Source organism: Rhizobium sp. GR12 (assembly GCF_036596185.1).
GTDB classification, from domain to species: domain Bacteria; phylum Pseudomonadota; class Alphaproteobacteria; order Rhizobiales; family Rhizobiaceae; genus Agrobacterium; species Agrobacterium nepotum.
In genome coordinates this window covers 507,527-565,197 of sequence record NZ_JASXTH010000001.1, presented here as the reverse complement: position 1 = coordinate 565,197, position 57,671 = coordinate 507,527, and the positions used below count along the sequence as shown (strand labels likewise).

Here is a 57,671-nt window from a genome sequence, read left to right as displayed (position 1 = left end):
GGTGACGAGGTGGGTGAAATCGGCAAGGTCGTTGAGCACCACGACAGGGTTTGCGCCCGCCTCATATTGCCCGTTGAATTCCGAAAGTGCTGAGGCGACATCGCCTTTGATGATGTGCTGGAAGAGATCGACGATGCGCGCCCGGTCGGCAAGACCAAGCATGCCGCGCACGGCTTCCGCTTCTACACGGCCGCCGCCATGGGCGATCGCCTGATCGAGTAGGGAAAGACCGTCACGGGCGGAACCCTCGGCTGCGCGGGCGATCATCGAGAGAGCCTGCGGCTCCGCTTCGAAACCTTCCTTGCCGGCAATGGCGGTGAACAGACCGACGAGGTCGGCGGCGCTGATGCGGCGCAGGTCGAAGCGCTGGCAGCGCGACAGCACGGTGATCGGCACCTTGCGGATTTCAGTGGTCGCGAAGATGAATTTCACATGCTCCGGCGGCTCTTCCAGCGTCTTCAAGAGGCCGTTGAAGGCCTGCGTCGAAAGCATGTGCACTTCGTCGATGATATAGACTTTGTAGCGCGCCGAGACCGGGCGGTAACGCACCTGCTCGATGATCTCGCGAATATCGTCGATGCCGGTATGGGAAGCGGCGTCCATCTCGATCACGTCGACATGCCGGCCTTCCATGATCGCCTGGCAATGTTCGCCGGGGATGCGCAGGTCGATGGTGGGCTTGTCGATGGTGTCGGTCTTGTAATTCAGTGCACGGGCGAGAATGCGCGCCGTGGTCGTCTTGCCCACGCCGCGAACGCCGGTCAGCATATAGGCCTGCGCGATGCGGCCGGTCTCGAACGCATTGGTCAGCGTGCGGACCATCGGCTCCTGGCCGACCATCAGATCGGAAAAGTCCTTCGGGCGATATTTGCGTGCCAGTACCCGGTAGCCGGTCCCGCTCTGGGATTCGCTTGATGTGGTGGGTACGGTGTCGCTCATCGCCTCGCCAGTTTGTTTTGCCAGTTTGTTTCGGGGCTGAACTGGCCCGGCGAAAGCTGAGCGGCATTTGAAAAGGGTGGGAGGCTGGCACGGCGACCCGTGCCTGGCTCGTTAGGGCTGCTTCCTTCCGGACCTGACCCGGTTGGCGAGTGGCTCGTCCACCACCAACCTCCCGGGGCCACATATCGGCAATATCGACAGCAAATGCAAGCCAAGCCTTCAAAAAACTGCTATCACGATGAAAACAAACATGGAGGACGCCTTGGAGACATTCCGGCTGGACGACAGGCTGGCGCGCGACAGTGTGCTTGTGACGCGTTTGGGACTATGTGAACTGCGTTTGCAGAATGACAGCCGCTGGCCCTGGCTGGTGCTGGTGCCACAGAGAGGCGGCGCCAGCGAATTGTTCGATCTCACTCCGCTCGATCAGGCCGTTCTGACGTTCGAGACTAATCTCGTCGCCTCCGCGCTGAAAGACGTCACCCGGGCCACGAAGATCAATGTGGGCGCGCTGGGCAACATCGTCCGGCAGCTTCACGTTCATATTATCGCCCGCAATGAAGGTGACACCTGCTGGCCCGGCCCCGTCTGGGGTCACGGAACGCCGGTGCCCTACGGTGCGGGCGAAAAGGAAACCTTGATGAAAAAAATCTCCGGCGCGCTCTGATGATCTCCATGACTATTTTTGAAACCACCGCCCCCCATCCCGAAGCAAGCCTGCTGACAGCCTTTTCCAAAAACGCCCTCGACCGTTTCGCCGAAAAACGAACGGAAGATTGCGTTGCCGATGCGCTGAAGGTGGATGGCACCCATATTTTCGCCTTCTCCGGCAATCGGCTTGTTCTGAAGCACGACGAGCAGGTCATCGATCCCCTGTTTTCCGCCTATGAGCTGGCCGAATTGCAGCCGGATTTCGACAATGCCGTTCTGCTTGGATACCGCGAAACCGGCGAGCCCCGAATTGCGGTGCCGGTGGCTGTCACGGAAGACCAGCTGGCGAACTCCTACAAGCTGGCCGACGCCCGCACCCTTTATCGCGACCATCTTCTCGACGAAGAATTGCTGAGCGAGGTTGCCCAGGCCGTCAGCCTCACGCATTGGAATGCCGACAATCGTTTCTGCGGACGGTGCGGCGGCACAATGGAACCGCGCATCGGCGGCTACAAGCGTATCTGCGCCGCCTGCAATCATACCATTTTTCCCCGAACCGATCCCGTCGTCATCATGATGACGATCGATGTCGAGCGCGATCTTTGCCTGCTTGGCCGTGGTGCCCATTTTGCACCGGCCATGTATTCCTGCCTCGCTGGTTTCGTGGAACCGGGTGAAACCATCGAGCAGGCCGTTCGCCGCGAGACACATGAGGAATCCGGCGTCGAAATCGGGCGCGTGCGGTATCACGCATCCCAGCCCTGGCCGATGCCGCATACGCTGATGATCGGCTGTTATGCCGAGGCGCTGTCGTTCGATATTTCCCGCGACGAGATCGAGCTTGAGGATTGCCGCTGGTTCACACGGGCGGAAGTCGCAAAGATGCTGGAGACGGCAACGGGCGAAGGTTTTTCCGCGCCTCCGGGCGGCGCCATCGCGCACCGGCTGATGCGTGACTGGGTGGAATGGAGCAAATGACGCCCCTGCGGCATTTCCGGTAAAGGCGGCGGGTTTAACCCCGCCGCTTCAGGCTCAGCTCTGGTTGAGCTTGCCGCGCATGGCATGGCCCTTGTAAACGCCGAGAATATGGACCTTTTCGGAAAAGAAGCGCAACTCGTCCAGCGCATGCCGAACCGGTTCGTCATCCGGATGGCCTTCGATATCGGCATAGAACTGCGTCGCCACAAATTTTCCGCCAAGCTGATAGCTCTCGAGCTTCGTCATGTTGATACCGTTCGTCGCGAAACCGCCCATGGCCTTGTAAAGCGCGGCCGGGATATTACGGACGTTGAAAACGAAGGTCGTGACGACGACTTCCTCGGGAGATTCGTCGCGGGACGGGCGCTCGGCCCAGTTCTCGTCACGGGACAGGATCACGAAACGCGTGACGTTGTTTTCCGAATCCTCGACATTTTCAGCCAGAATATCGAGACCGTAGAGACCGGCGGCCAGACGCGGCGCAAGCGCCGCCATGCTGCGGTCGCCCTTTTCGGAAACCAGCCTGGCGGCACCGGCCGTATCGCCGGCCACGACAGGCTTCCAGCCATTCGAGCGGATGATTTTCCGGCACTGGCCAAGCGCGTGGATATGGCTGTGGACGGTGCGGATCTCGTCTTTTTTCACGCCCGGCATCACCATCAGCTGGAAGCGGATCGGCATGAAATATTCACCGATGATGTGAAGGCGCGATTCCGGCAGGAGAAGATGGATATCGGCAACACGGCCGGCCAGCGTGTTCTCGATGGGGATCATGCCGAGATCGGCTTCGCCGTTTTCGACGGCATTGAAGGCGTCCTCGAATGTCGGGCACGGCAAAGGTTCCATATCCGGGAACATGTCGCGGCAGGCCATGTCGGAATTCGCGCCGAATTCGCCCTGAAAGGCGATGCGTTTTGTGCTCAAGGTCATGGAATTGTCCATTAAAGAGTTCTGCTTGCGAGAATGTTGCGGGCCTTTTCCAAGTCGTGCGGCGTATCGACGCCGAGCGGCACGGAGTGGACTATTTCGGCGTCGATGCGCATGCCCGCTTCCAGCGCGCGCAGCTGTTCCAGCCGTTCGCGCTTCTCCAGCGGCGAGGGCTGAAGGCTGACGAACCTTTCGAGGGCGGCGCGGCGGTAGGTGTAGAGCCCGATGTGATGATAAAGCGGCCCGTCGCCATAGGGCGCGGTCGCGCGCGTAAAATAAAGCGCGCGCAACCGTGTTTCGGAAAGCGGGCTGCCAACTATTTTCACCACGTTCGGATTGGTTTTTTCTTCCTCGTCGGTGATCTCGACCGTCAGCGTGGCAATGTCGACGGCGGCATTTTCCAGCGGGCGCAACGAGGCACGAATAGTTTCCGCCTCGATGGTTGGAAGGTCGCCCTGAACATTGATGACATATTCGGCGTTGCCATAAGGATCGGCCTTCTGCAACGCTTCGAAAATGCGATCCGAACCGGACTGATGGTCGTCCCGCGTCATCATCACGTCGAAACCGGCATTTTTCACAGCCGCAAAAACCTGTTCGTCATCGACCGCAACGACAATTCGCTCCGCACCGGCCTCACGTGCTCTCAATGCCACTTGCACGATCATCGGCTTGCCGCCAATATCCGCAAGAGGCTTGCCGGGAAGCCGCGTTGATGCCATCCGAGCCGGTATAAGGACGACAGCTTTCTCGAAATCCCGATTCTTCATCCGACACCCTTCAAATCCCATCCGAAAAGTGTCAAAACGTCACGGAGTGGGGAACATTATTCAAGTTGCGCAGGCTGTGCAAAAGCCATAGCTTTCGAACAATTTCAAGATGCCCGATTATATGGAGCGGATGCGAGGGAGCGCATATAGATGAATTCTTATGTAAATATGGGCGTTGGGGCGTTTCTGGGTACGGTTTTCGTCCTGATGTCGGTGTCAATTGCGTCTGAGGGCATTTTTCATGCTCCCGCCCCGGAGAAGGAAGGTTACGCCATCGTCGCGGAAGCGAGCGGCGGCGAGGCTGCGGGCGAACCTGCCGCAGCGGCAACACCGATCGCGCAATTGCTCGCCGGTGCGGATGCCGCCAAGGGTGAAGCGGTCTTCAAGAAATGTACGAGCTGTCATACCGGAGAGAGTGGTGGTGCAAACAAGGTCGGCCCCAATCTCTTCGATATCGTCAACCGGCCGATCGCCAGCCATGAGGGTTTCAGCTATTCCGCAGCGATGAAGGATTTCTCCAAAGGCAGTTCCGTGCATTGGGATTACGAGCATCTCAGCCACTTCCTCGAAGGCCCGAAGAAATACATCGCCGGTACGGCAATGGGCTTTGCGGGTGTGAAGAAGGAAACGGAACGAGCCGACCTCATCGCCTATCTGCGTACGCTGTCGGCAAACCCGGCGCCGCTGCCGGATCCGGCTGCGGCTCCCGCGCCGACAAACTGACGGACCATTTGATTTCATAGGAAAAGCCCGGCATCGCTGCCGGGCTTTTTGATTCTGCGGTGCGTTCGCTTTTTACGAGATCAGAAACCCTTGCCGCCACGCAATTCGGAAATGACCGTTCCGATCATGATTTTGATATCCAGCCAGACCGAAAAATTGTCGACGTAATAAAGATCGGACACGATCCGTGCACGCGCCTTGTCGCTGCGGTCTGTCGGGCCGCGCAATCCCCGCATCTGGGCAAGACCGGTAATGCCCGGCCGCATCCGGTGCCGCAGGTGGTAATGGGGAACAAGTTCCTCATAAAGACGGCCGGCGGCCAACATGCCGATGGCATGGCAGCGTGGTCCGACCAGCGACATGTCGCCTTTCAATACGTTGATAAGCTGCGGCAACTCGTCGATATTCGTGCGGCGAAGAATGGCGCCGATCCGCGTTATCCTCGGATCGTTCTTCACTGTTTGCGCCACCCCGGTGGCATCGCCCAGTTCGGTCCTCATCGAACGAAACTTATAGACGCGGATCTTCTGCCCGTTCATGCCCCAACGGACCTGCGAAAACAGGACCTGCCCCTTGCTGTCGAGCTTGATCAGCGCTGCGACGGTCAGCAATACGGGGGCGAGTGCGACAAGGGCGATGGACGCCCCTGCAATATCGATCGTTCTTTTGAGCGCGAACTGGCTGCGCAGGAACGCCGATGTGTTGTTTTCCAAAACGGAAGGTTGCGTTTCCGGCGCGTCGAAAGTGACGGCCGTGGGATAAGGGGCGCCGTAAAAAACGGCATGCGATGAGCCTTTAGTACCCAGCATAATATGGAGCCCTGAAAAGTTATTTTGATACAAGAAAATTAATTAATATGATCAGTTAATAATTCATTCACTATAAAAAGTCATCCGAAATGTAACCGACTTTGCGCAAATAGCAATCTACGGTTAACGTCGGCGCACGCATATGTTGTAAACGCAAGCGCCGCCCCCGCTTGTGGCTGCGATGGCCGTCGATCCGATGTCATCAAGCCTTTGGAAAACGGAGGATGTGCGGGAAAGGCGACAAGATCGCTGTCGTCTCACCGCCTGCCAGATACCCGGCCGCCCGGCCACCTGAAGACGACTAATTTCCCATCAGAATATCAAGCAGGGTCGTCTGCTTTGGCCCTGTAGTGGCAGGCGCCCGGCCGCCGATATCGGCTGGAGGCACGGGTCCGTTGCCTGCTGAATAGCCGGGTTCGATGTCGCGGGAGGGAATGTTTCCCGGGGGCATGGGCACACCCGGCTGACCGGCATTCGGCGAAACGGGTGCTTCGGGATAGGCGCGGGTATTTGGCGCTCCGCCACCGCCAAGTGCATTGGAGATGATCTCGCCGATAGAGGAGGAGGGAGCGCTCTCAGGCGCCGGCTGCTGCATTTCCCCGAGCGGCGGCACGCTGCCCGCGCCGAGACCGAAGAGCGGTGAGGGCGAGAGCCCGGAATGGGCGGCGGTCATGAAATCTTTCCAGGCCTTCGCCGGCAGTCCGCCGCCCGTGACCTTTTTCATCGACGTGCCGTCGTCGTTGCCGAACCAGACGCCCGTGGTCAGGTTGCTTGTGTAGCCGACGAAAAGCGCATCGCGGAAGGACTGCGTCGTGCCGGATTTTCCGGCCGCCTGCCAGCCTTGCAGGCGCGCGGCTTTGCCCGTTCCCTCGGTGATGACGCGGGACAACATGCCGTTCATGGTCGCGGCGATTTCTTCGCTCAGCACACGCGGCGGGTTGTCGTATCTGTTTTCGTAAAGAACCTTGCCGTCGGCATCGGAGATGCGTTTGACGATATGCGGCGTCGCCTTGTAGCCGCCATTCATGAAGGGAGCATAGGAGGCGGTCAGCTCCATCAGCGACACTTCCGAGGTACCGAGCGCGATGGAAGCATTGTTTTGCAGCTCGGATTCAATGCCCATGCGATGCGCCACCTGCGTCACCCGCTCCGGGCCAACTTCCATCACCAGCTGCGCCGCGATCGTGTTGAGCGAATTGGCGAGCGCAGTGGCAAGCGTCACTTCGCCACGATATTTTTTCTCGTAATTTTCCGGTGTCCAGTTTCCAATCCGGACAGGCCCGTCATTGCGAATGGTGTAAGGGGTAAGCCCCGATTCGAGTGCAGCCACATACACGAACGGCTTGAACGCCGAGCCGGGTTGCCGTTTCGCCTTGACGGCGCGGTTGAACTGGCTTTCGGCATAATCCGCCCCGCCGACGACGGCCCGGATCGCGCCCGTGCCGTCGATGGAAACGAGGGCCGCCTGCGAGGCGCCCTGTTTTTTGCCATCGCCCTGCAGAACATGGGTCAGAGCTTTTTCGGCATCGCGTTCAAGATTGGGGTCGATGGTCGTGTCGACGACAATGTCCTGCTTGACGTCGCCAATCAGGCCGCGGACCTCCTCCAGCACCATATCGGCTGCGTAATGTTCGGCGCCCGACCAGAAACGTTTCGCCTTGGTCGGCGGCTGCGACATCGCGGTCTTGATCTCGTCATCGGTGATGAAGCCGACATCGCGCATGGATTTCAGCACGACCTGCGCCCGCTCCTCCGCCGCCTGCGGATCGCGCGCCGGTGAAAGGCGCGAAGGGGCCTTGAGAAGCCCGGCGAGCATCGCAGCTTCTCCGAGATTTACGTCGCGTGCGGATTTGTTGAAGTAGCGCCGGGAAGCGGCTTCGACGCCATAGGCGTTGGACCCGAAATAGACGCGGTTGAGATACATCGCAAGGATCTGATCCTTGGTGAATTCATGCTCCAGCCAAAAGGATAAAAGCACTTCCTGAACCTTGCGTTCCAGCGTTCGGTCCGGCGAGAGAAACAGGTTTTTCGCCAGCTGCTGCGTCAGCGTCGAGCCGCCCTGCACGGTGCGCCCCGTCAGCACATTGGTGACGATAGCGCGCCCGAGACCAAGGGGATCGACCCCGAAATGCGAATAAAACCGCCGGTCCTCGATCGCCATCACCGCCTGCGGAAGGTAAGGCGACATGTCTTCGAGTGCGAGAGCCTCGCCGCCCGTGGTGCCACGGTTGGCAAGCACGCTGCCGTTCACCGAAACGATCTTCACATTTGGCGGGCGTTCGGGAATGGTCCAGCTGCTGGCACTCGGCATGCGCGCGCCATAATAAACGACAAGACCGGCAACGCCGATACCGCCCCAGATACCAAGCACGACGCACCAGTAAACGAGGGAACGGACGATGCCCGTCGGGCCACGGCCGGAGCTGCGGCTGCGCTTTTCCTTCTTTTGTGGTTTGGCGCGGCCGGATGTGGGCTTCGGTTTCCTGGCGGGCTGCTTTGCGGTCCCGCTGATGCGCTCGCTGGCATCGAGGCGCAGGTCATCACCGGACTCGTGGAAATCCCCGAAGGAAGGTTCTACCCGATCGCGTGATTTACCCTTGCCTGCCATCCAGCCGAAGTCGCTCCTTATATTCGCGAAACCATGCTTAACCCAGTACGGGCTTCAGGCTTCTATGCCTGCGTGATCCTTAATCCAGGATGAAGAGTTTAAATGCGGCAATTTAAGGCGGGGTTAAGCCTCGCCGGATCAAATCGGCGTCATTGGCAGACGTCGACCCATTCCGCTTCCGTCAGTCGCGCCATCATGTCGGGCGAAATCCGCACGGCCGCATTGGTCGCGCCCGCTGCCGGAACCACTTCACTATGGTTTTTCAGGGATATGTCGCAAAACACCGGAAGCGGTGAAGGCAGCCCGAAAGGGCACACGCCGCCGACGGGATGGCTGGTTACCGCGACAACCTCTTCCGGCCCGAGCATGCGCGGTTTGGCCCCGAAACGATCGCGGAACTTGCGGTTGTCGAGCCGCTTCGTGCCGGCGACAACGACGAGAAGAATGCTGTCGCCTGCCTTCAGGCAAATCGTTTTGGCGATCTGGTCGGGGTCGACGCCGTGCGCTTCGGCAGCCAGCGCGACCGTCGCCGAACTCGCTTCCGTTTCGATCACGGCAACTTCGGGCAAGTTTTCGGTGAAAAAAGCTCTGACGGATTCGATGGACATGCGTATTTATTAGGCGGTAAGCGAAGATCCTTCAAGGTGTCGTGAAATAGCTATGCATTTTACGCAATGCTGCGCTGCGATGAAACGTCTGTTTTTTAAGCGGGGAACCTGTATGTTCAAAACATCGAAGCGACGCACTCCTCCTCCCAGCGTCGCCCGATTGGACTGACAATACTCCTCCTCCCAATTGTCAGTCAGTTTCAAGAACCCGGCGCACCTCCTCCCGCGCCGGGTTTTTGCTGTTTAAGCCCTTGTTTCTTGCAGTTTTTGTCTCCCGGCCGCTCACAAAGATTGCCCGTCTTTTTCAAAGAAACTTGACTTTTAGCCCCTGCCAACCTAGGTGTTCGCGCATCGATATTTGTTTGACGACCAGAGCTTCGGCACCTTTTTTTAAGATGCGCACGACGATCTTTCCTTCAAATTCGACCCCAAGACCGCACTGCGCGCAGTGCAAATATAATTTGCCAACGGAAGGAAATCGTTATGGCGACTGGTACAGTAAAGTGGTTCAACGCAACCAAGGGCTACGGCTTCATTCAGCCTGACGACGGTTCGCAGGACGTATTCGTTCACATCTCTGCTGTTGAGCGCGCTGGTATGACCTCCCTCAACGACGGTCAGAAGCTCTCCTACGAACTGACGCAGGACCGCCGCTCGGGCAAGATGTCCGCAGGCGACCTCGTCGCTTCCTGATAAGTGGTCTGGCCCCAACGGGTCACTCGCATGAATATGAAAGGCCGGATTTTTCCGGCCTTTTTCTTTTGGAAGACGCTCCGGAACCGGCCGATCTTGAAAAAACAGGCGCGCATACCAATATAGGGTTCAGCAGTGCTCCACACGGACTGTCAGGCTGGTGCTTTTAAAAGCGCCGCTGTTGTCGTGTTAACCAAAGATTAACCGAAACAGATGATCCTGATCGTGAAAGCAGCGTCGATATATTGGCGCGCTCTGGAGCATCAGACCGTTTGAACGCTTTGACCACGGATGTACTGGCACTGACGAAAAACGGATGGAAAGGTCGGGCTTGCCCCGGCCTTTTTGTTTTTTGATCCCCAAAACCGAAAAGAAGAGGAGGCCTCGGGTGACCGACGCCTCCTCTCTTTTTTTGACTATTTCACGGCCAGGGCATCAAGGATGCGGATCCAGGAGCGGATGCCCTTGTGGAAGGATTGCAGGTCGTATTTTTCATTCGGCGAATGAATGCGGTCGTCGGTAAGCCCGAAGCCGACAAGCAGCGAATCCATGCCCAGCATCTTCTGGAAATCGCCGACGATGGGGATCGAGCCTCCCATACCGATCACGACGGCAGGTTTGGGCCACTCGTCCGAAAGCGCATTTTTGGCCTTGGTCAGCACCGGTGAATCATAGGAAAGCTGGATGGCCGGGGATGCGCCATGCTCGTGAAATTCCACCGAGCAATCTGCCGGGACCTTCGAGTTGACATAGGCCCGGAAGCTCTCGCGAACCGCTTTGGGGTCCTGCTCGCCGACAAGGCGGAAGGAAACCTTGGCGGAGGCCTTGGCGGCGATCACGGTCTTGAAGCCGTCGCCGGTATAGCCGCCGATGATGCCGTTGATTTCCGCCGTCGGCCGCGCCCAGGTCTGCTCCAGCACGGAGCGGCCCTTTTCGCCCGAAGGAACCGAAAGGCCGACTTCGCCAAGAAAGGCTTCGGCGGTGCGGCCCAGCGTTTCCCAGGAGGCCTTGATGTTGGCGGGGGTTTCCTCCACGCCGTCGTAGAAGCCGGCAAGTGTTACGCGGCCGGTCTCGTCATGCAGGCCGGCGAGAATATCGGTCAGGATGTGAATGGGATTTGCGGCGGCGCCGCCGAAAAGGCCGGAATGCAGATCGCGGTCGGCTGCGGTGATGATGATCTCCTCGCCGACTAGGCCGCGAAGGGCGGCGGCGATTGCGGGCGTATCGCGGTCCCACATGCTCGTGTCGCACACCAGCGCATAGTCGGCCTTCAGCTCATCGGCATTGGCTTCGAGGAAAGGTTTGAGCGAGGGTGAACCGGATTCCTCTTCGCCTTCGAAGAGAATTGTGACGCGCACCGGCAGGCCGCCATTGACGGCCTTGTAGGCCCGGCAGGCTTCCACGAAGGTCATCAGTTGGCCTTTGTCATCAGCCGTTCCGCGCCCGGTGATCACCTGCCGGCCGGCGCCGATATCCTTGATGGTCGGCTCGAACGGATCGTTTTCCCAAAGATTGAGCGGATCGACCGGCTGCACGTCGTAATGGCCGTAGAACAGCACATGCGGTGCGTCCTCTGTCGCCGCATCGTGATGCGCCACGACCATCGGATGACCGGCCGTATCACGTACGGAAGCCGTAAAGCCCAGTGAGGAAAGCGTTCTGACCAGCCATTCCGCCGCCTTGCGGCACTCCGCCTTGTAGGCGGGATCCGTGGAAATGGACGGGATGCGCACAAGTTCGAACAGTCGCTCGAGGCTGGAAGTAAGGTTGTCGTCGGCCGTGGAAAGAATAGGGGAAACGTCTGTCATCGCTGATCCTGTCATGTCTGTCGTGACCCGGCGGCATCGTGCATCGCATGGGAACAAGGAGCTGCGTGTCGTTCAACGGCAACAGCGCAGCCGCCGGAAAGATAGAGCAGTTCAGGAAAAGTGCGAAGCGGTTTTCCGCCCGAAACCGTATCGAAACAAAAACCTGGAGGCCTCCGGCGATGAAAGGCTCGGGAGCAAAGAAAGGGCGATTTCGGGTCGTAAATGCTATTTTGCTTTTTTTGCGCGCTCGATCGCCCGGCGCATATATTCCAGCAGAAGCTGCTTTTCGAATCGTCGGAAATCCGCCAGCAACGCGTCTTCGGTGGCCTCGGAGGCGGCGATGGCATTCGCCTCCAGATCCCTGCCGCGCGGGGTCAGTTCGATGATCTGTGCGCGACGATCGCTTGGATGGGATTTGCGGACGATCAGCCCGTCGCGCTCCATGCGGGAGAGCGTATTGGCAAGTGTTGCCTGTTCGACGTCGATCCTGTCGAGCAATTGCCGCTGCGTCAGTCCCTCCTCATGCCACAGTTCGATGAGGATAGGGAATTGCCCGGGGGAGAAACCCAGTGCGGCGGCTCTCTTCTGGAGCGCCATGGTGAATTCCCGCGCCATTTTCGCAGCGAGATAGATCACCGATTCGTCCCTGGAAAAACCCATTCGTGCATCCCGTAAAAGCATCGTGGCCGGCGCGTCCGCGCAATTTCAATAGTGGGATATATATCGCATGATATGGTTAGGCCAGCCGGAAACCCGGCACAAAATAAAACCGCCATGGCCGGGAGGGGTCGGCCATGGCGGTCATATAGGAGGACAAAGGCCCGGAGAGGGGGGAAAGGCCTTTGTCCGGTCTGATGCGGCGGGGGACGAGCCTACATTCAGACTACGGCGTGATCAGGCGCCGTCCTCTAAGAAATGTGTCTGCAAATGCGGCTTTTCAAGGGAAAATCTATTACAAATCGGTAACGTTCGGGTGAATTTTCGGGGCCTGTCAAGACGCTTTGCCTCATGCGGTTTGCGGTGCGTTGTTTGAACTTTCTGTGGACGTCAAAACGGCCCCGCGCTATCCATATCGCCATGAAAAAAGGCGATCATCTCTTCCTCGTTGACGGTTCCGGTTTCATTTTCCGGGCGTTCCATGCCATTCCGCCGCTGAACCGCAAGTCGGACGGGCTGCCGGTCAACGCCGTTTCCGGCTTCTGCAACATGTTGTGGAAGCTCTTGAAGGATGCGCGCAATACCGATGTCGGCGTTACGCCGACGCATTTTGCCGTGATTTTCGACTATTCGTCGAAAACCTTCCGCAACGAGTTATACGATCTCTACAAGGCCAACCGCAACGCGCCGCCGGAAGATCTGGTTCCGCAATTCGGACTGATCCGCGAGGCGACGCGCGCCTTCAACCTGCCCTGCATCGAGACGGAAGGCTTCGAGGCGGATGACATCATCGCCACTTACGCCCGTCAGGCGGAGGCGATCGGCGCCGATGTCACCATCATCTCTTCCGACAAGGATCTGATGCAGCTCGTCACGGCCAATGTGCATATGTACGACGCCATGAAGGATAAGCAGATCGGCGTTCCTGATGTCGTCGAAAAATGGGGCGTGGCCCCGGAAAAGATGATCGACCTTCAGGCGATGACCGGCGATTCCACCGACAATGTTCCGGGCATTCCCGGCATCGGACCGAAGACCGCCGCGCAATTGCTGGAGGAGTATGGCGATCTCGATACGTTGCTGGCGCGGGCGGGAGAAATCAAGCAGCAGAAGCGCCGCGAAAACATCATCGCCAATGCGGAGCTTGCCCGCCTTTCCAGACAGCTCGTGGCGCTCAGAACCGATGTGCCGCTGGAGCAGTCTCTGGAAGAGCTGGTACTCGAACCGCAGAACGGCCCGATGCTCATTGCCTTCCTGAAGGCGATGGAGTTCACGACGCTGACGCGCCGCGTCGCCGAAGCCACGGATAGCGATGCCTCGGCCATCGAGCCCGCCAATGTGCCGGTGCAATGGGGCGTCGATGCCCATGGTCCCGATCTCGATGCATCGCCTGCGTCCGCCGCAGCTGATGAAACGACCGTCGTATCGGCTTTACCTGTTTCGCCGTCAAGGAAGGTGACAGGGGAGGGCAATGCGCCCACCGGTCTGGCCATGGCGCGGCAAACGGTTTTCGCCGCCGCCAAGATCGACACGGCCACTTATACGACGATCAGGGATATTGCGGAACTGGACCGCTGGGTTGCGGCCGCCCGGGAAACGGGCGTCGTCGCCTTCGACACGGAAACGACCTCGCTCGACCCCATGCAGGCTGAACTCGTCGGTTTTTCGCTGGCGATTGCCGATAACGGCAAGGACGCTTCCGGCACCGATATCCGGGCTGCCTATGTGCCCTTGACGCATAAGACCGGCTCCGGCGGCGATCTTTTCAGCGATGGTATCAAGCTTGCCGAAGGTCAGGTGCCGTTTGCGCAGGCACTGGAACGTTTGAAGAGCCTCCTCGAGGACACGGCGGTTCTGAAAATCGCACAGAACCTCAAATATGATTATCTGCTGATGAAGCGCCATGGTGTCGTCATGCAGAGTTTCGACGACACCATGCTGATTTCCTATGTCCTTGACGCCGGCAAGACCACGCATGGCATGGATACGCTGTCCGAACGCTGGCTGGGGCATAAGTGCATCGCCTACAAGGACGTGGCGGGATCGGGCAAGTCGAGTGTCACCTTCGATTTCGTCGATATCGACAAGGCGACAGCCTATGCGGCGGAGGACGCGGATGTCACTCTGCGGCTGTGGATGGTGCTGAAGCCCCGGCTTGCCGCCGAGCGGCTGACCAGCGTCTATGAACGGCTGGAGCGCCCTCTGGTGCCGGTTCTGGCGCATATGGAGGAGCGTGGTATTACCGTGGACCGGCAGATCCTGTCGCGTCTCTCCGGCGAGCTGGCCCAGAAGGCGGCTGCCTTCGAAGAGGAGGTCTACCAACTGGCGGGCGAGCGTTTCAATATCGGCTCGCCAAAGCAGCTCGGTGACATTCTGTTCGGACGGATGGGTCTGCCGGGTGGCTCGAAAACCAAGACCGGCCAATGGTCGACATCGGCGCAGGTTCTTGAAGATCTGGCGGCGGAAGGTGCCGAACTGCCGCGCAAGATCGTCGACTGGCGGCAGCTGACCAAGCTGAAATCGACCTATACGGATGCGCTGCCGGGATATGTCCACCCCGAGACGAAGCGGGTGCATACGTCCTACGCGCTTGCTTCCACCACGACGGGTCGCCTGTCGTCTTCGGAGCCTAATCTTCAGAACATTCCGGTGCGCACGGCCGAAGGCCGCAAGATTCGCACGGCCTTCATCTCAACGCCCGGCCATAAGCTGCTTTCCGCCGACTATAGCCAGATCGAGCTGCGCGTGCTTGCCCATGTCGCCGATATTCCCCAGCTTCGCAACGCGTTCGAAAACAATATCGACATTCATGCGATGACCGCATCGGAAATGTTCGGTGTGCCGGTGGAAGGCATGCCTTCGGAAGTGCGCCGCCGCGCCAAGGCCATCAACTTCGGCATCATCTATGGTATTTCCGCTTTCGGTCTTGCCAATCAGCTCAGCATCGCCCGCTCCGAAGCGGGCGAATATATCAAGAAATATTTCGAGCGTTTTCCCGGTATCCGCGATTACATGGAAGCGACCAAGGCTTTCGCCCGCGAGAACGGTTATGTCGAAACGATTTTCGGCCGCCGCGCGCATTACCCGGAAATCCGCTCCTCCAACCCCTCTGTGAAAGCCTTTAACGAGCGTGCGGCCATCAATGCGCCGATCCAGGGGTCTGCGGCCGATATCATCCGCCGCGCGATGGTCCGCATCGAGCCGGTGCTGGCGGCGGAGAAGCTTTCCGCCCGCATGCTGTTGCAGGTGCATGACGAACTCATCTTCGAAGTCGAGGAAGAGGAAATCGAAAAGACCCTGCCCATTGTCGTCTCGGTGATGGAAAACGCGGCCATGCCAGCGATTTCCATGAGGGTGCCGCTTAAGGTGGATGCACGAGCGGCCGACAATTGGGACGAGGCGCATTGACCGGTCATTGACCGGCGGATGTCATTGCTTTGTCGTGTGCGGGAACTAGGGGAAACGTCTCACAAGGAGTTTCCCATGCACGCCCCGCTCGTTTCAAAAGATCTTGAATTTATTTCCACAGCCAATCAGGATCAGCCGCCACGCCATCTCGGCAGCCGTTACAACTCGGATGGTGAATTTTTGTCCGATCCGGGCAATACGGTTGTTTGCCATCTCGCTGAAGGGTCGCGGACGAAAAGCGCGATCGTCGCGACGCGTCAGCGCTTTCTGGATATGCCCGAAGCGCCGCAACTCGCCTTCACGCCCGTTTCGAGCCTGCACATGACGGTATTCCAGGGCATCAACGGGTTGCGGCGTGCACTGCCCTATTGGCCGAAGGAAATGCCGCTCGATACGCCGGTCGACGCGATGACGGAATATTACCTTGATCGCCTTTCGGCCTTTCCGACTCTGCCGTCTTTCAACATGCAGGTGACCGGCCTGCGTCCGGTCGGACTTATCATGAAGGGGGTCACCGCTGAGGATGATCGGATCGTGGCGCTTTGGCGGGATACTTTCGCCGATTTCTTCGGCTACCGACATCCTGCCCATGACACTTACGAGTTTCACATCACCCTGTCCTACATCATCAGCTGGTTCGAACCGGAGTGCCTGCCGCGATGGCAGGCGATGCTGGACGAAGAACTGGAAAAACTGCGTGCGGCAGCACCGATAATCGAGATGCAGGCGCCAGCTTTCTGTGAATTCCGTGACATGAACCACTTTAGGGAACTCGTCGTTTTTGATAGTAAGTAAGGCATGATTTGCAAATGCCTGCCGCCTGCTCGTCGCCCCTGTTCCGTTGAATCGGAAAAAATGCGCGTCAGGGCTGGTCAAAGCCAGTTTTGGCATGTATAAGCGCGCCAAATTTCCAATATCGAGACACCCGACATTCGGCCTTTGGTTCTGGCCGGTTACGTTGTTTCGCCGCTAAAGTGGAGTAACAAAAATGGCTGTACCAAAAAGAAAAACAAGCCCGTCCAAGCGTGGCATGCGCCGCTCGGCTGACGGTCTCAAGTCTGCGACCTACGTTGAAGACAAGAACTCCGGCGAACTGCGCCGTCCGCACCATATCGATCTGAAGACCGGTATGTATCGCGGCCGTCAGGTTCTGACGCCGAAGGAAAGCGCATAAGCTTTCTTGAAATAATCTTTACGGAAAACCGGCCCTCGTGGCCGGTTTTTTGTTTTAAGGACCGTTCTGCCGCTTTGCCCGGTCTCTTGGAAAATTCGGTCACTCCTCCTACACTCTGTTCGGGAGAGCAGGTCTGGTGCCTGCAACGGGAGGGGAGCTTCGGTGAAATATCGCTGGATTTTGGTGTTGCTTCTCAGCCTCGGCCTCGGTTACGGCGCCGTGACGAGGGGTAGCGGCATTATCGCGGAAAGCTACTTCGGGGAAGTGTCCGATCAGGGCCGCACCACCCTCAGGCTGGCTGTCTCGGCTCTCGGCGGGCTTCTGAGCCGTTACGAACCGCTGCCCGCCCTGATCGCCGATCATGACGACATCGAGGAGCTTGTCGCGCATCCGCAGGATGAGGCATTGCGCCAGCGTGCCAATGTCTATCTCAAATCCATCAACACCCTGCTGGAATCGTCCGATATCTATATCATCACGCTGGACGGGGAGACGATCGCCGCCAGCAACTACGATGGACCCACGAGCTTCGTTGGCGAGAATTTCAGCTACCGTCCCTATTTTCAGGACGCGGCGAAGGGCTTCCAGTCGCGCTTCTTCGCGCTCGGCACGACCTCCCACAAGCGCGGCTATTATTTCTCTGCACCTATCCTTTTCGAAGACGAGATCAAGGGCGTCATCGTCTTCAAGGTCGATATCGAAGGCATAGAAGCATCGTTCGGCGATGGTGAAAACCGTATCCTCGTATCGGATCCGGAGGGCATCATCTTCATGACCGGAACCCCGCAATGGCTTTATTCCGGCCTGATGCCGCTGACGCCAGAAAGGCTTGCGCGCACAGCGGCGTCCCGCCGTTATGCCAATGCCGATCTGAAGGAACTGCCGCTGAAAAACGGCAACTTCGGCAGCCACCGGCTGATGACGATCACCCAGAATGACGGTGAGAGAGAATATCTCGTCCTGTCGCAGCCGATGCCCGACGCGGGCTGGACCGTCAGCGTGATGATCGATACCGGCTCGCTCAGAACGCAGGTCAAGACGGCGATGATCGCGATCATCCTCTGCCTGTGTCTTGCCGCTGCCCTGATCGCAGCCATGCTGCAAAGACGGCGGCGTCTGCGCGAACGCCTGATCCATCAGGCGGAGGCGCAGGCGGAGCTGGAGCGCCGCGTGGAGGAACGTACGGCCGATCTGGCGCGTGTGAACCGGGAGATCGAACACGAGATCGCCGAGCGCCGCCAGACGGAGAAACAGCTGCGCAAGATGCAGAACGATCTGGTGCAGGCGGGCAAGCTTGCCGCACTCGGTCAGATGTCGGCGGCGCTGTCGCATGAGTTCAACCAGCCGCTCGCCGCTGCCAAAAACTACGCGGAAAACGCCTCGCTTCTGGTGGAGCGGGGGCGTCTGGAGGAGGTGACGGAAAATCTCAGGCGCATCTCGGGCCTCATCGACCGCATGGCGTCGATCAGCAGGCACCTGAGGAATTTCGCGCGCAAGCCCAACGAGAAAATGGCCGCCATCAGTTTGGACGCCGTGCTTCGCGACACGCTGGAAATTGTCGGCGCGCGGCTGAAGGCCGCCGATGCAGTGCTGGATATCGATCTCGGCCCGATGCCGCTTGCGGTGAAGGCCGGGTCGGTACGGCTGCAGCAGGTGCTCGTCAACATCATATCCAATGCCGCCGATGCGGTGGAAGGCCGCGAGGATCGCGGCATAGCGCTGCAGGCGGTGCTGCACGGTCAGACGGTGTCGATTTTCGTTCGTGACCGTGGGCCTGGCGTTCCCGAGGCGATTTCGGAGCGCATCTTCGATCCCTTCTTCACCACCAAGGGCGTGGGTCGCGGCCTCGGTCTCGGCCTTTCAATCTCCTACAATATCATCAAGGATTTCGGCGGCCAGCTGCGGGTCAGAAACCATGAAGAAGGCGGCGCGGAGTTCGAGATCGAATTGCCCGCTGCCGCTTATCGCGTGGAGGCGGCTGCGGAATGACCATGTCGCGGGTTCTGTTGATCGATGATGAGGAGGAACTGCGCTTTTCCACGGCGCAGGCGCTGGAGCTTTCCGGTTTCGCGGTCACCATGCTGGCGAGTGCCGAACATGCGCTCGAACTCATCGGCTACAGCTTCGATGGCGTCGTGGTCAGCGATATCAGAATGCCGGGCATGGATGGCATGACGCTGTTGCAGAAGGTGAGGGAGCTTGACCCGGAAATACCGGTTATCCTGATGACGGGCCATGGAGATGTGCAGCTTGCGGTCAACGCCATGCGCAACGGCGCCTATGACTTCATCGAAAAGCCGTTCACCCCGCAATATCTCGCCGGCATCATCAAAAGGGCCAATGACCGGCGGGCGCTGGTGCTGGAAAACCGCCGTCTGAAGGCGGTTGCCGGCAAGCACGACGATCTCGAAACGCGTCTGCCGGGCAGAACCCAGGTCATGGTCGATCTGCGCTACCGCATTCGCGCCATCGGTGCGACGGATGCCGATACGCTCATTGTCGGCGATACCGGTGCGGGCAAGGAGGTGGTGGCGCGGGCGCTTCACGATATCAGCGCCAGAGCCAACCGACCCTTCGTGGCGATCAATTGCGCCGCCCTTCCGCAAACGCTGATCGAAAGCGAGCTGTTCGGCCACGAGGCTGGCGCCTTTCCCGGCGCGCTGCGCCCGCGCTACGGCAAGTTCGAGCATGCCCGTGGGGGCACCATCCTGCTGGACGAGATCGGCTCCATGCCCTTCGAATTGCAGGGCCGGTTCCTGCGCGTGTTGCAGGAAAGGGTGATTACCCGTCTTGGCTCCAATGAAACCGTCGAACTCGATGTCCGTTTCATCGCCACCAGCAAGGTGGATCTGGAGCAGGAAGTTGCGGCAGGCCGGTTCCGCGCCGACCTTCTCTATCGCCTGAACGTGGCGACGCTTCTGGTACCGTCCCTGTCGCAGCGCAGCGCCGATATACCGCTGCTTTTCCTGCATCTGGTGCGGGAAGCAGCGGCGCGTTACGGACGGGAAGACATGGAGGTTCCGCAGCATCTGCTTTCAGTCATTTCCCTGCGCGAATGGCCGGGCAATGTGCGTGAATTGCGCAATGCGGCGGACCGTTTCGTTCTCGGTCTGGAAAGCGATGTTTCCGAAACGTCGATGCCATTTGAGGATGACGGCAAGGCGGTACTCGCGGCACGGGTTGCCGCTTATGAAAAAAGCCTGATCGCGCGCGCGATCGCCGTTCATGGCGGGAATCTGAAGTCCGTCTACGAAGGTCTCGGCATCTCGCGCAAAACGCTTTACGAAAAAATGCAGAAATACGGGCTGCATCGGCATATGACCGAGGTGTAGTGGGTGGATTTCCACCCATGGATCAGCCTGTATGTGTCGAAATCCACCCATTGCCATCCAGGAGAGCGATAAAAGCGCATCTCGCAACAAGACTGTCGTTGCTGAACAATGATTCCGGATCGCAAATAACCCACCCCGGTCGCCATGGAGGAGCATGTGCGGCTGAAGTGGCGAACATTTTCATCCGGGAGGAATCGATGAAAATACTGAAGACAGTTACCGGCCTTGCTGCCGCCGCTGCCGTTTCCCTTTTTGCGCTTTCCGCATCCGCTCAGAACTATCCCGAGCGCAACATCACCATGGTCATACCCTTTGCCGCCGGTGGCCCGACGGATACGGTCGCGCGTCTTGTCGCCGAAGCCATGTCGAAGGATCTCGGCCGGCAGATCATCGTCGAAAATGTCGGCGGCGCGGGTGGCACGCTGGGTGCCGGGCGCGTGGCGGCGGCCGATGCGGACGGTTACACCGTTCTCCTGCACCATATCGGTATGGCGACGAGCGCCACGCTCTATCGCAAGCTCGCTTATGATACCCTGAATGCGTTCGAATATGTCGGTCTGGTCACGGAAGTGCCGATGACCATCCTGTCGCGCAAGAACCTCGAGACCAAGGACCTCAAGGGCCTGATCGAATACGCCAAGGCGAACAAGGACAAGGTCACCGTTGCCAATGCCGGCATCGGCGCCGCCTCGCATCTGTGCGGCATGTTGTTCATGAGCGCCATCGAGACACCGCTCGTCACCGTTCCCTATAAGGGCACAGGCCCGGCAATGACCGATCTGCTCGGCGGACAGGTCGACATCATGTGCGACCAGACCACCAATACCACCAAACAAATCCAGGGCGGAACGGTGAAAGCTTATGCCGTGACCACGGCCAAGCGGCTCGACGTGCTGCCCGACGTGCCGACTGCGGCAGAGGCGGGTCTGTCGAACTTTGAAGTGGGCATCTGGCACGGCATCTACACGCCGAAGGGTACGCCTGCCGAAATCAACGAAAAGCTCTCCAAGTCGCTTCAGGTGGCGCTGAAGGACAAGAATGTCGCTGCCCGTTTTGCCGAACTCGGCACCACGCCTTCGGCCGAAAACGATGCGACGCCCGCAGCTCTGAAAGCCAAGCTCGAAAGCGAAATCGCTCGCTGGAAGCCGGTAATCGAGTCCGCCGGCCAATATGCCGACTGATGGTCAAAGCATTGCCGGCGGCACCCTGCCGCCGGCCTTTGCCGTCATTTTAACGCGCGGAACGGTGTGTCACCGGCCGCAGTGGAGGGGCATCTTTCATGAAGTCGTTTTTCATTGACCCTGCCGAAGCAGCCTGTGGGGCAATTTTCATCGGTCTCGGCGCTTTTTTCGCCTTGCAGTCATTCGGGCTTGAAATCGGGACCGCCTTTCGCATGGGCCCGGGCTATTTTCCGCTTGTCCTGGCGACCGTGCTGATCCTGCTCGGCGGCGTTATATTTCTGCGGTCGACGCGCGTTCAGGGCGAGGCCATCGGCGCCATCGCCTGGCGGGGAATATTCTTCATCCTGCCGGCTCCGATCTTTTTCGGTCTGACGGTGCGAGGGCTCGGCTTCGTGCCGGCGCTGTTTTTCAGCGCGCTCATCGCAGCTTTCGCCTCGCATAAGATGAGCCCGGTCATGGCGGTGCTGCTTTCCACAGCCATTACGGTCTTTTCAGTGGCGGTATTTGAATATGGTCTCGGTCTGCCGTTCCAGCAGTTCGGCCCCTGGCTTAAATTTTGAGGTCTGCGATGGATTTGTTCAATAATCTCGCACTCGGTTTCGCCACGGCATCGTCCCTGGAAAACCTTTTTTTCTGCCTGATCGGCGTGCTGCTCGGCACCCTGATCGGCGTACTACCCGGTATCGGCGCCACCGCCACCATCGCCATGCTGTTGCCGATCACCTTTCAACTCGAGCCCGTTTCGTCGCTCATCATGCTCGCCGGCATTTATTACGGCGCGCAATATGGCGGCTCCACCACGGCAATCCTCATCAACATGCCGGGTGAATCCTCCTCTGCCGTCACCGCCATCGACGGTTATCAGATGGCGCGCAAGGGTAAAGCGGGGGCCGCACTTGCGATTGCCGCCATCGGCTCGTTTTTCGCCGGTACGGTGTCCACTTTCCTCGTGGCGATCTTCGCACCGCCCTTGACGGCGATTGCGCTGGAGTTTGGTGCTGCGGAATATTTCTCGCTGATGGTCGTCGGCCTCGTCTCGTCCATCGCGCTTGCCCATGGCTCTATCGTCAAGGCGCTGGCCATGGTCGTGCTCGGCCTGCTGCTCGGTCTTGTTGGCACGGATATCTATAGCGGCACGCCCCGCTTCACCCTCGGCATCCGTGAATATGCCGATGGCCTGAACTTCGTGGCCGTGGCCGTCGGCGTGTTCGGTATCGCAGAAATCCTGCGCAATCTCGAAAACGAGCGCACCCGTTCGGTGTTGATCGCCAAGGTCAGCAGCCTGATGCCGACGAAGGAGGACTTCAAGCAGATGATCGGCCCCGTGCTGCGTGGCACGGCCATCGGTTCGGCGCTGGGCATCCTGCCTGGCGGTGGGGCTATCCTCGCGGCCTTCGCATCCTACACGGTGGAGAAACGCGTCTCCAAACATCCGGAGGAGTTCGGCCACGGTGCGGTTGCCGGTGTCGCTGGTCCCGAATCCGCCAACAATGCCGGTGCCCAAACCTCCTTCATCCCGCTTCTCACGCTCGGCATTCCGGCCAATCCCGTGATGGCGCTGATGATCGGAGCGATGATCATTCAGGGCATCGTGCCGGGCCCGAACGTCGCCATCGAGCAGCCGGCGCTGTTCTGGGGCATCATCGCATCCATGTGGATCGGCAATCTGATGCTCGTCATCCTCAATCTGCCCCTGATCGGGCTGTGGGTGAAGCTGCTGACGGTGCCCTATTATGTGCTTTTCCCCATCATCATGGCTTTCTGCGCCATCGGGGTCTACAGCGTCAATTCCAACGTCTTCGACCTCTATGCCGTCGCCTTCTTCGGTTTCATCGGCTATGTGCTGGTGAAGCTGCGCTGCGAGCCTGCGCCGCTGCTCTTGGGCTTCGTGCTTGGCCCGCTGCTGGAGGAAAACCTGCGGCGCGCCATGATCCTGTCGCGCGGCGATCCGAGCACCTTCGTCACCCGACCGATCAGCGCCACCCTGCTTTTCATTGCCCTGACCGTGCTGATCGTCGTCTTCCTGCCAAGCGTGAAGGCGAAACGCGAACAGGTCTTCGTAGAAGAGGACTGAGCGAAATCGAAAAAGTCAGAACGCCGGTGACGGAAACGTTGCCGGCGTTTCTGCGTTGACGGGATCGTTGCGACGAATCCGGTTCACGAAAGCGGCATATGGTTGACTTGAGGCTTTTTAGGGCGAAGGAAGAGCGGGAAAGAGAGGTCGATATGACGTCGGAAACCGAAAAACGGATCATTGCGCTTGAGGAAACGATCGCGCATCAGGCGAAGGCCATAGAGGAACTGTCCGACCAGCTGACGGAACAGTGGAAGGTGGTGGAACAGGCCCGCGCCAAACTCGACCGGTTGACGGAGCGTTTCCTGAGCCTTGAGGAGCAATCGCTGGATGCGCCCGCAATCACCCGGCCGCCGCATTATTGATGAGGAGGACCCGATGAAAAACGACACAGCCGCGCTTGCCCCCGAAATCGTGGATTTCTGGAAGGAGGCGGGACCAGACAAATGGTTCGACAAGGACGCCGCTTTCGACAGCCACTTTCACGACTGTTTTCGCGACGCCCATTTCGCTGCCGCAAGGCGCGAGCTGGACGGCTGGCTGAGCGATGCGGAAAGCAGCCTCGCACTGATGCTTCTGCTGGATCAGTTCCCGCGCAACTGCTTTCGCGGCACAGCGCATATGTATGCGACCGATCCGCTGGCACGCCTGTTCGCCCGCGACGCCATCCGCCGTGGCCACGATCAGGCGGTGAGCGAAGATTTGCGGGTCTTCTTTTATCTGCCCTTTTCGCATGCGGAGAACATTGAGGATCAGGAGCGCGCCTGCACCCTCAACCGGCCGCTTGGCGGGCTTTACCTCCACCACGCCGAACAGCATCGCGATATTGTTGCGCGTTTTGGCCGCTTTCCGCATCGCAACGACATATTGCTGCGGGAAACGACGGCGGAAGAACGGCAATATCTGGATGAGGGCGGTTTTACCGGCTGACCTGGAAACAGAAACGCCGCCTGTCCCGAAAGACGGCGGCGTTTTTCACGATGTGAAACGACGATGATCAGCCGTCGAAGAATTCCTTCATCCGGGCAAAGAAACCGGTCGATTCCGGATTATTCTCCTGGGAAGAGAGCTGTTCGAACTCCTGCAACAGCTCGCGCTGGCGCTTGCTGAGCTTCTGCGGCGTCTCGATCTGGATCTGGATGTAGAGATCGCCCGTCTGCGCCGAACGCAGCACCGGCATGCCCTTGCTCTTCAGACGGAACTGCTTGCCGGGCTGGGTGCCTTCCGGAACGGTGACGCGCGACTTCGTGCCGTCGAGCGTCGTGACGTCGAAAGTGCCGCCAAGTGCTGCCGTCGTCATGGAGATCGGCACGGTGCAATAAAGATCGGCGCCATCGCGCTGGAAGAACTCATGCGGACGCACGGACAGGAAGATGTAGAGATCGCCTGCCGGGCCGCCACGCATACCGGCTTCGCCTTCGCCCTGCAGGCGAATGCGGGTGCCATCCTCGATGCCCGAGGGGATGTTGACCGAAAGCGAACGCTCTTCCGTCACGCGGCCCTGGCCATGGCACTTGCCACAGGGATCGGAAATCGTCTGTCCGCGCCCGTGGCAGGTAGGGCAGGTACGCTCTACCGAGAAGAAGCCCTGGGCTGCGCGCACACGACCGGAGCCCTGACAGGTGCCGCAGGTCTTGGGCTGCGTGCCGGGTTTTGCGCCCGAACCGGAACAAACGTCGCAGGTGATCGAGGTCGGAACCCTGATCTGCGCCGTCTTGCCGGCAAAGGCTTCTTCCAGCGTGATTTCCATGTTGTAGCGAAGGTCGGCCCCGCGCTCACGTCCGCCGGAGGAGCGGCGTGCGCGTCCGCCGCCCATCATCTCGCCGAAGATATCTTCGAAGATGTCCGAGAAGCCGCCATTGGCGAAACCGCCGCCGCCCATGCCACCGCCGCCCATGCCGCCATTTTCAAATGCAGCGTGGCCGAAACGGTCATAGGCCGCGCGTTTTTGCGGATCCTTCAGCGTTTCGTAGGCTTCGTTGATTTCCTTGAACTTCCGTTCGGAATCGGCATCATCAGGGTTTTTGTCCGGATGGAATTTCATCGCGAGTTTGCGGAAGGCGCCCTTCAGCTCTTTTTCGTCCGCAGTCTTGCTGACGCCAAGGGTTTCGTAAAAGTCTGCTTTCGCCATTAAGATAACAAGCCTCGCAAATGGATTTCCGGCTGCACGTCGGCAGCCGGATGTCTTGCATATATCGACAGGAGACGGGAAGCCACGCGATTAAGCGGACTTCTTGTCGTCCTTGATTTCCTCATAGTCGGCGTCGACGACGTCGTCCTTGCCGCCTTCCGCGGAAGCATCACCGGTCTCGGCCTGCTGCGCTTCGTAGATGGCCTGACCGAGCTTCATGGAAACTTCCATGAGGATCTGGGTCTTGGCCTGAATGTCATCTGCATCCGGTTCGGAAGCTTCAATGGCGGTCTTCAGGCTGGCAATGGCGTCTTCGATGGCCTTGCGGTCGGTTTCGGAAACCTTGTCGCCATATTCCTTCACCGACTTTTCGGTGGAGTGAACGAGGCTTTCGGCCTGGTTCTTCGCCTCGACGCCCGCACGACGCTTCTTGTCGGTCTCGGCATTGGCTTCGGCGTCCTTGACCATCTTCTCGATGTCGGCGTCAGACAGACCACCGGAGGCCTGGATGCGGATCTGCTGTTCCTTGCCGGTGCCCTTGTCCTTTGCCGAAACCTGCACGATGCCGTTGGCGTCGATATCGAAGGTCACTTCGATCTGCGGAACGCCGCGCGGCGCCGGCGGCAGGCCGACGAGGTCGAACTGGCCGAGCAGCTTGTTGTCCTGTGCCATTTCGCGTTCGCCCTGCGAGACGCGGATGGTCACGGCCGACTGGCTGTCTTCGGCGGTCGAGAAGGTCTGGCTCTTCTTCGTCGGGATCGTCGTGTTGCGATCGATCAGACGAGTGAAGACGCCACCCAGCGTTTCGATGCCGAGCGACAGCGGGGTCACGTCGAGCAGCAGAACGTCCTTGACGTCGCCCTGCAGAACGCCGGCCTGAATGGCGGCGCCCATGGCAACCACTTCATCGGGGTTGACGCCCTTGTGCGGCTCCTTGCCGAACAGCTGCTTGACGACTTCCTGCACCTTCGGCATGCGGCTCATGCCACCGACGAGAACGACTTCATCGATCTCGGCAGCGGTAACGCCGGCATCCTTGAGGGCTGCCTTGCAAGGGGCGACAGTGCGTTGCACCAGATCGTCCACCAGGCTTTCGAACTTGGCGCGGGTCAGCTTCAGCGTCAGGTGCTTCGGACCGGAAGCGTCAGCCGTGATGAACGGCAGGTTGATTTCGGTCTGCTGCGAGGACGAAAGTTCGATCTTCGCCTTTTCGGCAGCTTCCTTGAGGCGCTGCAGAGCGAGCTTGTCGTTCTTCAGGTCGATGCCCTGATCCTTCTTGAACTCACCGGCCAGATATTCGACCAGACGCATGTCGAAGTCTTCACCGCCAAGGAAGGTATCGCCATTGGTGGACTTCACTTCGAAAACGCCGTCGCCGATTTCCAAAACGGAAATATCGAAGGTGCCGCCGCCAAGGTCGTAAACGGCGATCGTCTTGCCTTCCTTCTTGTCGAGGCCATAAGCGAGTGCGGCCGCAGTCGGCTCGTTGATGATGCGCAGGACTTCAAGACCGGCGATGCGGCCGGCATCCTTGGTTGCCTGGCGCTGTGCGTCGTTGAAGTAGGCCGGAACGGTGATGACGGCCTTCTCGACCTTTTCGCCGAGATAGGATTCAGCCGTTTCCTTCATCTTCTGAAGGATCATCGCGGAAATCTGCGAAGGGGAATAGTTCTTGTCCTGCGCCTTCACCCATGCGTCGCCATTGTCGCCATTGACGATTTCAAAGGGAACGAGGGCCTTGTCCTTCTCGACGGTCGGGTCTTCGTAACGACGGCCGATGAGGCGCTTGACCGCAAACAGGGTGTTGGTCGGATTGGTGACCGCCTGGCGCTTTGCCGGCTGGCCGACAAGGCGTTCGCCATCGTCGGAAAATGCCACCATGGACGGTGTCGTGCGCGCGCCTTCCGCGTTTTCGATCACCTTAATGTCCTTGCCATCCATCACCGCCACGCAGGAATTGGTTGTGCCAAGGTCGATACCGATTACTTTTGCCATGCTCTTCTCTCCTTGAAGCGAGATGTCGGAACCCCGTGAGGCATTCCATTGACAACTCCTTGACTTGGATTTGCAGTATTCGCTGCAGTTCTGCGGCGTATATAAGGAGCGATTTTTCCTGCTGCAAGGCGCAAGAGAGGGTGAAGCGCAGCAAAAAAGCGGATGAAACCCTTGTCTGTGCAGAAGCATAGCCACCAACGCTCGCGCGAGCGGAAAAACGCGACTTTGACGGCACGTTTCGCGGGCAATGGCAAAGATTGGTTGTATCGGTGAGGATGAGGTGAAATGGCGGACAGGGTGGGATTCGAACCCACGGTACGCTTTCACGCACACACGCGTTCCAGGCGTGCGCCTTAAACCACTCGGCCACCTGTCCTTTTTTCAAATCTGCATGTTTTGAAGAATGCAAATCACTGGAACGGCGCGATATATACCGATGAATTCGCAGGGATCAACACGAATCTGACAGTTTTTTGAATTGTCGGCAATTTCCTGCGTTCCAATGCGATTGCAAACCGGTTTTCCCACCTTTATCGATGCAATATATGTTTCAGAATGTGGCCGTCGAAGCGATGGGCCTTAACCGAGGTGTCCTGATGAAAGCTTTTTTGCGGTTTTTGAGCTTTCTTCTCCTCATTGCGGCGGTTTTCCTCGGCGTGCTCGATTCGATCCGCTCGGTTTCCACATCCTCGGTCAACATCACCGGCATCCTGTCCGTCTGGAACTATCTTCTTCCTGCCTCGCGCACCATGGTGGAAGCGGCCATGGCTCACTATATTCACCCTGAAGCGTGGCGCTTCATTGAAAATGCCCTGTCGGGACTGCCCGCATTTGCTTTTTTCCTCGCGCTGTCCCTGCTTTGCTGGATGGCCGGTTACAGGAAGCGCAAAATGATGAGGCGCTCACCAGTCTGACGGGGAACGGCGCCCGCAGATGTGAAACATGACAAGCGGCGGAACTGGCCGCACGGAGGACCGAATGTTCCTGTTCGATACGCTTTCAAAAAAGACGACGATGCCGACCGAAGAGACGGCTTTGCCCGGCCGTGAAGAGGCGCTTGCCGTGCCTGAAACCCATTTCGTCAATGGCCGGCCCTTGAAAGGGCCTTATCCGGATGGTTTCGAAACCATCTATCTTGGCATGGGCTGCTTCTGGGGCGCGGAACGGCTGTTCTGGAAAACGCCGGGCGTGTGGGTGACGGCGGTGGGTTATGCCGGCGGCTTCACCCCCAACCCCACCTATCACGAGACGACGACCGGCCAAACCGGTCATGCCGAAGTGGTCAAGGTCGTCTACGATCCGGCTGTGATCTCGCTGTCGGGCCTGCTTAAAATATTCTTCGAGGAGCATGATCCGACTCAAGGGATGCGGCAGGGAAACGACGTCGGCACGACCTATCGTTCCGCTATTTATGCCAATACCGAAGGCCAGTTGCAGCAGGCGCAGAAGGCGCACGACGCTTTTCAGCAGGCTTTGGACGAGGCGGGCCATGGCCGCGCCATCACCACTGAAATCGGACCGCTTGAAACGTTTTATTATGCCGAAGACTATCACCAGCAATATCTTGCCAAGAACCCGGGTGGCTACTGCGGCCTCAGGGGAACGGGCGTAAGCTGCAATATCGACTAGATTTTTTGCAGGTCGACCCGGCGGAAAGACCAAAAAAGCGCCAGAATAAAGTTTTTCCACCGGGTCAAAAAAACCGGATGAATTTTTCATTGAGCCATGCAAGGATATGCGCCAAGCACAGCCGGGGAAACGGCTGGCGGTTCCGCAGACAATCCCGGTCAACGGGTTGCGGGAGGACCCTTAAAATATCAATTGCAACAACAGGGCTGCACAATGAAAAAATCCCTTCTGACACTTTTTGCGCTTGCCGCGATGTCGGCTTCCGCGCTTGCCGCCGATATCAAGCCGGCGCTGGTCTATGGCACGGGCGGCAAGTTCGACAAGTCGTTCAACGAAGCCGCTGCGACTGGCGCTGAAAAGTTCAAGGCAGAAACGGGCATCGAGTTCCGCGATTTTGAACCGACGAGCGACACGCAGGGCGAGCAGGCCATCCGCAACTTCGCGAGCAAGGGCTTCAACCCGGTCGTTGCCGTATCCTTCGCCTGGACCTCGGCCATGGAAAAGGTTGCTGCCGAATTCCCGGACACCAAGTTCGTCATCGTCGATTCCGTCGTAGAGCTGCCGAATGTCCGCTCCGTCGTCTACAAGGAGCACGAAGGCTCTTATCTCGTCGGTCTTCTGGCAGGCATGGCCTCCAAGACCGGCAAGGTCGGCTTCATCGGCGGCATGGATATTCCGCTGATCCGCAAATTCGCCTGCGGTTATGCGCAGGGCGCCAAGGCGGCCAACGACAAGATCGAAGTTTTCCAGAACATGACCGGTACCACGGGTGCTGCCTGGAACGATCCGGTGCGCGGCGGTGAACTTACCAAGAACCAGATCGACCAGGGCGCCGACGTGATCTACGCGGCAGCCGGTGCGACCGGTATTGGCGTGTTGCAGACCGCTGCCGACAACAAGAAGTTCTCGATCGGCGTGGATTCCAACCAGAACCACCTGCATCCCGGCTCTGTTCTGACCTCGATGGTCAAGCGCGTCGATCTGGCTGTCTACAACGCCTACAAGGATGCCAAGGATGACAAGTTCACCCCCGGCGTCGTTGCACTTGGTGTCAAGGAAGACGGCGTTGCTTACGCGCTTGACGACAACAACAAGGCTCTGATCACGCCCGAGATGACTGCCGCCGTGGATAAGGCCAAGGCCGACATCATTGCCGGCACCGTCAAGGTTCACGACTACATGGCGGATAATTCCTGCCCGAAATGATATGATATGTGTCGGGGGCGCGTGGTGATTTTTCACCTTGCGCCCTTTTCATATCCAGCCTTCGGAGAGGTTTCGGTTTGAGTATGGACCCTGCAATCGAACTCGTGGGCATCGATAAGAAATTCGGTGCCGTTCACGCTAACAAGAATATCAATCTGACCGTTGCCAAGGGTACGATCCACGGCATCATCGGGGAAAACGGCGCGGGGAAATCGACCCTGATGTCGATCCTCTACGGTTTTTACCAGGCCGATGCTGGCGAAATCCGGGTGAATGGCGCGCCGATCACGATCCGCGACAGTCAGGCCGCGATCAATTCAGGCATAGGCATGGTGCATCAGCATTTCATGCTGGTGGAAAATTTCACCGTGCTGGAAAACGTCATGCTGGGCGCGGAAGGTGGCGCATCGCTTGCGAAGGGCCGGGCTTCGGCACGCAGGGAGTTGCAGCGTCTCGAGGACGATTACGGGCTGGAAGTCGATCCGGATGCGGTGATCGAGGAATTGCCGGTCGGCCTGCAACAGCGCGTCGAAATCCTGAAAGCCATGTATCGCGGCGCCGAAATCCTCATTCTCGACGAGCCGACGGGTGTTCTCACGCCTGCGGAGGCCGATCACCTTTTCAAGATCCTCGGCGTCCTGCGCGAGCAGGGCAAGACCGTCATCCTCATCACCCACAAGCTGCGCGAGATCATGGCGATCACGGACTCCGTCTCGGTCATGCGCCGCGGCGAAATGGTGGCGACCCGCAAAACCTCCGAAACCAGCGTCGAGGAACTGGCCGAACTGATGGTCGGCCGTCGTGTGCTGCTCAGGGTGGAAAAGGGCGAGACGACGCCGGGCGAGGTTCTTCTTTCCGTCCGCAATCTCACCGTCAAGGACAGCCGTGGTGTCACCATGGTGGATGATGTGTCGCTCGATGTCCGCGCCGGTGAAATCGTCGGCATCGCCGGTGTGGCGGGCAATGGCCAGTCCGAACTTCTGGAAGCGATCGCGGGCATCCGCAAGCCCCATTCGGGCGAGATATGGGTGGCCGGGCAGAAGGTGGATCGCCCGGATCCGGCGATTTTGCGCGAACTCGGCCTCGCACATATCCCGGAGGACCGCCACCATATGGGCCTGGTGCTGAAATTCGAGGAATATGAAAATTCCATCCTCGGCTATCACCACGACGAGCGTTACGGCAAGGGACCTTTCCTAAACCCCGACGCCATCCGCAGGGGTGCGGTCGAAATGATCGAGAAATACGATATCCGTCCGCCGAACCCGCAGTTGAAGACCGCCAATTTTTCCGGCGGCAACCAGCAGAAGATCGTCGTCGCCCGCGAAATCGAGCGTGACCCGAAGATGCTGATCATCGGCCAGCCCACCCGTGGCGTGGATATCGGCGCCATCGAATTCATCCATCGCCGCATCATTGAAATGCGCGATGCCGGCAAGGCGATTTTGCTGGTTTCGGTCGAGCTCGATGAAATCCGTTCCCTTTCGGACCGGATCATGGTCATGTTCTCCGGGCGTGTCGTTGGAGAAAAAACGGCGGAAGCCGAAGAACAGACGCTGGGCCTGATGATGGCCGGCATCGCCGCATGAGGCATGAATGAGTACCGCTTCCGTACCCCTACCAAACTGGATCAGCTACGGCCTGTTGCCGCTGTTGAACGTCATCACCGCATTTCTGATTTCCGGCCTTGTCGTCTGGTCGATCGGTGAAAACCCGCTGGCGGCGCTTCGTCTGCTGATCGAAGGTGCGCTCGGCCGTGGCGATGCCATCGGCTTCACGCTGTTTTACACGACGAGCTTCATCTTCACCGGCCTCTCCGTCGCGGTCGCCTTCCATGCCGGTTTGTTCAATATCGGTTCCGAGGGGCAGGCCTATATTGGCGGGCTGGGTGCTGCGCTGGTGGCGCTGGCGCTCGACCGTTATGTGCCCTGGTATGTGACGATGCCTTTTGCCGTTATCGGCGCTGCGGTTTTCGGCGCTGCCTGGGCCTTCATTCCGGCCTGGCTGCAGGCAAAACGCGGCAGCCACGTCGTCATCACCACCATCATGTTCAACTTCATCGCAGCGGCCCTGATGGTCTATCTGCTGGTGAACGTGCTGATTGTGCCGGGCAAGATGGCGCCGGAAACGCGCACCTTCTTGGCCGGCGGTCAATTGCCGAAGCTCGACTGGCTGATGGCGCTGTTCGGCCTCAAGCTCGGGCCGGCGCCGTTCAACGTGTCCTTCCTCATCGCGCTGGTCATGTGTTTTCTCGTCTGGGTGCTGATCTGGCGCACCAAGCTCGGTTATGAGATGCGCACGCTCGGCGTCAGCCCTTCCGCCGCCATCTATGCCGGCATTCCCTATGCGCGCACCGTCGTCATCGCCATGCTCATTTCCGGCGGTCTGGCGGGCATGATGGCGCTGAACCCGGTCATGGGTGCTTCCGCCCGCCTGCAGGTGGAATTCGTCGGCGGTGCGGGTTTCGTCGGCATCGCCGTGTCGCTGATGGGGCGAAGTCACCCGCTCGGTATTCTGTTTTCGGCGCTGCTGTTCGGCATCCTCTATCAGGGCGGTGCGGATCTCTCTTTTGAGATGCCCAACATTACCCGCGAGATGATCGTGGTGATCCAGGGTCTGGTGATCCTGTTCGCCGGTGCGCTCGAATATATGTACCGGCCGATGATCGTCCGCATTTACCAGCGTTTGGCAAAGGGGAGCTGATATGGATTTTTTCGATATGCTGGTCAGCATTCTCGGCTCGACCGTCCGTCTCACCATCCCGCTTCTGTTCACGGCGCTTGCCGGGCTGTTTTCCGAACGCGCGGGCGTGTTCGATATCGGGCTTGAAGGCAAGATGCTGGCGGCGGCCTTCGCCTCCGCCTGTGTCGCCTATTTGACCGCAAACCCCTGGGCCGGTCTGCTGGCGGGTATTGCCGTCTCCATCCTGTTCTCGCTGATCCATGGCTTTGCCGTCATCACCAATCGCGGCAATCAGATCGTATCGGGCGTGGCGCTCAACTTCATCGCTGCCGGTCTGACGGTTGTTCTGGGGCAGGCCTGGTTCGGGCAGGGCGGTCGCACGCCGCAATTGCCGGGCGAGGGTCGTTTTGCGCCGATCATCCTGCCCGGCGCGGATGCGATGCGTGAGGTGCCTTTCATCGGCCCGCTCTATGCCAATGTCATTTCCGGCAACAATATCCTCACCTATCTCGCCTTTCTGGCGGTGCCGCTGTCCTGGTGGGTGCTTTACCGCACCCGGTTTGGCCTGCGCCTGCGCGCCGTCGGTGAAAATCCGGGCGCTGTCGATACGGCCGGCATTTCGGTGACATGGATGCGCTACCGGGCCGTCATCGTCGCCGGTTTTCTGTGCGGTTTCTCCGGCGCCTATCTTGCCGTTGCGCAATCGGCGGCCTTCATCGCCAACATGTCGGCTGGCAAGGGTTACATAGCGCTGGCTGCGCTGATCTTCGCGAAATGGAAACCGGTGCCGGTCATGTTCGCCTGCCTGCTGTTCGGTTTTCTGGATGCCTTCGCCAATTTCATGCAGGGCAAATCAGTGCCTGGAATCGGCGAGGTGCCGGTGCAGATTTTCCAGGCCATGCCCTATATTCTGACCTGCATCCTGCTTGCCGGTTTCATCGGCGTCGCCAAGCCGCCCAAGGCCGGTGGCGTTGCCTATGCGAAGGAGCGTTAAATCCATGTCCCGTGACCAGATGTCCCATCAGTTGTTCGAGGCGGCGGTTGAGGCCATGGCCTTCGCCCATGCGCCTTATTCGAAATTTCCGGTCGGTGCGGCGATCCGCGCCGAAGACGGGAAAATCTACAAGGGCGCGAATATCGAAAATATCTCCTTCCCGCAGGGTTGGTGCGCGGAGCCTTCCGCCATCAGCGCCATGATCATGGGCGGAGCAAAGAAGATCAGCGAAATCGCCGTCATCGCCGAAAAGCTTGCGCTGTGCCCGCCCTGCGGCGGCTGCCGGCAGAAGATCGCCGAATTCGCCTCGCCGGATACGAAAATCTATCTCTGCGACGAAACCGGTGTCCAGAAGGTCATGACCATGGAAGAACTCTTGCCCGCCAGCTTCAAGACCGAGCTGCTTTAATGACAGATACCCTGATCGATATTCTGGTGGAGCGGCTGAATGGTCTGATGCCGCGCGTCGCCATCGTTCTGGGGTCTGGTCTGGGATCGCTGGTGGACGAGGTCAGCGATCCGATCCGCGTACCCTATGCCGAGCTTCCCGGTTTCCCTGCAAGCGGCGTTTCCGGCCATGCGGGCGAACTGGTGGCCGGTTATCTCGGCGGTGAGCCGGTGATGATGCTCTCCGGCCGGGTGCATTATTACGAAAAGGGCGATCCGGCCGCCATGCGCGCGGTCATCGGAGCACTCGCCGGTCTCGGCGTGCAGTCGCTCATCCTCACCAACTCGGCAGGCTCGGTCAGGCAGGACATACCGCCCGGCTCGGTCATGCAGATCACCGATCACATCAATTACTCCGGCATGAACCCGCTGATCGGCGAGGAAAGCGACCGCCGCTTCGTCGGCATGACCACGGCTTACGATCCGGACTTGATGCTTGCCATGCGCAATGCCGCAATCCGTGCGACAGTACCTTTGTTCGGCGGTGTCTATATGTGGTTTTCCGGCCCAAGCTTCGAAACGCCGGCGGAAATCCGCATGGCGCGGCTCCTTGGCGCGGATGCCGTTGGCATGTCCACCGTGCCGGAAGTCATCCTTGCCCGCTTTTTCGGGATGCGTGTTGCCGCCGCATCGGTTATTACCAATTACGGTGCCGGCATGACCGGTGCGGAACTGAGCCATGAGGAAACCAAGGACATGGCTCCGGTGGGTGGCAAAAGGCTTGCCGCTATCTTGAAGGAAATGATTGCAGGAGGAGCGTGACCATGGAACTCCAGCGTCCGCGCGAAGCGGCTGCCTTCACATTGTCCTTGCTGGACCTGACCAACCTCAACGAAGACTGCACTCCGCAACAGATTGCCGCCCTGTGCCAACGGGCGCATACCGAATTTGGCAATACGGCTGCGATCTGCATATGGCCGCGTTTCGTGGCGCAGGCGCGGGCTGCGTTCGGCAAAGACCACACGATCCGCATCGCAACCGTCGTCAACTTTCCCTCTGGTGATCAGGATGTCGCGACCGTGGTTGCGGAAACAGAAGTGGCGATCCGCGACGGTGCCGATGAAATCGACCTGGTCATTCCCTATCGCAAATTCATAGCTGGCGATGAAACCGCGGTGTCCGAGATGGTGGCCGCCGTGCGCAGGGTCTGCGTCGCGCCTGTGCTGCTCAAGGTCATTCTTGAAACGGGCGAGCTGAAGGACAAGATTTTTATTCGCCGCGCCTCCGAACTCGCCATTGCCGAAGGGGCTGATTTCATCAAGACCTCGACAGGCAAGGTTGCGATCAACGCCACCCTGGAGGCGGCCGACATCATGTTGCAGGCGATCCGCGACAGCAGGCAGAAGGTGGGTTTCAAGCCCGCCGGCGGCATCGGTACGGTGGAAGACGCCACGCTTTACCTGCGGCTGGCGGAAACCATCATGGCCCCCGACTGGGCCATGCCATCGACCTTTCGTTTTGGCGCTTCGGGCGTTCTCGATGACATACTGAACGTGCTGGCCGGTGGCGAACCGGCCAAGATTGCCAGCGGGTATTGAGCTTGATCCCGCAGGAAATCATCCGCCGCAAACGCGATGGCCTGTCTTTGGAGCCGCAGGAGATTGCCGCCTTTATCGATGCGCTTTCGAAGGACGGCATATCGGAAGGGCAGGCCGCCGCTTTCGCCATGGCGGTGTTTTTCCGCGGTATGGACCGTGACGAGATGGTGGCGCTGACGCTTGCCATGCGCGACAGCGGCGACGTTTTGTCCTGGAGCGATATCGGCAGGCCCGTGGCAGACAAACATTCGACCGGCGGTGTCGGTGACAATGTTTCCCTGATGCTTGCGCCGATTGTCGCCGCTTGCGGTCTCGCCGTGCCGATGATTTCCGGCAGGGGCCTTGGCCATACCGGCGGCACGCTCGACAAGCTGGAAGCGATCCCCGGTTACGATGTGATGCCAGACGAGACCTTGTTTCGACAAACCGTCAAGACGGTCGGCTGCGCCATCATCGGCCAGACGGGCGATCTCGCCCCCGCCGACAAACGCCTTTATGCCATTCGCGACGTGACCGCGACGGTGGATTCCATACCGCTGATCACCGCCTCGATCCTGTCGAAGAAGCTTGCAGCCGGGCTGCAGACACTGGTTCTGGATGTAAAGGTCGGCAACGGCGCTTTCATGCAGAGTGTGGAGGATGCCCGCAATCTGGCCCGTGCGCTGGTCGATGTGGCAAATGGTGCAGGCTTGCCGACGACGGCCCTGATAACCGACATGAACCAGCCGCTTGGCGATGCTGCGGGCAATGCGGTCGAAATCGTCAATTGCCTGGACTTTCTGGCTGGCCGCAAGGCGGAGACCCGTCTTGAAAAGGCGGTCCTGTCGTTTGCGGCGGAAATGCTGGTGCAGGCTGGCAGTGCCGCCACGCTGGATGAAGGCGAGGCTCTGGCTGTCGCCGCTCTTTCCTCCGGCCGGGCCATGGAAGTCTTTGCGAAGATGGTGGCAGCGCTTGGCGGGCCTTCGGATTTCGTTGAACGCCCATTCGATTACCTGCCATCCGCACCGGTCATTCTTCCGGTTCCGGCAGAGCGCAGCGGCTGGCTTACCTCCTGCGCAACGCGGGATCTCGGCATGGTCGTCGTCGAGCTTGGCGGCGGCAGAAGAAAGCCGTCCGACAGGATCGATCCTTCCGTCGGCATCTCGGACATTCTGCCGCTCGGCACGAACGTGGAAAACGGCGAACCTATCGCCAGCGTCTATGCGACTTCGAAGGAAGAAGCGGAACGCGCCGTCAAAAGGATTGCGGCCTGTTACGGGATTGCTGACGCTGCAACAGAGACCAGCCCTGTGGTCCTTGAGCGGATCACCTGACCAGCCGCATCTCGCCGCCCGATACCTTGAAAGACGACAATTGCTTCAGGAAGCTCATGCCGATCAGCATGTTGCTCAGCGCATTGTCCTTCAGCACCATGGCATCGACATTCTGAACGCGGATCGCGCCGATTTCTACCCGGTCGAGCTTCACATAGGCCGCCATGGTCTGGCCGTTGGCAGTCGAGATTGCATATTTGTAGTCGAGGCTGTTGACGCCGAAACCGAGCCGCCGGGCGATTGTCTCGTTGATGGCAACCATGGATGCGCCGGTATCGACAAGCCCGTCGAAAGGTTTGCCGTTGATGCGGAAGGCGGCGTTGAAGTGGCCGCGTGCGTCCGCTTTCAAGTTGACGCCACCCAGCGAAACGGGTTCGGGTTTGGCTGCTTCTGGTTTCACCCGGGATTTTTCAGCCTCAGTAGCCGGGCCTGGCTGAAACCTTTCCACCAGCGCCGGAATCTGCGTGGCGCCGACCGAAAGACCGATAAGCAGAAAAATCGTGCGCGCCAGCAAGTTGTCGCTCCTGAAAAAGGCAGAGTTGTCCGCGCAGAATAGACGCAAAACATGCTGAAATCTTAAAAGAAAAAGCCATTCGCCGCGTTCAATACGGCGAATGGCTCAAACGGTTAAGCGATGATGAACGGTGTTATTTGGTGCCGTACATACGGTCACCGGCATCGCCGAGGCCGGGAACGATATAGCCCTTTTCGTTCAGGTGGCTGTCGATTGCGGCAGTGTAGATTGGCACATCGGGATGCGCTTCACGGAAATTCTTGATGCCCTCGGGTGCGGCCAGCAGACACAGGAAGCGGATGTTTTTCGCACCACGTTCCTTCAGTTTTTCCACAGCGGCAATGGAGGAATTGCCGGTCGCCAGCATCGGATCGACGACGATGATAAGGCGCGCGTCGAGGCTTTCGGGAGCCTTGAAGTAATATTCGACGGCTTCCAGCGTATCGTGATCGCGATAGACGCCGATATGGGCAACGCGTGCCGAAGGCACGAGCTCGAGCATGCCTTCCAGCAGGCCGTTGCCGGCGCGCAGGATGGAGGCGAAAACCAGCTTCTTGCCCTCCAGTACGGGCGCCTCGATGGTTTCGAGCGGCGTATCGATGGTTTCCATCGTCATTTCAAGGTCGCGCGTCACTTCATAGCAGAGCAGCGTCGAGATTTCCCTCAGCAGGCGGCGGAAGCCGGCCGTGGAAGTTTCCTTCTTGCGCATGATGGTAAGTTTGTGCCGCACCAGCGGATGTTCGATGACTGTGACGCCGTCCATGAAACTGGCCTTCCTTTTTATCCTGTGCCCCTGTAATTCACCGAAAGTGCGCTTTTCGCAAGCCTTCTTCGCGGTTTTACCCCGCGAACCGCCGTGTCAGGCACAATCGAGTTTTGCGAGCAGCCGGTCGCGCGTTTCCTCGTCCACGAAGGCGCATTCCAGTGCGGTCCGGGTCATGCAATTGATCTCGGTATCGCTGAAGCCGAATGCGTCCGCGGCAAGCGCGTATTCCCGTGCAAGCGAGGTGAAGAAAAATGGCGGATCGTCGGAACTGACGCAGACGCGCACCCCGGCGTCGCGCAACGCCTTGAGCGGATGGTTGCCGAAATCAGGATAAACGCTGAGGGCAATGTTCGATCCGGGGCAGACCTCCAGAACCGTTCCCGTCTCAACCAGTCGGGCGACGAGCGCAGCGTCTTCGATGGCGCGCACGCCGTGGCCGATGCGGGCCGGCTTGACGAGATCGAGCGCATCGGCAACGCTTTCAGGCCCGCAAACCTCACCCGCATGGATGGTCAGTCCGAGGCCGGCATCGCGGGCGATGTCGAAGGCGCGGGCATAATCGGCAACACGGCCCATGCGCTCCTCGCCCGCCATATTGAAGCCGGTCACCAGCGGATGCCGGGCGCGCGCCGCATATTCGGCCGCCGCGATTACCCTTTCAGGGCCGAAATGCCGCTCACCCGTGACGATGATGCGGGCCTCGATGCCGGTCTTTTCTTTCGCGATCCGAATGCCTTCGGCGATACCGGCGAGATAGGCATCTGCGCCAAGCCCGATGCGGTCGCCATGGTCGGGCGAGATGATCAGTTCGCTGTAGATCGTGTTGACCTCGGCAAGTTCGGTCAGATAGGTTTCGGTCAGAACCGCATAGTCCTCATCCGTCTTGAACACCTGCGCCACCGCATCGTAGCACTGGATGAATTGCGCAAAATCCGACCAGACATATCGGCCGTCGCGCAGGAAGCCGCTGGTATCTATGCCGTATTTCTCCGCCTGTTTCGCGACAAGCGCGGGCGCCGCCGCCCCTTCGAGGTGGCAGTGAATTTCCGCTTTCAGCAAATGCGATGTCAAATGAAGCTCCTGCCGTGTGAACCGGCTTCGATGCCAAGATGGTGGGCGATGCTTTCGCCTATATCGGCGTAGCTTGAACGGACGCCGATATCGCGGGAACGAATGCCCGGCCCGAATGCCATGATCGGCACCCTTTCCCGTGTATGATCCGTGCCTCGCCATGTCGGGTCGCAACCATGGTCGGCGGTAAGAATGGCGATGTCGCCCGGCGCCATTTTGCGATGGATTTCGGGGATGCGCGCATCGAAGGCCTCAAGGGCCGCCGCATAACCGGCAACGTCGCGGCGGTGGCCATAAAGCATGTCGAAATCGACAAAATTGGTGAAGACGAGATCGCCGTTTTCGGCTTCATCGATGGCTTGCAGCGTCGCATCCATCAAGGCGGCGTTGCCATTCGCCTTGATGACGCGCGAGACACCCCGATGGGCGTAGATATCGCCGATCTTGCCGATCGCATGCACTTTCCGGCCCGCTTCTACGAGGCGGTCGAGCAATGTCGGTTCGGGTGGAGGAACGGAGAAGTCGCGGCGGTTTCCGGTGCGTTCGAAGGTCGCGACCGTCTCGCCGATGAAGGGTCGGGCGATGACGCGGCCGATATTGAGCGGATCGAGCAGTTTGCGCACCGTCTCGCACAACGCGATGAGCCGCTGCAACCCGAAATGCGTCTCGTGAGCGGCGATCTGGAATACGGAATCGGAAGAGGTGTAGCAGATCGGCTTGCCGGTCCTGATGTGCTCTTCGCCAAGCTGCGCGATGATCTCTGTGCCGGAAGCATGGCAATTGCCGAGAATGCCGGGAATATCCGCTTGCTGGCAGATGGCCTCCACCAGTTCCGGCGAAAAGGCGTCACCCTCCGTCGGGAAATATCCCCAGTTGAAGGTCACCGGCGTGCCCGCGATCTCCCAATGTCCGGATGGCGTGTCCTTGCCCTTTGATATTTCGCTGGCGGAACCGTGCAGGCCGAAAATGCGCTCCGGCGGTTCCATACCGGCGGGAATGTCGCCGCTTGATTGTCGTGCGATCTCCAGCAGACCGAGTGAGGACATGTTCGGCAGTTTCAGGGGACCGGACCGAAGTCCGGCTTTGTCGGCGGCGCCTGCTGCGCAAAATTCGGCGATGTGGCCGAGGGTGTTGGCACCGAGGTCGCCGTAACGCTCCGCGTCAGGCGCACCGCCGACGCCGAAGGAATCCAGAACCAGAAGAAATGCTCTTGCCATAACTCACCGAAACAAAATGCGCCGACGGGCAATGTCAGGCCAAGCTATCGTTATAGATCAGCAAAACGTGAAGAAGGAAGTGATTTTATGAACCATCCGGTAAAACCGGCTGCTCACTCCGTGTTCCGTTTCGATTTCGGTGCGTTGAGATTGCGCAGGACATACCAGCCAGCCGCAACCACCATGGCCGCCAGAATGTACCATGTGATGGCATAGGACAGGTGGTTGTTGGGGAAGGTGAGCATGGTTTTGCCGCCAACCGGCAGGCCGCCCGGATTGGGCGTGGCATCGGCATCGACGTAAAACGGCGCCACGTCGGAAAGTCCGGATGCCTGCGATATCTGGGGGATGTTGCGAGAGTACCAGCGGCCATTTGCGGGATCGTTGGTTCGAAGGAAAAGCCCGCCGGTTTCCGGCGCACGCATCAGCCCGACGATCTCGACTTGCCCGGTTGGTTCGCCTTCCCGGCGCGACGATGGATCGCGTTTGTCGGAAGGGACGAAGCCACGGTTGACGATGACGTTCGAGCCGTCGTCGCGCGCAAGCGGCGTCATCACCCAATAGCCGGGGCCGAGATCGCTGACCGTATAGACCTGGATTTCCTTGTTGTTGAGGAAGGTGCCGGAGAGTTTCACGCGGCGATATTCGTATTCCGCCGGATCGGCAAGCGTCGGCCATCCGGCCGCCGCCGGTGCATCGACGGGGGTTGCGTGGGCGCGGGCTTCGACGCGTTCGATCAGACCGAGCTTCCAGGAAAGACGTTGGACCTGCCATGTTCCGAGCGCCAGCAGAAAGCCCGTCAGCACGACGGTCAGAAACAGGACGACGATTGCGGCAGGGCGAATACGCCGGTTGCGCGGGGGGATTTTCGACAGATCGGTCATGGTTCACAGTCCTTGCAAGGCCATGCGGCTTGCTGCAGCAGCATTGTTGGCTGCCGGCACGCGGCGTCTTCCAGCAAATAACCCCATAAATCGCGCCACGATTCATGGGGTTATGTGTTGGCGCAAAAAGCGGCCCGCCGGAGGTCCGGCAGGCCGTTGATTTATGGCTGCTCAAGGCAGGTTTTTCACATCCTCGATGTGCAGCGGCATCATGTTTTTGTTCATGTTGTACATGACCCAAAGCGAACCGGAGAGCGTGATCAGCAGCACCACGACGGTGAAGATCAGCGCCATGAAGGTCCAGCCGCCTTCCGACTTGGTGTCCATGTGCAGGAAGTAGATCATGTGCACGAAGATCTGGATGACGCCGAGACCCATGATTGCGATGACCAGCAGGGTCTTGTTTTCAAGAACGTCGCCCATGACCAGCCAGAAGGGGATCGCCGTCAGGATGACCGACAGGACGAAGCCGATCATATAGCTTTTGAACGTGCCGTGGCTGGCGCCATCATGGTGGTGATGGTCGTCGCCATGCGCGTCATGGTGTGCGTGTGCTTCGGAACTCATCAAAGAACTCCCATGAGATAAACGAAGGAGAAGACGCCGATCCAGATGACGTCAAGGAAGTGCCAGAACATCGACAGGCACATCAGGCGACGCTTGTTGGCGGCGATCAGGCCATGCTTTCCGACCTGGAACATCAGAGTGACGAGCCAGATGGTGCCGAAGGTGACGTGCAGACCGTGCGTGCCAACCAGCGCGAAGAAGGCGGAAAGGAACGCCGAACGTTGCGGGCCGGCGCCTTCCTCGATCAGGTGATGGAACTCGTAAAGTTCGACGGCGAGGAAGGCGAGGCCGAAGAGGCCGGTAATTCCAAGCCACACCAGCGTGGACTTCACCTTCTGCTTTTCCATTTCCAGCATGGCAAAGCCATAGGTGATGGAGGAGAAAAGCAGGAACGCAGTGTTGATCGCCACCAGCTTGAGATCGAACAGGTCCGCACCCGAGGGGCCGGCCGCATAGTTGCGGCCGACAACGGCATAGGTGGCAAACAGCGTTGCGAAGATGAGGCAGTCGCTCATCAGATAAAGCCAGAAGCCCAGCGAGGTGCCGTTCTCCGGGTGATGATCTTCCTTCAGGTAGAAGACCGGTGTTTCCGCGCCGGCGGCGCTTTGTGCAGGTGTATGAGCCATGTTCGTTACGCCTGTTCCGCAAGCAGCTTCGTACGTTCCGTCTCCACTGTCGAAACATCGGAAGCCGGAATGTAGTAATCGCGGTTGTAGTTGAAGGTATGGGCGATCGAGACCGCGATGATGGCGATCATGGACAGAGCCGCAAGCCACCAGATGTGCCACACCAACGCAAAGCCGAGCACCACGCTGATGGCGCTGATGATGACGCCCGCACCGGTGTTCTTCGGCATATGGATCGGGATGAAGCCTTCCTTGGGACGCACGTAGCCGCGCTTCTTCATATCCGCCCACGCATCGACGTCATGCACAACCGGCGTGAAAGCGAAGTTGTAGGCCGGCGGCGGAGATGAGGTGGACCATTCCAGCGTACGGCCATGGTAGGGATCGCCGGTCACGTCACGAAGCTGATCGCGCTTCAGGAAGCTGACGATGAGCTGGATGACGAAGGAGGCGATGCCGAGCGCGATCAGGAAGGCGCCGAAGGCTGCGATCAGGAACCAGATCTGCAGCGAATTGTCCTCGAACTGGCTGATACGGCGGGTCACGCCCATCAGGCCGAGAATGTAGAGCGGCATGAAGGCGAAATAGAAGCCGATGAACCAGAACCAGAAGGACAGCTTGCCCCAGAACGGGTCGAGGCGGTAGCCGAAGGCTTTCGGGAACCAGTAGACGATACCCGCAAGCACACCGAACACCACGCCACCGATGATGGTGTTGTGGAAGTGGGCGATCAGGAACAGCGAGTTGTGGAGCACGAAATCCGCCGGCGGAACGGCGAGAAGAACGCCGGTCATGCCACCGATGACGAAGGTGATCATGAAGCCGATCGTCCACAGCATCGGAACGTCGAACTTGATGCGGCCCTTATACATGGTGAAGAGCCAGTTGAAGATCTTCGCACCCGTCGGGATCGAGATGATCATCGTGGTGATACCGAAGAAAGCGTTGACGCTTGCGCCGGAACCCATGGTGAAGAAGTGATGCAGCCACACGATATAGGCAAGGATGGTGATCACGCCTGTCGCGTAGACCATCGAGGCATAACCGAAGAGGCGCTTGTTGGAGAAGGTCGAGACGATTTCCGAGAAGACGCCGAAGGCCGGCAGCACCAGAATGTAAACTTCGGGATGACCCCAGATCCAGATGAGGTTGACATACATCATCGGATTGCCGCCGAGATCGTTGGTGAAGAAATTGGTGCCAACGTAACGGTCAAGGGTCAGAAGGGCGAGCGTGCCGGTCAGGATCGGGAACGAGGCCACGATCAGGATGTTCGAACACAGCGATGTCCAGACGAAGATCGGCAGGCGCATCATGGTCATGCCGGGCGCGCGCATCTTGATGATCGTCACGATCAGGTTGATGCCCGAAAGCGTCGTTCCCACACCGGCGATCTGCAGACCCCAGATGTAGTAATCGACGCCGACACCCGGACTGCCGTCAATGCCGGAAAGCGGCGGATAGGCGAGCCAGCCGGTCTGCGCATATTCACCGATGAACAGCGAGATCATGGTGATGATGGCGCCGGCCGTGGTCATCCAGAAGGAGAAGTTGTTGAGGAAGGGGAACGAAACGTCGCGGGCGCCGATCTGCAGCGGTACGACGAAGTTCATCAGACCGGTGATCATCGGCATGGCCATGAAGAAGATCATGATGACGCCATGGGCCGTGAAAATTTGGTCGTAATGGTGCGGCGGAAGATAACCTTCCGATCCGCCGGAGGCGATCGCCTGCTGGACGCGCATCATGACGGCGTCGGCGAAACCGCGCAGCAGCATGATCAGCGCCAGAATGATGTACATGATACCGATCTTCTTGTGATCGATGCTCGTGAACCATTCCTTCCACAGATAACCCCACAGGCGGAAATAGGTGAGGGCGCCGATAACGGCGATCCCGCCCAGAGCCACAGCCGCAAAGGTGGCGACAAGAATGGGCTCGTGAAGCGGGATGGACTCCCATGTCAGCTTCCCGAACAGGAACGACGTTTGATCGGAATTGACGATCATTTTTAGCCTCTTGCGATTCAAGAACGTGGGTCGGCGCGGACAGGCCGCGCCGCAGAAAGCCGGGACGTATCGTCAGCCAGCGACTTGTTTCGTCTCCGGCAGCGCCGCAGGTTCGAAAGTCTGTCCTTCGATCGCAGCCGGAGTGGATTGGGGTCCGCTGGCAACACCGTAAGGTGAAAGCGGTGTACAGACGACGGAGTTCAGCGCTTTGGCGATGTCGATGCCTTCCTTGCCGCCGCCGCCCTTGGCGTCGATATGCATCATGTCGCGCATGCAGAGCTTGTTGGGCTCGACGCAGCGGTTGAGGATCGCGTCGTAAAGCTGCGGATCGACGGAGGCGAAATATTGCACCGGCTCACGCTCCGAAGGCTTGGCGAAGTCGAGATATTCCTGACGGCCGAAGCCCTTGCCGCCATCCTTGATCTTCGCAACCCACTGATCGAAGCCCTGCTGGCTGAGGCCATGGAACTTGAAACGCATGTGCGAGAAACCGGGGCCGGAGAAGTTGGCCGAGAAGCCGTCATAAACGCCTTCCTTGTTGATGACGGCGTGCAGCTTGGTCTGCATGCCGCCCATGGCATAGATCTGGCCGGCGAGTGCGGGAACAAAGAAGGAGTTCATCGCGGTCGTGCCGGTGATCTTGAAGTTGATCGGAACATCGACCGGAGCGGCAAATTCGTTGACGCTGCCGATGCCGAGTTCGGGATAGAAGAACAGCCACTTCCAGTCCATGGCCACCACCTCGACCGTGAGCGGCTTGATATCGGCGGTAACCTGGCGGTTCTCGTCGATACGCTCCAGCGGGCGATAGGGGTCAAGACGGTGGGTGGAGATCCAGGTCACCGTGCCGAGCATCAGGATGATGGCGACCGGGGCCGACCAGATCACCATTTCAAGGCGCGTGGAGTGATGCCACTCGGGATCGTAGTCCTCGGCTTTCGCCGATTCGCGATACTTCCAGGCGAAGAACAGCGTCAGGGCGATGACCGGGACGATGATCAGCAGCATCAGAACCGTGGACGTTATGATAAGGTCGCGCTGCTGGATGGCAACGTCACCCGAAGGGTTCATGACAACGAGGTCGCAACCGCTGAGCAGCAGCAGCGACGAGATTGCCAGAAGGGCGGATGGAATTTTTTTGATCGTGCGCACGTTCTTTGAACTCGTACAGTTTGGATTATGCCGCGATTAATTGCCGAACATCATTTTTGAAATGAGGTATATTGTCGCGGTGCAGCGAAACCTTCGCGATGCACCATGGGCTGGCAGAGCTGCGTTTGGAAGCGAAGCGGCTGCATTATCGCATAGCGCGCTTCCGGGGCAAGCCTTTCTTATCAAACTTCAATTGACGTTACGTAGGGTGCGTGTGACAATCCGCCGCATAGTAACGCAACGGAAGAGGAGCCTGCGCGTTACAGGAATGGTTCGTCCATGATGCAGGAGGGATATTATGAGTTACACTGATGCTGCCCCATCTTTTGGGCAGGCGCCGGAAGCGAACGGGCATGGGGCCGATCCGGTCAAGGTTGATCCCGATCGCATTACCATTGCGGTCATTCTTGCGAGAATGACGGAGTTTTTCGACTTTTTCATTTACGCCATCGCCTCCGCGCTCGTTTTTCCGCACGTCTTCTTTTCCTTTGTGGACCCGCTGACGGCCACGCTTTATTCCTTTGCTGTCTTTTCGCTGGCCTTCATCGCAAGGCCGATAGGCTCGCTGATCTTCCTCCAGATCGACCGCAAGTTCGGCCGCGCCGTCAAGTTGATGGCGGCGCTGTTCACGCTCTGCGGGTCCACGATGGCGATCAGCTTTCTTCCCTCCTATGCGGAAGTCGGCATGCTTGCCCCCTGTCTTCTGGCGGTGTTCCGCATTGGCCAGGGTCTCGGCCTTGGCGGCGCCTGGGATGGTCTCGTGTCGCTGCTCGCCATGAATGCCCCGCCAAAGCAGCGCGGCTGGTACGCCATGATGCCGCAAATCGGTGCGGCCATGGGTTTTGGTCTCGCCAGCGCCTTCTTCATCGTCTTCGTAACGCAGCTTTCCAACGCGGAATTCCTCGCCTGGGGCTGGCGTTTCCCCTTCTTCGTTGCATTGGCGCTCAATGTTCTGGCGCTCTTTGCCCGCCTGCGCATGATCGTCACACCGGAATTCCAGTCCATGCTGGCGCAGCATGAGCTGGAGCCTCGGCCAATGTTCAAGATGCTGCGCTCGCAGTTTCCGGTGGTGGTAACGGGCGCATTCGTGCCGCTGGCCAGCTTCGCGCTCTTCCATCTCGTCACGGTTTTCCCGCTGAGCTGGGTTTCGCTTAATACCACCCAGCGTGTTTCGGACTTTCTGTTCGTGCAATTCGTCAGCGCCATCATCGCCGGCGGCATGATCGTGGTGTCCGGCATTCTGGCTGACAAGATCGGTCGTCGGAAGCTTCTGGCTGTCGCGGCGGTGATGATCGGTCTTTTCAGCCTCGTTGCGCCGGTTCTCCTGAGTTCGGGCGATATTGGCCGCTATCTCTTCGTGCTCATCGGCTTCTCGTTGCTTGGCCTCTCCTTCGGTCAGGCGGGCGGTGCGCTTGCTTCCCGCTTCAGCCGTGAATACCGCTATACCGGCGCATCCATCACTTCGGATATTTCCTGGCTGATCGGCGCCGGTTTCGCGCCGCTCGTGGTACTCGGATTTTCGTCCAAATTCGGACTGTTCGCGGTCGGAATTTACCTGATGTCCGGTGCTGTGTGTACGCTGGTCGCGCTCTGGTTCAGTCGCACGCTGGAAATGCCTTCGGACTGAACAGGGCAATTTAAATATCTCTGCAGCCATTGCGCCGCGGAATCCTGTCGGATTTCGTGGCGTTTTTGTTTTTTTATTGCGTGGGGCCGATTTTAATCTTGACTCGGTCGTTCATGAAATATTATGTAAGCAATACTGACATAATTCAGTGTGTCTCATTGCCGGAAATGCCGGCCATCAGGGAACGCGATGCGAACGACGACGATCATTATTTGCGAGAAAGCGGCCAATGCCGCCACGCCGTTTGACGGCCGCAAAACGACCGTTCGCGCCATTAAACGCCGATAAGCACAATAAAGAGGAGCAGCCAGGTCGCCTGCGGCTCCGCCCGCAGAGTGCCGGCTGACGCGCCGGGTTTCGGGAAAGAGGGCGATGCCGCGCGAAATGCGCAACGAGAGGAGAGAACCTTGAGCGTGACGGAGCAAAAATTCGGCCTTTACGATGCGGCTTTTGAAAAAAGCAGCTGTGGCGTCGGTTTCATCACCCGCAAGGACGGGGTGCAAACCCATGATGTGCTGAAGCGCGGTCATGAGGCGCTTTGTGCCGTGCCGCATCGCGGCGGCATGTCGGCCGAAGGTGTGGGCGACGGTGCCGGCGTGTCCCTCGACCTGTCGCTCTCTTTTTTCCGGAAGCTGACGGGCAACGATTCCCTGCAGCCCGGCCGCTTTGGCGTCGGCAATTTTTTCCTGCCGCAGAACCCGGCTTTTCATGATCAGGCGATCGGCATCATCGGCAGCGCTCTGGAAGAACAGGGCTTCGCAATCCTGCTGGTCCGCGACGTGCCGGTGAATGACGCAGCCATCCGCGCTGCCGCCATTTCCTATCAATTGCCGATCCGGCAATGGGTCTTTTCGGCACCGGTGGAATGCGCAACTCTTGCCGAATTCGACTGGCGCATTCACAAGGCGCTTCTCGCCATCGAAGCGCTCGCCTACACCGCGCCGGAACTTGCCGGTTTTTATCCGCTGTCGCTCAGTGCGCGCACGCAGGTTCTGAAGGGTCGTCTGAACTCCCATGAGGTCATGCCCTATTTCTGCGACCTCATCGATCCGCGCCATGAAGTGCATACGATGTATTTCCACACGCGGTTCTCCACCAATACCGATCCGCATCCCTCCATGGCGCAGCCTTTCCGGCTGATGGCGCATAATGGCGAACTCAACACCGACAAGAAGAACCGGCTGTCGGAAGCGGCTGTGGCGCTGGCGAAGAACGCCAGCATCATCCGGCCGAAGGGCCAGTCGGACAGCTGCCGTCTGGACCAGACATTGCAGGCGCGGGTGATGGAAGACGGTCTCGATCTGGTGACCGCCGTGGTCTCGATGATGCCGCCGGCATGGGAAAACGACGACACCCTGTCGCCGGGCGTCAAGGCGATGCTGGAATATTTCTCGCTCTACGAAGAGAAGAACGACGGCCCGGCCGCGCTGATCTTCGGCGACGGCACCATCATCGGCGCACGTCTTGATCGGCTCGGCCTGCGCCCATTGCGCACCGTCGAGACGGAAGAGTATCTCTGCGTCATGTCCGAGGCGGGGCAGATCGCCTTTCCGGCAGAAAATGTCATCCGTCGCGGCCGCATCGAAGCCGGCGGCATGCTTTATTACGACCATACTGAGCGTCGCGCCTTTTCCACCGTCGAGGCGCTGGAGTTGCTCGCGGCGCGGCGGGATTACCCGTCGCTGCTGTCCGAAGCGCGTGTGATGCTTGCGGATCTGCCGGAAGTGCCCGCCGAAAGGCATGGCTCGCCGCTGCGGTATAATGGCAATCTGGAGCGACATCAGCGTTATGTCGCCTATTCCCACAATCAGGAAAGCTTCAAGTTCCTGATGGACCCGATGCTGGCCTCTGGTGCGGAAAAAATCTCGGCGATGGGCTATGGCAATGCCATCAACGCCCTTTCCGATCAGGAAGGCGGGGTTGCCAAATATTTCTCGCAACGCTTTGCGCAGGTCACCAATCCGCCGCTGGACAGCATTCGCGAGGCCGATGGCATGACGCTGCGCGTGGCGCTGGGCGCAAAGCCGAACAGCGGTGCAAAGGCGGCCCGCCAGATCGTCGTGCGCTCCCCGATCCTGACCCATCTCGACATGCTGCGCATTCGCGAACAGTCCGAGACGCCCGTTCGTCGTTTCGAGATGCTTTATACGCCGATCTTTGATGCAGCGGATGCCAACGAAGCGGCCTTGCGGCAGGCGATCGACGGCCTCTGCGATGAGGTTGTTGCTTTCGCGGCGGAAGAGGGTGGCATTGCCGTCGTCACCGACCGGCACGTTTCGGCAAGCCGTGCGGCTTTGCCGATGATCATGGTCGTATCGGCCATCAACCAGCGGCTGATCGAGGAAGGTCTGCGGCTTCGTGTCTCCCTGATCGTGGAAAGCGGCCAATTTTCCTCCTCGCATCATATCGCAGCGGGTCTCGGCTTCGGCGCCTCAGCGGTCTATCCGCTCGGCGTGCAGTTCCGTGCGGAAGAGAAATTCGGCGCCGATGCCGACAAGGCGTTCAAGCGTTTTGCCAAGGCGGCCGAAAAGTCGCTGATGAAGACCATGGGCAAGGTCGGGTTGTGCACGGCTGAAAGTTATATCGGCGGCGAATTCTTCGAGCCGAATTTCCTCGATACCAACGATCCGGTGCTGAAGCGCTATTTTCCCAATGTGAAGACCCCGGTCGGCGGCGTCACCTTCGCCGTCATCGCGCAGGCGGTGGCCGACTGGCATCGCAAGGCGTTGTCGGTGAAGGGTGAAAACGACATTCCGCTGCTTGGCCTCTTCAAGGAGCGTGCTGAAGGTGCGGGCCATTCCTATGGCACGACGGCCGTTCGCGGTTTCGTGGATATGACCGAGGAAAAGATCGGTTTCGACAAGGGAACCGAAAACGAGGAAGTGCTGCGTCTCTTGCCCCTCAACCGGTTGGAGGATGCTTTCGGTCTCAACGACGCGGCCTATTATCACAACAGCTTCGACCGGCTGACGCCTGACGCAATCGACGCATTCGAGGTAACACCCGGTTATCGCGCTTTCGCACGCATGATGTCAGAAGAAAGGTCGCGCCGTCCCGCTGCCCTGCGCGACGTTCTGGAATTGCCGGCTGATGTGACCTTTGCCAGTTCGGCGGACGAGTTTCGCCGGGAAATGGGCCGCTTTTCCAGGCGTGGCAATAACAGCTTCATGGTACGGGGGGTATCGTGTGAGAGTGCGGGCGAAGGCGCGTTCCGGCTGCAATTGACCGGTCCACACGGTCACGAACTTGCTCGCCTTGCCGCACTCGGCCAATCGATGATCGACCGCTTCGGCGAGGATATTCTCGGACATTGGCTGGAAGGTGGGGCACTTGTGGTTCAGGCGCAGGGTGAGGCGTTCACCTATCTGTCGCTTATCCGCACCGCGCCGGAAAGCATTCCGCTCGACGACGTGCAAAAGGCGAGCGACATCACCAAGACCCTGGCATCCGGCGCAATGAGCCACGGCGCGCTGGTTGCTGCCGCGCATGAAGCTGTCGCCCATGGCACCAACATGGTCGGCGGCATGTCGAATTCGGGCGAGGGCGGTGAGCATATTTCCCGTTACGGCACCATTCGCGCCTCGCGCATCAAGCAGTTCGCCTCCGGCCGTTTCGGCGTCTGGGCCGGCTATCTTGCCGATCCGATGCTGGAGGAGATCGAGATCAAGATCGGGCAGGGCGCAAAGCCCGGCGAGGGCGGGCAATTGCCGTCTCCCAAGGTGACGGTGGAAATCGCCGCCGCACGCGGCGGCACGCCGGGTGTCGAGCTGGTCTCGCCGCCGCCGCATCATGATACCTATTCGATCGAGGATCTCGCCCAGCTCATCCACGACGCCAAGGCGGCGCGCGTGCGCGTCGTCGTCAAACTTGTCTCTTCCGAAGGCATCGGCACGATCGCGGTCGGCGTCGCCAAGGCGGGCGCAGATGTCATCAACGTCGCCGGCAATACCGGCGGCACGGGTGCGGCGGCCGTCACCAGCCTCAAATATACCGGCCGCGCGGCGGAAATAGGCATTTCCGAGGTGCATCAGGCGCTTTGCGCCACGGGCCTTCGCGCCAAGGTGCTGCTGCGTTGCTCCGGCGCGCACCAGACGGCGAGCGACGTGGTGAAATCAGCGCTCCTCGGCGGCGACAGTTTCGAGTTCGGCACCACAGCGCTGATGATGCTGAAATGCGTCATGGCGAAGAACTGCAACATCAAATGCCCGGCTGGCCTCACCACCAACCAGGAAGCCTTCAACGGCGATCCGCGCGCGCTGGCGCAGTACCTCATGAATATCGCCCATGAAACGCGCGAGATTCTGGCGTCGCTCGGGCTTGCCTCACTGCGGCAGGCACGGGGCCGTTCCGATCTTCTTCACCTCCTCGATCATCCGGCAAGTGTCGGCCAGCTTGACCTCCGGGCGATGCTTACCGTGGTCGAGGAGGTGAAGATCGACAGCCCCGTCTATATGGAAAAGGATTTCGCGCTGGACGACGCCTTCATCGAACTCGTGCGCTCGGCTCTGGTAGACAGCAAGCGGGAGAACATCGAGCTTGGCGGCAACCGTTTCCTCAACAATTGCAACAAGAGCGTCGGCGGGCAGCTCGCCGTCGATATCGAGCGCATGTTGAACCACGAGCTTTCCTACGAGCAGATGGATGCGCTTCCGGCCGTGAAGCGTGACAGCCGTGGCCGCCGTTTTCTGGAGGCGGGTTCGGTGCGCATCGACACATCCGGTTCCGCCGGTCAGTCCTTCGGCGCTTTCTGCAATGACGGCATGGTCATGGTGCATACCGGCACCTGCAATGACGGCGTCGGCAAAAGCGCCTGCGGCGGCACCATCGTCGTGCGCTCTCCGGGCGGCGGCTCGGACGAGGCCGGCGGCAATGTGCTGGTCGGCAATTTCGCGCTGTTCGGCGCCACCGGTGGCCGCACCTTCGTGGAAGGGCAGGCGGGCGACCGCTTTGCCGTGCGTAACTCCGGCGCGACTGCCGTGGTCGAAGGCGTGGGTGATTTCGCCTGCGAATACATGACCAACGGCGCGGTGCTCAACCTCGGCAGTTTCGGTAAGGGTTTCGGCAACGGCATGAGCGGCGGTTTCGTTTATCAATACGATCCCTATGGCGATCTGCCGAAGAAGGTCAGCCACGATTCGATCCTGCTCGGTTCGATCACCGGCGAGGACGAACAGGCCGCGATCCACAATCAGGCAGTTCATCAGCTTCTGACCTGGCATGCTGCGGAAACCGGCTCGGCCAAGGCGGCATGGCTTCTGGAGAACTGGGAGAGCGAACAGCACAATTTTGTCTACGGCATGCCACGCGCCCTGCTGCTCTATCAGGACAGCGACGAAATTCTGAAGGCCAAGCCCCGCAAGGAGCTGCTGGAAGAACTGGCGTCCGCGCTTGCCGCCCATCAGGTGCGGAAGTTCAAGCTTGCCTATCGCGACCGCAAGGCCGTCTTGAACGGAACGGTGCCGGGTCATAGTGAGACGGGCACGGAGGACATGTATGCGCTCATCAACAATTACACGGTGTTGAGCATGGCGCAGGCCATTGCCCTGCAACGGTTGCCGCTGGCGTCCGGTCCTTCCGATCCCGCTATCGAAAAAGCGGTGCGCAACCTCATCCTCACGGAAGATTATGCGCTGATGCAGCGGCTGCTGAAGTATGCGCGTGAGGCCCTTTCTAACCATAGCGACGAGCAGCTTGCGGTGATGATCGCCGCCAAGCGTCTCGAGGATTACAAGCAGGCGCTGGCGCGCAGGAATATCTGGTCGGTGGACAGCCCCGGCACCTATGGCTGGATCATTCAGCAGAACCGCAAAAACATCGAGAGGATCGGCCGTTTGCCGGGCTTCGAGGAGCTTTTCGCAGCCCGCGCCATTCCAGACCTTGCCGTCGCATCCAGCCAGAACAGGGCAGCATGATGAAGATACCTTACATTCCGCAGGATGCGCCCTTCAATGGCGACCAGCGCGCCTGGCTTTCCGGCTTTCTGGCCGGACTTCACTCCCGCACCGCCATGGGCATGGAAACATCGGTTGCCGCTGCCGCTCCGAGGGCGGCGGCCAGCGTGCTGAACGTCCTCGTCGGCACCCAGACCGGCAATGCCGAGGCGCTGGCGATGGATATTGCCGACGCCGCCCGTGCACAGGGCATGCAGCCCGTGGTGACGGCGCTGGACGATGTATCGATGGATAGTCTCGGCGGCATGAAGCGGGTCATCGTCGTCACTTCGACCTATGGTGAAGGCGAAATGCCGGATAATGCCGAATTGTTCTGGGAAGCGCTTTCCGCTGATACTGCGCCAAGGCTGGACGATATGAATTTCGCCGTGCTTGCTTTGGGCGATACCGGCTATGACGGCTTCTGCCAGGCGGGCAAGCTCATCGATACGCGGTTCGAACAACTCGGCGGCAAACGCATGAAGACGCGTATCGATTGCGATATCGATTTCGAGGATGCGGCCGCCGCATGGATCGGCGAGACCCTGCCGCTTGCGCTCGCCATCGATGGCGGCACTGCGGCAGTAGCTACGCCTGCAACTGCCGAGTTGCCGGCGCGGGCAAAGCAGGGCTGGGGCCGCAAGAACCCCTATGCCGCACAGGTGAGCGTCAATCGTCTTCTTTCCGGACCTGCATCTTCCAAGGAAATTCGTCACTACGAGTTCGATCTCGGCGAAAGCGGCCTCGACTACGAGGCGGGCGATGCTCTGGGTGTCGTTCCCCTCAACGATCCGAAACTGGTCGGTGCGCTGCTCGAACGCTTCGGAGCAAGCGCGGATAGTGAAGTCGCAGGGTTCGACCGGCCGATTGGCGACGCGCTTCTGAACATGTTCGAGATATCGACGCCCTCACGTGAACTGGTCACCGAAATCGGCAGGCGCGCAGGACATGATGAACTCAGCCATATCCTTGCGAATGGAGACAGGGAGCAGCTTGCCGCCTTTCTCTGGGGCAAGGATATTCTTGACCTGCTCGATCTCGGCGGCAAGCCCCTATTCGACCTTGCCGAATTCGTGACGTTCCTGAAACCGTTGCAGCACCGGGCCTATTCCATCTCCTCCAGCCCCCTGGTTGCGGAAAACAGCGTGCATCTGACAGTCGCCAGCGTGCGTTATCGCGCCGAAGGTCGGGAGCGCGGCGGAGTGTGCTCCACCTATCTCGCGGACCGCGTGGAGGCCGGTCGGAATGCCGGGATTTTTGTCTCGCCCAACAAGGCGTTTCGCGTGCCGCAGGACAATGACGCCCCAATGATCATGGTTGGGCCGGGCACCGGTATCGCGCCCTTCCGGGCGTTTTTGCAGGAACGGCAGGCAAGAGGCGCGAAGGGCAAGAACTGGCTGTTCTTCGGCGACCAGCACCGGCAGACGGATTTCATCTACAAAAACGAGCTTGGCGATATGAGCCGCGATGGTGTGTTGACTCGTCTCGATCTCGCTTTTTCACGGGACCAGGCGGAGAAGATCTATGTCCAGACCCGCATGCGGCAGAACGGCAAGGCGCTCTATCAATGGCTTGAAGAGGGTGGCCATTTTTACGTCTGTGGCGACGCTACCCGCATGGCGAAGGATGTCGATGAGGCCCTGCACCGGATCATTGTCGATGAGGCCGGTATCACTGCGGAAGCGGCAAGCGACTATGTGAACCGGTTGAAGCGGGAAAAACGCTATCTGCGCGATGTTTATTAGAGCAACGGCCGATGTGGTTCAGCAGTTGGAGCAGGTGATCTCCGCGTCGCGCTGCTTGAAGAAATAATCTCGCCCGATTGTAATCGACTTCACGCCTGACGAGGCGATGTCGGGCATGAACATCAGCAACTCATGCGGAATGGAAAGCTCGACGTGGACGAGGAAAGTGTCAGCTACGAGCAGCCGGCTTGGAGCCGCTGCAGGCGATCCCACAGCATAGGGCCTCTCGTTTTTCTCGTCCCACGACCAGGCAATTGTCGCCTGTTTCTGCTTGTCGATCTTTATGCCGCTGACCTTCAGCTTTAGTTCTTTCGTGCTGTAAGGCGCGAAGACAGCTTCCGAGACACGCAGCGTGCTTTGGAGATAGGCCTTGTCAACCGAAGCCGTTTTCGAGACCAGGTCGTTGACCGTCGCGGCGGCAATGCTTGCCCGCTTGTAGGTGTTGTAGCCGATGGTAAACTCGAAGGACGTCAGATAAAGCGCGAGCAATATCGGAAAAATGATCGCGAATTCGACCGCGCCCACGCCACGGCGATCTTTTGCGAAGCGCGTGACGAGCGCGACGAAACGAAGTCGGCCGTTCGTGACGGCGGACACCAGCCCTGCCATCATGAGCCTCCGCTTGTGATGTATTTTTCGTTCATATAGGCATCTGTCGCGACGATGAGGAAATGCGAAGGCATCGACCCGTCGGCCGGACGTATTTTTGTGAGATACGGCCGGATGATATCGGCGACCACGCCCCAGCGATAATAGACGCGCAGCATATTGATCGTTTCCGGCCCGCCCGGCTTGAAGCCGAATTGCGCTGTATCGAGATCGTAATATTCACCATAGGCTTTCAAGGGGATGGTGGTCGGAATATCCTTGAAGGCGGTGAAGGAGCGCAGATCGATATATAGTTTCTGTTCGGTTTTGATCTCGTCCGCCGAGCAGGTGATCATCACCGAAACTTCATCGCAGAAGCTCTTGCGAAAATCCTCTTTCGTAATCGAGCTGCTGATCTGCCCGGTGCGCAGGCGGCGCGCCATGGTGTCGGTGGCATTGACGACCACCTGTTCCGCCATCATGGCGATGAAGGTCTCGATGATCGCGAAAACGACGAGGAAATAGGGAAAGGCAAGGATCGCGAATTCGATCGCCGCCGTCCCGTCACGCGAGAGTCCGAATTTTTCCAGCAATGGCTTCAGTTTGGCCAGGCGCATATGGCAGTGTCGATCTTTAGAATATGCGGCAAGCGCAACCGGTGAATTTGTTGCGGACCATAACCAGCCGGTGTTTAAATTCAGTTACCCTGACGCGTTATACTTTAGCGGTTCGCAAAAATGACACAGGCTATAAATGCAAAAAGCCCGGCATATTGCCGGGCTTTTTACTAATCGGAAAACTATAGCTTATTCCGCATCCGCATTTGAGAGAACCTCAAGGGTGGGCGTGGAGGTGATGTTGAAGCCGCAATCCACATAATGGCACTCGCCGGTGACGCCGCGCGACATGTTGGACAACAGGTAAAGCGCCGATCCGCCGATATCGTCGATATCCGCCGTCCGCCGTAGCGGTGCGTTTTTCTGGTTCCACGCGTAGATCGCCCGCGCATCGGAGATGCCAGCGCCCGCCAGTGTGCGAACCGGACCGGCCGAGATGGCGTTGACGCGAATATCGCGCGGACCGTAATCGGCGGCGAGATAACGCACGGACGCCTCGAGAGCAGCCTTGGCGACGCCCATGACGTTGTAGTTAGGAATGACCCGCTGCGAACCGTTATAGGTCAGCGTCAGCATGGATCCGCCATTCGTCATCAGTTCCGCGGCACGTTTGGCAATTTCCGTGAAGGAGAAACAGGAGATGACCATGGTGCGGCTGAAATTCTCGCGGGTCGTATCGCCGTAGAGACCCTTCAGCTCGTTCTTGTCGGAAAAGCCGATGGCGTGCACGACGAAATCCAGCGAGCCCCATTTTTCGCGGATCGTCGCGAAAAGCGCGTCGACCGAGGCGATGTCCTCGACGTCGCAAGGCACGATGAAATCGGACCCCAGTTCGGCGGCCAGCGGCTTTACGCGCTTGCCGAGCGCCTCTCCCTGATAGGTGAAGGCGAGTTCCGCGCCCTGTGCCGCCAGCGCCTTGGAGATACCCCAGGCGATCGAGTGATTGTTTGCGACGCCCATGATGAGGCCGCGTTTACCCTGCATGATGCCGTTCATGGGCAATTATCCGTTATGACGCTGGAAGACCAGCGTGGCGTTGGTGCCGCCGAAGCCGAAGGAATTGGAAAGGATGGTGTCGATCTT

At 59.2% G+C, this 57,671-nt stretch carries 50 protein-coding genes, 1 tRNA gene and 1 other RNA gene (2 of these 52 running past the window's edge); 27 read left to right on the top strand and 25 right to left on the bottom strand.

Translation table 11 applies throughout. From position 1 onward, the window contains the following. On the bottom strand, positions 1-939 hold the 5' end (the start) of the coding sequence (locus tag QSK43_RS02760; protein WP_332302206.1) for a DNA polymerase III subunit gamma/tau. It extends 939 nt beyond the left edge of the window; only the first 939 of its 1,878 coding nucleotides appear in the window; it begins with the start codon at positions 937-939; its stop codon lies off the left edge, out of view. Between the two features lie 76 nt (positions 940-1,015). Further along, positions 1,016-1,112: signal recognition particle sRNA small type (gene ffs / locus QSK43_RS02755), an RNA gene on the bottom strand. Positions 1,113-1,177: 65 nt separating this feature from the next. Between ffs and QSK43_RS02750 the strand changes: the two genes are divergently transcribed. Then, on the top strand, positions 1,178-1,606 hold the full coding sequence (locus QSK43_RS02750) for an HIT family protein (RefSeq protein WP_332302205.1): 429 nt from the start codon (positions 1,178-1,180) through the stop codon (positions 1,604-1,606). Beyond that, positions 1,606-2,568 carry an NAD(+) diphosphatase gene (gene nudC / locus QSK43_RS02745; RefSeq protein WP_332302204.1) on the top strand — a complete coding sequence of 321 codons (963 nt, stop codon included), beginning with the start codon at positions 1,606-1,608 and terminating at the stop codon, positions 2,566-2,568. The genes QSK43_RS02750 and nudC overlap by 1 nt, the downstream gene beginning before the upstream one ends. Before the next feature lie 54 nt (positions 2,569-2,622). Here the strand turns inward: nudC and QSK43_RS02740 are convergent, their stop codons facing one another. Next, entirely contained in the window at positions 2,623-3,498 is an 876-nt protein-coding gene (locus QSK43_RS02740; protein WP_332302203.1) for a prephenate dehydratase, read from the bottom strand. 11 nt (positions 3,499-3,509) lie between these two features. After that, positions 3,510-4,265 (bottom strand): 3-deoxy-manno-octulosonate cytidylyltransferase, encoded by a 756-nt coding sequence (locus tag QSK43_RS02735; protein WP_332302202.1) that lies wholly within the window; start codon positions 4,263-4,265, stop codon positions 3,510-3,512. Between the two features lie 150 nt (positions 4,266-4,415). Between QSK43_RS02735 and QSK43_RS02730 the strand changes: the two genes are divergently transcribed. Beyond that, positions 4,416-4,988 (top strand): c-type cytochrome, encoded by a 573-nt coding sequence (locus QSK43_RS02730; RefSeq protein WP_332302201.1) that lies wholly within the window; start codon positions 4,416-4,418, stop codon positions 4,986-4,988. 80 nt (positions 4,989-5,068) lie between these two features. Here QSK43_RS02730 and QSK43_RS02725 read toward each other — a convergent pair whose 3' ends face one another. The 3 genes from QSK43_RS02725 to QSK43_RS02715 form a co-directional block, all read right to left on the bottom strand. Then, positions 5,069-5,797: a sugar transferase gene (locus QSK43_RS02725; protein ID WP_045017972.1), complete on the bottom strand. Its 729-nt coding sequence runs from the start codon at positions 5,795-5,797 to the stop codon at positions 5,069-5,071. Between the two features lie 301 nt (positions 5,798-6,098). Then, positions 6,099-8,405, bottom strand: a complete 2,307-nt coding sequence (locus tag QSK43_RS02720) for a transglycosylase domain-containing protein (protein ID WP_332302200.1) — start codon at positions 8,403-8,405, stop codon at positions 6,099-6,101. 149 nt (positions 8,406-8,554) lie between these two features. Then, positions 8,555-9,013: a YbaK/EbsC family protein gene (locus QSK43_RS02715; protein WP_332302199.1), complete on the bottom strand. Its 459-nt coding sequence runs from the start codon at positions 9,011-9,013 to the stop codon at positions 8,555-8,557. 483 nt (positions 9,014-9,496) lie between these two features. Between QSK43_RS02715 and QSK43_RS02710 the strand changes: the two genes are divergently transcribed. Then, positions 9,497-9,706, top strand: a complete 210-nt coding sequence (locus tag QSK43_RS02710; RefSeq protein WP_045015438.1) for a cold-shock protein — start codon at positions 9,497-9,499, stop codon at positions 9,704-9,706. A 416-nt stretch (positions 9,707-10,122) separates the two neighbouring features. Here QSK43_RS02710 and QSK43_RS02705 read toward each other — a convergent pair whose 3' ends face one another. Further along, positions 10,123-11,514 (bottom strand): dipeptidase, encoded by a 1,392-nt coding sequence (locus QSK43_RS02705; RefSeq protein ID WP_332302198.1) that lies wholly within the window; start codon positions 11,512-11,514, stop codon positions 10,123-10,125. 225 nt (positions 11,515-11,739) lie between these two features. Continuing rightward, positions 11,740-12,174 (bottom strand): MarR family winged helix-turn-helix transcriptional regulator, encoded by a 435-nt coding sequence (locus tag QSK43_RS02700; RefSeq protein ID WP_045017976.1) that lies wholly within the window; start codon positions 12,172-12,174, stop codon positions 11,740-11,742. A gap of 417 nt (positions 12,175-12,591) precedes the next feature. On the opposite strand from QSK43_RS02700, the gene polA reads away from it, so the two are divergent. The 10 genes from polA (at position 12,592) to QSK43_RS02650 (ending at position 24,270) form a co-directional block, all read left to right on the top strand. Continuing rightward, the gene (gene polA, locus QSK43_RS02695) at positions 12,592-15,579 is read left to right on the top strand and encodes a DNA polymerase I (protein WP_332302197.1); all 2,988 of its coding nucleotides are present in this window, start codon (positions 12,592-12,594) and stop codon (positions 15,577-15,579) included. A gap of 75 nt (positions 15,580-15,654) precedes the next feature. Beyond that, the gene (locus QSK43_RS02690; RefSeq protein ID WP_045017980.1) at positions 15,655-16,374 is read left to right on the top strand and encodes a DUF1868 domain-containing protein; all 720 of its coding nucleotides are present in this window, start codon (positions 15,655-15,657) and stop codon (positions 16,372-16,374) included. Between the two features lie 193 nt (positions 16,375-16,567). Further along, positions 16,568-16,753, top strand: coding sequence for a 50S ribosomal protein L32 (gene rpmF / locus QSK43_RS02685; RefSeq protein ID WP_003507205.1), 186 nt, complete (start codon positions 16,568-16,570; stop codon positions 16,751-16,753). A 162-nt stretch (positions 16,754-16,915) separates the two neighbouring features. Then, positions 16,916-18,742, top strand: a complete 1,827-nt coding sequence (locus QSK43_RS02680) for a sensor histidine kinase (RefSeq protein ID WP_332302196.1) — start codon at positions 16,916-16,918, stop codon at positions 18,740-18,742. Continuing rightward, a complete protein-coding gene (locus QSK43_RS02675; RefSeq protein WP_332302195.1) occupies positions 18,739-20,085 on the top strand; it encodes a sigma-54-dependent transcriptional regulator in 1,347 nt (448 codons plus the stop codon). Before QSK43_RS02680 ends, QSK43_RS02675 begins: the two co-directional genes overlap by 4 nt. 197 nt (positions 20,086-20,282) lie before the next feature. Further along, positions 20,283-21,266 carry a tripartite tricarboxylate transporter substrate-binding protein gene (locus QSK43_RS02670; protein ID WP_332302194.1) on the top strand — a complete coding sequence of 328 codons (984 nt, stop codon included), beginning with the start codon at positions 20,283-20,285 and terminating at the stop codon, positions 21,264-21,266. Between the two features lie 98 nt (positions 21,267-21,364). Further along, on the top strand, positions 21,365-21,826 hold the full coding sequence (locus tag QSK43_RS02665) for a tripartite tricarboxylate transporter TctB family protein (protein WP_045017986.1): 462 nt from the start codon (positions 21,365-21,367) through the stop codon (positions 21,824-21,826). 8 nt (positions 21,827-21,834) lie between these two features. Continuing rightward, positions 21,835-23,340 (top strand): tripartite tricarboxylate transporter permease, encoded by a 1,506-nt coding sequence (locus tag QSK43_RS02660; protein ID WP_332302193.1) that lies wholly within the window; start codon positions 21,835-21,837, stop codon positions 23,338-23,340. Positions 23,341-23,492: 152 nt separating this feature from the next. Then, entirely contained in the window at positions 23,493-23,705 is a 213-nt protein-coding gene (locus QSK43_RS02655; RefSeq protein WP_045017990.1) for a SlyX family protein, read from the top strand. Positions 23,706-23,718: 13 nt separating this feature from the next. Further along, a complete protein-coding gene (locus QSK43_RS02650; RefSeq protein ID WP_332302192.1) occupies positions 23,719-24,270 on the top strand; it encodes a DUF924 family protein in 552 nt (183 codons plus the stop codon). A gap of 67 nt (positions 24,271-24,337) precedes the next feature. Here the strand turns inward: QSK43_RS02650 and dnaJ are convergent, their stop codons facing one another. The 3 genes from dnaJ to QSK43_RS02635 form a co-directional block, all read right to left on the bottom strand. Next, positions 24,338-25,471: a molecular chaperone DnaJ gene (gene dnaJ / locus QSK43_RS02645; RefSeq protein WP_281037888.1), complete on the bottom strand. Its 1,134-nt coding sequence runs from the start codon at positions 25,469-25,471 to the stop codon at positions 24,338-24,340. Between the two features lie 90 nt (positions 25,472-25,561). Continuing rightward, the gene (gene dnaK, locus QSK43_RS02640) at positions 25,562-27,466 is read right to left on the bottom strand and encodes a molecular chaperone DnaK (protein WP_332302191.1); all 1,905 of its coding nucleotides are present in this window, start codon (positions 27,464-27,466) and stop codon (positions 25,562-25,564) included. 286 nt (positions 27,467-27,752) lie between these two features. Beyond that, a tRNA-Ser gene (locus QSK43_RS02635) sits at positions 27,753-27,842 on the bottom strand. 220 nt (positions 27,843-28,062) lie between these two features. Between QSK43_RS02635 and QSK43_RS02630 the strand changes: the two genes are divergently transcribed. From QSK43_RS02630 to deoA, 10 genes are all read left to right on the top strand, one after another. Continuing rightward, positions 28,063-28,380 carry a hypothetical protein gene (locus QSK43_RS02630; RefSeq protein ID WP_045018339.1) on the top strand — a complete coding sequence of 106 codons (318 nt, stop codon included), beginning with the start codon at positions 28,063-28,065 and terminating at the stop codon, positions 28,378-28,380. A gap of 64 nt (positions 28,381-28,444) precedes the next feature. Beyond that, positions 28,445-29,095 (top strand): peptide-methionine (S)-S-oxide reductase MsrA, encoded by a 651-nt coding sequence (gene msrA / locus QSK43_RS02625; protein WP_045015425.1) that lies wholly within the window; start codon positions 28,445-28,447, stop codon positions 29,093-29,095. A 213-nt stretch (positions 29,096-29,308) separates the two neighbouring features. After that, complete coding sequence (locus QSK43_RS02620; protein ID WP_045018001.1) at positions 29,309-30,301, top strand: BMP family lipoprotein; 993 nt, start codon at positions 29,309-29,311, stop codon at positions 30,299-30,301. Between the two features lie 83 nt (positions 30,302-30,384). Next, positions 30,385-31,890, top strand: a complete 1,506-nt coding sequence (locus tag QSK43_RS02615) for an ABC transporter ATP-binding protein (RefSeq protein WP_045018003.1) — start codon at positions 30,385-30,387, stop codon at positions 31,888-31,890. 7 nt (positions 31,891-31,897) lie between these two features. Continuing rightward, positions 31,898-33,004 (top strand): ABC transporter permease, encoded by a 1,107-nt coding sequence (locus QSK43_RS02610; protein WP_332302190.1) that lies wholly within the window; start codon positions 31,898-31,900, stop codon positions 33,002-33,004. A 1-nt stretch (position 33,005) separates the two neighbouring features. Then, on the top strand, positions 33,006-33,977 hold the full coding sequence (locus QSK43_RS02605; protein ID WP_003514401.1) for an ABC transporter permease: 972 nt from the start codon (positions 33,006-33,008) through the stop codon (positions 33,975-33,977). A gap of 19 nt (positions 33,978-33,996) precedes the next feature. Continuing rightward, positions 33,997-34,386 (top strand): cytidine deaminase, encoded by a 390-nt coding sequence (locus tag QSK43_RS02600; protein WP_332302242.1) that lies wholly within the window; start codon positions 33,997-33,999, stop codon positions 34,384-34,386. Beyond that, complete coding sequence (locus QSK43_RS02595; RefSeq protein ID WP_332302189.1) at positions 34,386-35,186, top strand: purine-nucleoside phosphorylase; 801 nt, start codon at positions 34,386-34,388, stop codon at positions 35,184-35,186. Before QSK43_RS02600 ends, QSK43_RS02595 begins: the two co-directional genes overlap by 1 nt. Before the next feature lie 2 nt (positions 35,187-35,188). After that, entirely contained in the window at positions 35,189-35,962 is a 774-nt protein-coding gene (gene deoC, locus QSK43_RS02590) for a deoxyribose-phosphate aldolase (protein ID WP_332302188.1), read from the top strand. Then, a complete protein-coding gene (deoA, locus tag QSK43_RS02585; protein WP_332302187.1) occupies positions 35,959-37,275 on the top strand; it encodes a thymidine phosphorylase in 1,317 nt (438 codons plus the stop codon). Before deoC ends, deoA begins: the two co-directional genes overlap by 4 nt. On the opposite strand, the gene QSK43_RS02580 is transcribed toward deoA, so the two are convergent. From QSK43_RS02580 to cyoA, 9 genes are all read right to left on the bottom strand, one after another. Continuing rightward, positions 37,268-37,789, bottom strand: coding sequence for a TIGR02281 family clan AA aspartic protease (locus QSK43_RS02580; RefSeq protein ID WP_332302186.1), 522 nt, complete (start codon positions 37,787-37,789; stop codon positions 37,268-37,270). The genes deoA and QSK43_RS02580 overlap by 8 nt on opposite strands. A gap of 133 nt (positions 37,790-37,922) precedes the next feature. After that, positions 37,923-38,552, bottom strand: coding sequence for a uracil phosphoribosyltransferase (upp, locus tag QSK43_RS02575; protein WP_045018014.1), 630 nt, complete (start codon positions 38,550-38,552; stop codon positions 37,923-37,925). 96 nt (positions 38,553-38,648) lie between these two features. Continuing rightward, complete coding sequence (locus QSK43_RS02570; protein WP_332302185.1) at positions 38,649-39,626, bottom strand: adenosine deaminase; 978 nt, start codon at positions 39,624-39,626, stop codon at positions 38,649-38,651. After that, positions 39,623-40,843, bottom strand: coding sequence for a phosphopentomutase (locus tag QSK43_RS02565; RefSeq protein ID WP_332302184.1), 1,221 nt, complete (start codon positions 40,841-40,843; stop codon positions 39,623-39,625). Before QSK43_RS02565 ends, QSK43_RS02570 begins: the two co-directional genes overlap by 4 nt. A gap of 113 nt (positions 40,844-40,956) precedes the next feature. Then, entirely contained in the window at positions 40,957-41,727 is a 771-nt protein-coding gene (locus QSK43_RS02560) for an SURF1 family protein (protein ID WP_332302183.1), read from the bottom strand. 171 nt (positions 41,728-41,898) lie between these two features. After that, positions 41,899-42,294: a cytochrome o ubiquinol oxidase subunit IV gene (gene cyoD, locus QSK43_RS02555; RefSeq protein ID WP_003514416.1), complete on the bottom strand. Its 396-nt coding sequence runs from the start codon at positions 42,292-42,294 to the stop codon at positions 41,899-41,901. Continuing rightward, positions 42,294-42,920, bottom strand: a complete 627-nt coding sequence (cyoC, locus tag QSK43_RS02550) for a cytochrome o ubiquinol oxidase subunit III (RefSeq protein WP_045015413.1) — start codon at positions 42,918-42,920, stop codon at positions 42,294-42,296. Before cyoC ends, cyoD begins: the two co-directional genes overlap by 1 nt. Before the next feature lie 5 nt (positions 42,921-42,925). Then, complete coding sequence (gene cyoB / locus QSK43_RS02545) at positions 42,926-44,929, bottom strand: cytochrome o ubiquinol oxidase subunit I (RefSeq protein WP_045018025.1); 2,004 nt, start codon at positions 44,927-44,929, stop codon at positions 42,926-42,928. Positions 44,930-45,001: 72 nt separating this feature from the next. Further along, entirely contained in the window at positions 45,002-46,081 is a 1,080-nt protein-coding gene (gene cyoA / locus QSK43_RS02540; RefSeq protein ID WP_045018027.1) for a ubiquinol oxidase subunit II, read from the bottom strand. 298 nt (positions 46,082-46,379) lie between these two features. Between cyoA and QSK43_RS02535 the strand changes: the two genes are divergently transcribed. The 3 genes from QSK43_RS02535 to QSK43_RS02525 all read left to right on the top strand — a co-directional run bounded on the left by QSK43_RS02535 (position 46,380) and on the right by QSK43_RS02525 (position 55,383). Continuing rightward, positions 46,380-47,708, top strand: a complete 1,329-nt coding sequence (locus QSK43_RS02535) for an MFS transporter (RefSeq protein ID WP_045018029.1) — start codon at positions 46,380-46,382, stop codon at positions 47,706-47,708. Positions 47,709-48,115: 407 nt separating this feature from the next. Continuing rightward, the gene (locus QSK43_RS02530; RefSeq protein ID WP_332302182.1) at positions 48,116-53,620 is read left to right on the top strand and encodes a glutamate synthase-related protein; all 5,505 of its coding nucleotides are present in this window, start codon (positions 48,116-48,118) and stop codon (positions 53,618-53,620) included. Next, positions 53,617-55,383, top strand: a complete 1,767-nt coding sequence (locus QSK43_RS02525; RefSeq protein WP_332302181.1) for a sulfite reductase subunit alpha — start codon at positions 53,617-53,619, stop codon at positions 55,381-55,383. Before QSK43_RS02530 ends, QSK43_RS02525 begins: the two co-directional genes overlap by 4 nt. A gap of 18 nt (positions 55,384-55,401) precedes the next feature. Here the strand turns inward: QSK43_RS02525 and QSK43_RS02520 are convergent, their stop codons facing one another. The 4 genes from QSK43_RS02520 to fabB all read right to left on the bottom strand — a co-directional run. Beyond that, on the bottom strand, positions 55,402-55,995 hold the full coding sequence (locus QSK43_RS02520; RefSeq protein WP_332302180.1) for a TadE/TadG family type IV pilus assembly protein: 594 nt from the start codon (positions 55,993-55,995) through the stop codon (positions 55,402-55,404). Further along, positions 55,992-56,588: a TadE/TadG family type IV pilus assembly protein gene (locus QSK43_RS02515; RefSeq protein ID WP_332302179.1), complete on the bottom strand. Its 597-nt coding sequence runs from the start codon at positions 56,586-56,588 to the stop codon at positions 55,992-55,994. The genes QSK43_RS02520 and QSK43_RS02515 overlap by 4 nt, the downstream gene beginning before the upstream one ends. 189 nt (positions 56,589-56,777) lie before the next feature. Continuing rightward, positions 56,778-57,584, bottom strand: a complete 807-nt coding sequence (fabI, locus tag QSK43_RS02510; protein WP_332302178.1) for an enoyl-ACP reductase FabI — start codon at positions 57,582-57,584, stop codon at positions 56,778-56,780. Positions 57,585-57,590: 6 nt separating this feature from the next. Further along, positions 57,591-57,671, bottom strand: the 3' end of a protein-coding gene (fabB, locus tag QSK43_RS02505; RefSeq protein ID WP_332302177.1) for a beta-ketoacyl-ACP synthase I. Its footprint extends 1,143 nt past the window's final position; only the last 81 of its 1,224 coding nucleotides appear in the window; its start codon lies off the right edge, out of view; its stop codon occupies positions 57,591-57,593.

Bases quoted from the DNA above. Each gene is read 5' to 3' on its own strand.
- QSK43_RS02750 (WP_332302205.1), top strand. From the start codon at position 1,178: ATGAAAACAAACATGGAGGACGCCTTGGAGACATTCCGGCTGGACGAC.
- nudC (WP_332302204.1), top strand. From the start codon at position 1,606: ATGATCTCCATGACTATTTTTGAAACCACCGCCCCCCATCCCGAAGCA.
- QSK43_RS02740 (WP_332302203.1), bottom strand. From the start codon at position 3,498: ATGACCTTGAGCACAAAACGCATCGCCTTTCAGGGCGAATTCGGCGCG.
- QSK43_RS02735 (WP_332302202.1), bottom strand. From the start codon at position 4,265: ATGAAGAATCGGGATTTCGAGAAAGCTGTCGTCCTTATACCGGCTCGG.
- QSK43_RS02730 (WP_332302201.1), top strand. From the start codon at position 4,416: ATGAATTCTTATGTAAATATGGGCGTTGGGGCGTTTCTGGGTACGGTT.
- QSK43_RS02725 (WP_045017972.1), bottom strand. From the start codon at position 5,797: ATGCTGGGTACTAAAGGCTCATCGCATGCCGTTTTTTACGGCGCCCCT.
- QSK43_RS02720 (WP_332302200.1), bottom strand. From the start codon at position 8,405: ATGGCAGGCAAGGGTAAATCACGCGATCGGGTAGAACCTTCCTTCGGG.
- QSK43_RS02715 (WP_332302199.1), bottom strand. From the start codon at position 9,013: ATGTCCATCGAATCCGTCAGAGCTTTTTTCACCGAAAACTTGCCCGAA.
- QSK43_RS02710 (WP_045015438.1), top strand. From the start codon at position 9,497: ATGGCGACTGGTACAGTAAAGTGGTTCAACGCAACCAAGGGCTACGGC.
- QSK43_RS02705 (WP_332302198.1), bottom strand. From the start codon at position 11,514: ATGACAGACGTTTCCCCTATTCTTTCCACGGCCGACGACAACCTTACT.
- QSK43_RS02700 (WP_045017976.1), bottom strand. From the start codon at position 12,174: ATGGGTTTTTCCAGGGACGAATCGGTGATCTATCTCGCTGCGAAAATG.
- polA (WP_332302197.1), top strand. From the start codon at position 12,592: ATGAAAAAAGGCGATCATCTCTTCCTCGTTGACGGTTCCGGTTTCATT.
- QSK43_RS02690 (WP_045017980.1), top strand. From the start codon at position 15,655: ATGCACGCCCCGCTCGTTTCAAAAGATCTTGAATTTATTTCCACAGCC.
- rpmF (WP_003507205.1), top strand. From the start codon at position 16,568: ATGGCTGTACCAAAAAGAAAAACAAGCCCGTCCAAGCGTGGCATGCGC.
- QSK43_RS02675 (WP_332302195.1), top strand. From the start codon at position 18,739: ATGACCATGTCGCGGGTTCTGTTGATCGATGATGAGGAGGAACTGCGC.
- QSK43_RS02670 (WP_332302194.1), top strand. From the start codon at position 20,283: ATGAAAATACTGAAGACAGTTACCGGCCTTGCTGCCGCCGCTGCCGTT.
- QSK43_RS02665 (WP_045017986.1), top strand. From the start codon at position 21,365: ATGAAGTCGTTTTTCATTGACCCTGCCGAAGCAGCCTGTGGGGCAATT.
- QSK43_RS02660 (WP_332302193.1), top strand. From the start codon at position 21,835: ATGGATTTGTTCAATAATCTCGCACTCGGTTTCGCCACGGCATCGTCC.
- QSK43_RS02655 (WP_045017990.1), top strand. From the start codon at position 23,493: ATGACGTCGGAAACCGAAAAACGGATCATTGCGCTTGAGGAAACGATC.
- QSK43_RS02650 (WP_332302192.1), top strand. From the start codon at position 23,719: ATGAAAAACGACACAGCCGCGCTTGCCCCCGAAATCGTGGATTTCTGG.
- dnaJ (WP_281037888.1), bottom strand. From the start codon at position 25,471: ATGGCGAAAGCAGACTTTTACGAAACCCTTGGCGTCAGCAAGACTGCG.
- dnaK (WP_332302191.1), bottom strand. From the start codon at position 27,466: ATGGCAAAAGTAATCGGTATCGACCTTGGCACAACCAATTCCTGCGTG.
- QSK43_RS02630 (WP_045018339.1), top strand. From the start codon at position 28,063: ATGAAAGCTTTTTTGCGGTTTTTGAGCTTTCTTCTCCTCATTGCGGCG.
- msrA (WP_045015425.1), top strand. From the start codon at position 28,445: ATGTTCCTGTTCGATACGCTTTCAAAAAAGACGACGATGCCGACCGAA.
- QSK43_RS02620 (WP_045018001.1), top strand. From the start codon at position 29,309: ATGAAAAAATCCCTTCTGACACTTTTTGCGCTTGCCGCGATGTCGGCT.
- QSK43_RS02615 (WP_045018003.1), top strand. From the start codon at position 30,385: ATGGACCCTGCAATCGAACTCGTGGGCATCGATAAGAAATTCGGTGCC.
- QSK43_RS02610 (WP_332302190.1), top strand. From the start codon at position 31,898: ATGAGTACCGCTTCCGTACCCCTACCAAACTGGATCAGCTACGGCCTG.
- QSK43_RS02605 (WP_003514401.1), top strand. From the start codon at position 33,006: ATGGATTTTTTCGATATGCTGGTCAGCATTCTCGGCTCGACCGTCCGT.
- QSK43_RS02600 (WP_332302242.1), top strand. From the start codon at position 33,997: ATGTCCCATCAGTTGTTCGAGGCGGCGGTTGAGGCCATGGCCTTCGCC.
- QSK43_RS02595 (WP_332302189.1), top strand. From the start codon at position 34,386: ATGACAGATACCCTGATCGATATTCTGGTGGAGCGGCTGAATGGTCTG.
- deoC (WP_332302188.1), top strand. From the start codon at position 35,189: ATGGAACTCCAGCGTCCGCGCGAAGCGGCTGCCTTCACATTGTCCTTG.
- upp (WP_045018014.1), bottom strand. From the start codon at position 38,552: ATGGACGGCGTCACAGTCATCGAACATCCGCTGGTGCGGCACAAACTT.
- QSK43_RS02565 (WP_332302184.1), bottom strand. From the start codon at position 40,843: ATGGCAAGAGCATTTCTTCTGGTTCTGGATTCCTTCGGCGTCGGCGGT.
- QSK43_RS02560 (WP_332302183.1), bottom strand. From the start codon at position 41,727: ATGACCGATCTGTCGAAAATCCCCCCGCGCAACCGGCGTATTCGCCCT.
- cyoD (WP_003514416.1), bottom strand. From the start codon at position 42,294: ATGAGTTCCGAAGCACACGCACACCATGACGCGCATGGCGACGACCAT.
- cyoC (WP_045015413.1), bottom strand. From the start codon at position 42,920: ATGGCTCATACACCTGCACAAAGCGCCGCCGGCGCGGAAACACCGGTC.
- cyoB (WP_045018025.1), bottom strand. From the start codon at position 44,929: ATGATCGTCAATTCCGATCAAACGTCGTTCCTGTTCGGGAAGCTGACA.
- QSK43_RS02535 (WP_045018029.1), top strand. From the start codon at position 46,380: ATGAGTTACACTGATGCTGCCCCATCTTTTGGGCAGGCGCCGGAAGCG.
- QSK43_RS02525 (WP_332302181.1), top strand. From the start codon at position 53,617: ATGATGAAGATACCTTACATTCCGCAGGATGCGCCCTTCAATGGCGAC.
- QSK43_RS02520 (WP_332302180.1), bottom strand. From the start codon at position 55,995: ATGATGGCAGGGCTGGTGTCCGCCGTCACGAACGGCCGACTTCGTTTC.
- QSK43_RS02515 (WP_332302179.1), bottom strand. From the start codon at position 56,588: ATGCGCCTGGCCAAACTGAAGCCATTGCTGGAAAAATTCGGACTCTCG.
- fabI (WP_332302178.1), bottom strand. From the start codon at position 57,584: ATGAACGGCATCATGCAGGGTAAACGCGGCCTCATCATGGGCGTCGCA.